Annotated in this window: 56 protein-coding genes (2 of these 56 only partly in view); 27 read left to right on the forward strand and 29 right to left on the reverse strand. The window is 68.8% G+C overall.

Going from position 1 to position 54,101, the window contains the following annotated elements:
* The 3 genes from AC3WOE_RS10040 to AC3WOE_RS10050 all read left to right on the forward strand — a co-directional run.
* Positions 1-346, forward strand: the 3' portion of a protein-coding gene (locus AC3WOE_RS10040; protein WP_492690144.1) for a DUF4136 domain-containing protein. It extends 278 nt beyond the left edge of the window; 346 of the gene's 624 nt are visible here — the last part of the coding sequence; the start codon falls outside the window, past its left edge; the stop codon is at positions 344-346.
* A 61-nt stretch (positions 347-407) separates the two neighbouring features.
* Entirely contained in the window at positions 408-1,781 is a 1,374-nt protein-coding gene (glmU, locus tag AC3WOE_RS10045) for a bifunctional UDP-N-acetylglucosamine diphosphorylase/glucosamine-1-phosphate N-acetyltransferase GlmU (RefSeq protein ID WP_492690146.1), read from the forward strand.
* 119 nt (positions 1,782-1,900) lie between these two features.
* Entirely contained in the window at positions 1,901-2,320 is a 420-nt protein-coding gene (locus AC3WOE_RS10050) for a hypothetical protein (RefSeq protein ID WP_492690149.1), read from the forward strand.
* 60 nt (positions 2,321-2,380) lie between these two features.
* On the opposite strand, the gene AC3WOE_RS10055 is transcribed toward AC3WOE_RS10050, so the two are convergent.
* Together AC3WOE_RS10055 and AC3WOE_RS10060 are read right to left on the reverse strand one after the other, a co-directional pair.
* Complete coding sequence (locus AC3WOE_RS10055) at positions 2,381-3,547, reverse strand: BON domain-containing protein (protein WP_492690151.1); 1,167 nt, start codon at positions 3,545-3,547, stop codon at positions 2,381-2,383.
* 148 nt (positions 3,548-3,695) lie between these two features.
* Complete coding sequence (locus AC3WOE_RS10060; protein ID WP_492690153.1) at positions 3,696-4,541, reverse strand: phytanoyl-CoA dioxygenase family protein; 846 nt, start codon at positions 4,539-4,541, stop codon at positions 3,696-3,698.
* Between the two features lie 84 nt (positions 4,542-4,625).
* Here AC3WOE_RS10060 and AC3WOE_RS10065 point away from each other — a divergent pair, with 84 nt between their 5' ends.
* Complete coding sequence (locus AC3WOE_RS10065; RefSeq protein WP_492690155.1) at positions 4,626-5,156, forward strand: SRPBCC family protein; 531 nt, start codon at positions 4,626-4,628, stop codon at positions 5,154-5,156.
* Here the strand turns inward: AC3WOE_RS10065 and AC3WOE_RS10070 are convergent.
* Complete coding sequence (locus tag AC3WOE_RS10070; RefSeq protein WP_492690157.1) at positions 5,083-5,997, reverse strand: DMT family transporter; 915 nt, start codon at positions 5,995-5,997, stop codon at positions 5,083-5,085. The genes AC3WOE_RS10065 and AC3WOE_RS10070 overlap by 74 nt on opposite strands.
* Before the next feature lie 125 nt (positions 5,998-6,122).
* Between AC3WOE_RS10070 and AC3WOE_RS10075 the strand changes: the two genes are divergently transcribed.
* Together AC3WOE_RS10075 and AC3WOE_RS10080 are read left to right on the forward strand one after the other, a co-directional pair.
* Positions 6,123-6,578, forward strand: a complete 456-nt coding sequence (locus AC3WOE_RS10075; protein ID WP_492690159.1) for an Lrp/AsnC family transcriptional regulator — start codon at positions 6,123-6,125, stop codon at positions 6,576-6,578.
* 173 nt (positions 6,579-6,751) lie between these two features.
* Entirely contained in the window at positions 6,752-7,360 is a 609-nt protein-coding gene (locus tag AC3WOE_RS10080) for a hypothetical protein (protein ID WP_492690161.1), read from the forward strand.
* A gap of 6 nt (positions 7,361-7,366) precedes the next feature.
* Here the strand turns inward: AC3WOE_RS10080 and AC3WOE_RS10085 are convergent, their stop codons facing one another.
* A complete protein-coding gene (locus tag AC3WOE_RS10085) occupies positions 7,367-8,080 on the reverse strand; it encodes a hypothetical protein (protein WP_492690163.1) in 714 nt (237 codons plus the stop codon).
* A 209-nt stretch (positions 8,081-8,289) separates the two neighbouring features.
* Between AC3WOE_RS10085 and AC3WOE_RS10090 the strand changes: the two genes are divergently transcribed.
* The 4 genes from AC3WOE_RS10090 to AC3WOE_RS10105 are packed head-to-tail and all read left to right on the forward strand — an operon-like array spanning position 8,290 to position 10,423.
* Positions 8,290-8,811, forward strand: coding sequence for a hypothetical protein (locus AC3WOE_RS10090; RefSeq protein ID WP_492690165.1), 522 nt, complete (start codon positions 8,290-8,292; stop codon positions 8,809-8,811).
* Entirely contained in the window at positions 8,808-9,545 is a 738-nt protein-coding gene (locus AC3WOE_RS10095) for a DUF4386 domain-containing protein (protein ID WP_492690167.1), read from the forward strand. Before AC3WOE_RS10090 ends, AC3WOE_RS10095 begins: the two co-directional genes overlap by 4 nt.
* Positions 9,542-10,012: a group II truncated hemoglobin gene (locus AC3WOE_RS10100; protein ID WP_492690169.1), complete on the forward strand. Its 471-nt coding sequence runs from the start codon at positions 9,542-9,544 to the stop codon at positions 10,010-10,012. Before AC3WOE_RS10095 ends, AC3WOE_RS10100 begins: the two co-directional genes overlap by 4 nt.
* Positions 10,013-10,039: 27 nt before the next feature.
* Entirely contained in the window at positions 10,040-10,423 is a 384-nt protein-coding gene (locus AC3WOE_RS10105) for a VOC family protein (protein ID WP_492690171.1), read from the forward strand.
* A 15-nt stretch (positions 10,424-10,438) separates the two neighbouring features.
* Here AC3WOE_RS10105 and AC3WOE_RS10110 read toward each other — a convergent pair whose 3' ends face one another.
* Both AC3WOE_RS10110 and AC3WOE_RS10115 read right to left on the reverse strand, forming a co-directional pair.
* The gene (locus AC3WOE_RS10110) at positions 10,439-12,676 is read right to left on the reverse strand and encodes a penicillin-binding protein 1A (protein WP_492690173.1); all 2,238 of its coding nucleotides are present in this window, start codon (positions 12,674-12,676) and stop codon (positions 10,439-10,441) included.
* A gap of 51 nt (positions 12,677-12,727) precedes the next feature.
* Positions 12,728-13,171, reverse strand: coding sequence for a tetratricopeptide repeat protein (locus tag AC3WOE_RS10115; RefSeq protein WP_492690175.1), 444 nt, complete (start codon positions 13,169-13,171; stop codon positions 12,728-12,730).
* Between the two features lie 205 nt (positions 13,172-13,376).
* Here AC3WOE_RS10115 and AC3WOE_RS10120 point away from each other — a divergent pair, with 205 nt between their 5' ends.
* The 4 genes from AC3WOE_RS10120 to AC3WOE_RS10135 are packed head-to-tail and all read left to right on the forward strand — an operon-like array spanning position 13,377 to position 16,611.
* Complete coding sequence (locus AC3WOE_RS10120; protein WP_492690176.1) at positions 13,377-13,745, forward strand: hypothetical protein; 369 nt, start codon at positions 13,377-13,379, stop codon at positions 13,743-13,745.
* Positions 13,746-13,752: 7 nt separating this feature from the next.
* Positions 13,753-14,835: a sensor histidine kinase gene (locus AC3WOE_RS10125; protein WP_492690177.1), complete on the forward strand. Its 1,083-nt coding sequence runs from the start codon at positions 13,753-13,755 to the stop codon at positions 14,833-14,835.
* Positions 14,826-15,863, forward strand: a complete 1,038-nt coding sequence (locus AC3WOE_RS10130) for a LytS family sensor histidine kinase (protein WP_492690178.1) — start codon at positions 14,826-14,828, stop codon at positions 15,861-15,863. Before AC3WOE_RS10125 ends, AC3WOE_RS10130 begins: the two co-directional genes overlap by 10 nt.
* A gap of 7 nt (positions 15,864-15,870) precedes the next feature.
* Positions 15,871-16,611, forward strand: a complete 741-nt coding sequence (locus tag AC3WOE_RS10135) for a LytR/AlgR family response regulator transcription factor (RefSeq protein ID WP_492690179.1) — start codon at positions 15,871-15,873, stop codon at positions 16,609-16,611.
* Between the two features lie 12 nt (positions 16,612-16,623).
* Here the strand turns inward: AC3WOE_RS10135 and AC3WOE_RS10140 are convergent, their stop codons facing one another.
* From AC3WOE_RS10140 to AC3WOE_RS10150, 3 genes are all read right to left on the reverse strand, one after another.
* Positions 16,624-18,108 carry a hypothetical protein gene (locus AC3WOE_RS10140; RefSeq protein ID WP_492690181.1) on the reverse strand — a complete coding sequence of 495 codons (1,485 nt, stop codon included), beginning with the start codon at positions 18,106-18,108 and terminating at the stop codon, positions 16,624-16,626.
* Between the two features lie 85 nt (positions 18,109-18,193).
* Positions 18,194-19,021, reverse strand: a complete 828-nt coding sequence (locus AC3WOE_RS10145; protein WP_492690183.1) for an amidohydrolase family protein — start codon at positions 19,019-19,021, stop codon at positions 18,194-18,196.
* Positions 19,021-19,866: a transposase gene (locus AC3WOE_RS10150; RefSeq protein ID WP_492690184.1), complete on the reverse strand. Its 846-nt coding sequence runs from the start codon at positions 19,864-19,866 to the stop codon at positions 19,021-19,023. Before AC3WOE_RS10150 ends, AC3WOE_RS10145 begins: the two co-directional genes overlap by 1 nt.
* 65 nt (positions 19,867-19,931) lie before the next feature.
* Here AC3WOE_RS10150 and AC3WOE_RS10155 point away from each other — a divergent pair, with 65 nt between their 5' ends.
* The 3 genes from AC3WOE_RS10155 to AC3WOE_RS10165 are packed head-to-tail and all read left to right on the forward strand — an operon-like array spanning position 19,932 to position 21,174.
* Complete coding sequence (locus tag AC3WOE_RS10155) at positions 19,932-20,171, forward strand: hypothetical protein (RefSeq protein ID WP_492690185.1); 240 nt, start codon at positions 19,932-19,934, stop codon at positions 20,169-20,171.
* Positions 20,172-20,176: 5 nt separating this feature from the next.
* Positions 20,177-20,797 carry a UPF0149 family protein gene (locus AC3WOE_RS10160; protein ID WP_492690186.1) on the forward strand — a complete coding sequence of 207 codons (621 nt, stop codon included), beginning with the start codon at positions 20,177-20,179 and terminating at the stop codon, positions 20,795-20,797.
* A 53-nt stretch (positions 20,798-20,850) separates the two neighbouring features.
* Positions 20,851-21,174 carry a hypothetical protein gene (locus AC3WOE_RS10165; protein WP_492690187.1) on the forward strand — a complete coding sequence of 108 codons (324 nt, stop codon included), beginning with the start codon at positions 20,851-20,853 and terminating at the stop codon, positions 21,172-21,174.
* Here AC3WOE_RS10165 and AC3WOE_RS10170 read toward each other — a convergent pair.
* Entirely contained in the window at positions 21,171-22,976 is a 1,806-nt protein-coding gene (locus tag AC3WOE_RS10170) for an ABCB family ABC transporter ATP-binding protein/permease (protein ID WP_492690188.1), read from the reverse strand. The genes AC3WOE_RS10165 and AC3WOE_RS10170 overlap by 4 nt on opposite strands.
* Before the next feature lie 115 nt (positions 22,977-23,091).
* On the opposite strand from AC3WOE_RS10170, the gene AC3WOE_RS10175 reads away from it, so the two are divergent.
* Positions 23,092-25,098 carry an alpha/beta hydrolase family protein gene (locus AC3WOE_RS10175; protein ID WP_492690189.1) on the forward strand — a complete coding sequence of 669 codons (2,007 nt, stop codon included), beginning with the start codon at positions 23,092-23,094 and terminating at the stop codon, positions 25,096-25,098.
* Positions 25,099-25,109: 11 nt separating this feature from the next.
* A complete protein-coding gene (locus tag AC3WOE_RS10180; RefSeq protein ID WP_492690191.1) occupies positions 25,110-25,502 on the forward strand; it encodes an acyl-CoA thioesterase in 393 nt (130 codons plus the stop codon).
* On the opposite strand, the gene AC3WOE_RS10185 is transcribed toward AC3WOE_RS10180, so the two are convergent.
* From AC3WOE_RS10185 to AC3WOE_RS10225, 9 genes are all read right to left on the reverse strand, one after another.
* Positions 25,454-26,113: an SGNH/GDSL hydrolase family protein gene (locus tag AC3WOE_RS10185; protein ID WP_492690192.1), complete on the reverse strand. Its 660-nt coding sequence runs from the start codon at positions 26,111-26,113 to the stop codon at positions 25,454-25,456. The genes AC3WOE_RS10180 and AC3WOE_RS10185 overlap by 49 nt on opposite strands.
* 65 nt (positions 26,114-26,178) lie before the next feature.
* Positions 26,179-26,943 (reverse strand): enoyl-CoA hydratase, encoded by a 765-nt coding sequence (locus AC3WOE_RS10190; protein ID WP_492690193.1) that lies wholly within the window; start codon positions 26,941-26,943, stop codon positions 26,179-26,181.
* Complete coding sequence (locus tag AC3WOE_RS10195) at positions 26,940-27,482, reverse strand: DUF1569 domain-containing protein (RefSeq protein ID WP_492690194.1); 543 nt, start codon at positions 27,480-27,482, stop codon at positions 26,940-26,942. Before AC3WOE_RS10195 ends, AC3WOE_RS10190 begins: the two co-directional genes overlap by 4 nt.
* Before the next feature lie 3 nt (positions 27,483-27,485).
* The gene (locus AC3WOE_RS10200) at positions 27,486-28,700 is read right to left on the reverse strand and encodes an acetyl-CoA C-acyltransferase (RefSeq protein ID WP_492690196.1); all 1,215 of its coding nucleotides are present in this window, start codon (positions 28,698-28,700) and stop codon (positions 27,486-27,488) included.
* Positions 28,701-28,712: 12 nt separating this feature from the next.
* Positions 28,713-29,207: a DUF4442 domain-containing protein gene (locus tag AC3WOE_RS10205; RefSeq protein ID WP_492690198.1), complete on the reverse strand. Its 495-nt coding sequence runs from the start codon at positions 29,205-29,207 to the stop codon at positions 28,713-28,715.
* Between the two features lie 65 nt (positions 29,208-29,272).
* Positions 29,273-31,669 (reverse strand): 3-hydroxyacyl-CoA dehydrogenase/enoyl-CoA hydratase family protein, encoded by a 2,397-nt coding sequence (locus tag AC3WOE_RS10210; protein ID WP_492690199.1) that lies wholly within the window; start codon positions 31,667-31,669, stop codon positions 29,273-29,275.
* Between the two features lie 31 nt (positions 31,670-31,700).
* Positions 31,701-32,126: a DUF2147 domain-containing protein gene (locus tag AC3WOE_RS10215; RefSeq protein WP_492690201.1), complete on the reverse strand. Its 426-nt coding sequence runs from the start codon at positions 32,124-32,126 to the stop codon at positions 31,701-31,703.
* 37 nt (positions 32,127-32,163) lie between these two features.
* Positions 32,164-33,954 carry an acyl-CoA dehydrogenase C-terminal domain-containing protein gene (locus tag AC3WOE_RS10220; RefSeq protein ID WP_492690203.1) on the reverse strand — a complete coding sequence of 597 codons (1,791 nt, stop codon included), beginning with the start codon at positions 33,952-33,954 and terminating at the stop codon, positions 32,164-32,166.
* 38 nt (positions 33,955-33,992) lie between these two features.
* Entirely contained in the window at positions 33,993-34,706 is a 714-nt protein-coding gene (locus AC3WOE_RS10225; RefSeq protein WP_492690330.1) for a TetR/AcrR family transcriptional regulator, read from the reverse strand.
* Between the two features lie 216 nt (positions 34,707-34,922).
* On the opposite strand from AC3WOE_RS10225, the gene AC3WOE_RS10230 reads away from it, so the two are divergent.
* The 5 genes from AC3WOE_RS10230 (at position 34,923) to AC3WOE_RS10250 (ending at position 37,848) form a co-directional block, all read left to right on the forward strand.
* Positions 34,923-35,480, forward strand: a complete 558-nt coding sequence (locus AC3WOE_RS10230) for an HNH endonuclease (protein WP_492690204.1) — start codon at positions 34,923-34,925, stop codon at positions 35,478-35,480.
* 118 nt (positions 35,481-35,598) lie between these two features.
* A complete protein-coding gene (locus tag AC3WOE_RS10235) occupies positions 35,599-36,078 on the forward strand; it encodes an outer membrane lipoprotein (protein ID WP_492690206.1) in 480 nt (159 codons plus the stop codon).
* 56 nt (positions 36,079-36,134) lie between these two features.
* Positions 36,135-36,623 (forward strand): hypothetical protein, encoded by a 489-nt coding sequence (locus tag AC3WOE_RS10240; RefSeq protein WP_492690207.1) that lies wholly within the window; start codon positions 36,135-36,137, stop codon positions 36,621-36,623.
* Positions 36,624-36,699: 76 nt separating this feature from the next.
* Positions 36,700-37,158 (forward strand): DUF1203 domain-containing protein, encoded by a 459-nt coding sequence (locus AC3WOE_RS10245; RefSeq protein ID WP_492690209.1) that lies wholly within the window; start codon positions 36,700-36,702, stop codon positions 37,156-37,158.
* Positions 37,159-37,254: 96 nt separating this feature from the next.
* On the forward strand, positions 37,255-37,848 hold the full coding sequence (locus AC3WOE_RS10250; RefSeq protein ID WP_492690211.1) for a PEP-CTERM sorting domain-containing protein: 594 nt from the start codon (positions 37,255-37,257) through the stop codon (positions 37,846-37,848).
* Here the strand turns inward: AC3WOE_RS10250 and AC3WOE_RS10255 are convergent.
* From AC3WOE_RS10255 to AC3WOE_RS10270, 4 genes are read right to left on the reverse strand one after another with little or no spacing between them, the layout of a single operon-like run.
* A complete protein-coding gene (locus tag AC3WOE_RS10255; RefSeq protein WP_492690212.1) occupies positions 37,845-38,591 on the reverse strand; it encodes a nitrilase-related carbon-nitrogen hydrolase in 747 nt (248 codons plus the stop codon). The genes AC3WOE_RS10250 and AC3WOE_RS10255 overlap by 4 nt on opposite strands.
* Positions 38,588-39,820 carry a saccharopine dehydrogenase family protein gene (locus AC3WOE_RS10260; RefSeq protein WP_492690213.1) on the reverse strand — a complete coding sequence of 411 codons (1,233 nt, stop codon included), beginning with the start codon at positions 39,818-39,820 and terminating at the stop codon, positions 38,588-38,590. The genes AC3WOE_RS10255 and AC3WOE_RS10260 overlap by 4 nt, the downstream gene beginning before the upstream one ends.
* Positions 39,817-40,362 carry a GNAT family N-acetyltransferase gene (locus AC3WOE_RS10265; protein ID WP_492690215.1) on the reverse strand — a complete coding sequence of 182 codons (546 nt, stop codon included), beginning with the start codon at positions 40,360-40,362 and terminating at the stop codon, positions 39,817-39,819. Before AC3WOE_RS10265 ends, AC3WOE_RS10260 begins: the two co-directional genes overlap by 4 nt.
* A gap of 60 nt (positions 40,363-40,422) precedes the next feature.
* Positions 40,423-42,417, reverse strand: a complete 1,995-nt coding sequence (locus tag AC3WOE_RS10270) for an SDR family oxidoreductase (protein WP_492690217.1) — start codon at positions 42,415-42,417, stop codon at positions 40,423-40,425.
* A 181-nt stretch (positions 42,418-42,598) separates the two neighbouring features.
* Between AC3WOE_RS10270 and AC3WOE_RS10275 the strand changes: the two genes are divergently transcribed.
* Both AC3WOE_RS10275 and AC3WOE_RS10280 read left to right on the forward strand, forming a co-directional pair.
* Positions 42,599-43,309 carry a phasin family protein gene (locus AC3WOE_RS10275; RefSeq protein WP_492690218.1) on the forward strand — a complete coding sequence of 237 codons (711 nt, stop codon included), beginning with the start codon at positions 42,599-42,601 and terminating at the stop codon, positions 43,307-43,309.
* 25 nt (positions 43,310-43,334) lie between these two features.
* Positions 43,335-44,576: a patatin-like phospholipase family protein gene (locus tag AC3WOE_RS10280; protein ID WP_492690220.1), complete on the forward strand. Its 1,242-nt coding sequence runs from the start codon at positions 43,335-43,337 to the stop codon at positions 44,574-44,576.
* Here the strand turns inward: AC3WOE_RS10280 and ubiM are convergent.
* From ubiM to AC3WOE_RS10310, 6 genes are read right to left on the reverse strand one after another with little or no spacing between them, the layout of a single operon-like run.
* On the reverse strand, positions 44,573-45,724 hold the full coding sequence (gene ubiM, locus AC3WOE_RS10285; protein ID WP_492690221.1) for a 5-demethoxyubiquinol-8 5-hydroxylase UbiM: 1,152 nt from the start codon (positions 45,722-45,724) through the stop codon (positions 44,573-44,575). The two genes, AC3WOE_RS10280 and ubiM, sit on opposite strands and share 4 nt — an antisense overlap.
* Before the next feature lie 44 nt (positions 45,725-45,768).
* Positions 45,769-47,538: an ABC transporter ATP-binding protein gene (locus AC3WOE_RS10290; protein WP_492690222.1), complete on the reverse strand. Its 1,770-nt coding sequence runs from the start codon at positions 47,536-47,538 to the stop codon at positions 45,769-45,771.
* Entirely contained in the window at positions 47,528-49,309 is a 1,782-nt protein-coding gene (locus AC3WOE_RS10295) for an ABC transporter ATP-binding protein (protein ID WP_492690223.1), read from the reverse strand. Before AC3WOE_RS10295 ends, AC3WOE_RS10290 begins: the two co-directional genes overlap by 11 nt.
* Positions 49,310-49,336: 27 nt before the next feature.
* Positions 49,337-49,930, reverse strand: coding sequence for a GNAT family N-acetyltransferase (locus AC3WOE_RS10300; protein WP_492690225.1), 594 nt, complete (start codon positions 49,928-49,930; stop codon positions 49,337-49,339).
* Between the two features lies 1 nt (position 49,931).
* Positions 49,932-50,246, reverse strand: a complete 315-nt coding sequence (locus tag AC3WOE_RS10305) for a hypothetical protein (RefSeq protein ID WP_492690227.1) — start codon at positions 50,244-50,246, stop codon at positions 49,932-49,934.
* 1 nt (position 50,247) lies between these two features.
* The gene (locus tag AC3WOE_RS10310; protein ID WP_492690228.1) at positions 50,248-51,660 is read right to left on the reverse strand and encodes a sodium:solute symporter; all 1,413 of its coding nucleotides are present in this window, start codon (positions 51,658-51,660) and stop codon (positions 50,248-50,250) included.
* A gap of 105 nt (positions 51,661-51,765) precedes the next feature.
* Between AC3WOE_RS10310 and AC3WOE_RS10315 the strand changes: the two genes are divergently transcribed.
* Positions 51,766-54,101, forward strand: the 5' portion of a protein-coding gene (locus AC3WOE_RS10315; protein WP_492690229.1) for an ExeM/NucH family extracellular endonuclease. 739 nt of this gene lie beyond the right edge of the window; 2,336 of the gene's 3,075 nt are visible here — the first part of the coding sequence; it begins with the start codon at positions 51,766-51,768; its stop codon lies beyond the right edge, outside the window.

Genomic DNA, 54,101 nt, shown 5'->3' on the forward strand with positions numbered 1-54,101 from the left:
GACTCTCGGCGCCCGCGTCACCGCCTATGACCCCGTGCCTTGGGACGACCCGCTGTGGTGGCGCTGGCGCGGCCGCCTGATCTCGCCGCGCTATGGCTATGCCCCGGGCTGGGGTGGCTTTGGCTGGCGCCAGGATCCCTTCTTCGACCGCCGCTACGACCGCGCCGTGGCCCTGCTGATGCGCGACCGCGCCAGTGGCGAAGCCCTGTTCGAGACCCATGCCAGCAACGAGGGCATGACCATGGGCAGCGAGGCCGTCATCGCCAATCTGTTTGACGCCGCCCTCGCCGAGTTCCCCAAGGTCAACCCCAAGTCGCACCGCGTGGCGGTGCAGGGCATGCGCTGAAGCTGGCGCCCGCCTGCCCATAATCGCGACTTCGTCAATAAAACGTAGTCGCAAGGCAGGCATGGCGCTCAATATCGTGATCATGGCGGCGGGCAAGGGCACCCGCATGAAGTCCGCAACGCCCAAGGTGTTGCACAAGCTCGCCGGCCGTTCCCTGCTCGGCCATGTGCTGAAGAGCTGCGAGCCGCTGACCGCCGCCGCCCGCATCGTCATCACCGGCCATGGCGCCGACCAGGTCGAGGCGGCCGTCGCCGGCGTTTCCTTCGTGCGCCAGATGCCCCAGCTCGGCACCGGCCACGCCATCCAGCAGGTCGTGCCCGCCCTGGTGGGGGAAGGCACGACGCTGATCCTCAACGGCGACGTGCCCCTCATCGAGACCAGCACCGCCAAGGCCCTCATCGACGCCTGCGCCGGCCATGCCCTGGTGCTGCTGACCGTCGACCTGGCCGACCCCACCGGCTATGGCCGCATCATCCGCGACCCCGACGACGGCGGCGTGCTGGCCATCGTCGAGCACAAGGACGCCACGCCCGAGCAGCGCCTCATCCACGAGGGCTACAGCGGCATGATGGCCGCGCCCACCGTGGCGCTGAAGCGCTGGGTCGGCCAGCTGACCAACGACAACGCCCAGGGCGAGTACTACCTGACCGACATCGTCGCCATGGCCGTCGCCGAGGGCCTGCCGGTGCTGGGCATCAAGGCCCACAACGAGATCGAGGTGCTGGGCGTCAACGACCCGGTGCAGCTGGCCCAGCTGGAGCGCGCCTTCCAGCTCCGCCAGGCGACGGCACTGATGCATGCCGGCGTGCGCCTGGCCGATCCGGCCCGCTTCGACCTGCGCGGCACGCTGAGCCATGGCCAGGACGTCGAGATCGACGTCAACTGCGTCTTCGAGGGTGACGTGAGCCTGGGTGACGGCGTGCGCATCGGCGCCAACTGCGTCATCCGCAACGCCAGGATCGCTGCCGGCGCCCGCATCCACGAATTCACCCACATCGACGGCGAGGCCGCCGGCGCCAGCGTCGGCGAAGGCGCGCTGATCGGCCCCTTCGCCCGGCTGCGCCCCGGTGCCCAGCTCGGCGCCGAGGTCCACATCGGCAACTTCGTCGAGGTCAAGAACTCCACGCTGGCCAAGGGTGCCAAGGCCAACCACCTGGCGTATCTGGGCGACGCCACCGTCGGCGAGCGCGTCAACTACGGCGCCGGCGCCATCACGGCCAATTACGACGGCGCCAACAAGCACCGCACGACCATCGGCGACGACGTACATGTGGGCTCCAACTGCGTCATCGTGGCCCCGGTCAAGCTGGGCAACGGCGCCACCATCGGCGGCGGCTCCACCATCACCAAGGATGTCGAAGCCGGCAGCCTGGCCGTGGCGCGCGGCAAACAGGTCGCCATCGCCGGCTGGACCCGCCCGACCAAGAAGCGTTGAATAGAAGCCGTCCCGTGACTTAGTTCCGGCGATTGCGTCACGACGCCGGGAATCGGGGGACGCCTCCCGACCCGGCCCGCCGTTACGATGGCCCCGACTCAAGAACGCCGCAGTACCTCATGGCCCACGAACTCGACTTTGCCGCGCTCTCGCTGGACGATGCCGTCCCGGCCGATCTCGGCGCCTATGAGATCAGCCAGGCACGCAGCGAGGCCGACGCCCGCAACCGCGCCCTGGAACTCAAGGCCCAGGCCTGCGACAACGCGGCGCAAGCCTGCTGGTATCTGGCCCGCAGCCTGGGCGCCGCGCGCGACCTGCCCCAGGACGGCGAAGCCAGCCTGGAGCTGCTGTTCCAGCTGATCGGTGCCCTGGCCGACCTGCCCTCCGACATCGCCGCCGCACCCCTGCCCGAAGTCGTCGGCGGCCGCGAGGACGGCATCACCGAACTCTGCCTGCAGCTCGAGGCCGCCCGCGAGGTGACCGAGGAAGCGCTGATCGACGCCGAACTGGCACCGGCTCGCAGCCAGCACTGCCACTGAGGCTCGACGCCTCAAAGCAAAAGGCGCCCCGAGGGGCGCCTTTTTCATGCCGGCAGCAGCTTACTGTTGCAGGCCGGTCGCCTGGCTGACGACCGTCGGAGGCGGCAGGGTCAGGCGGTTGTCGACAGCCTTCACGCCGGTGGCCGACGAAGCGACGACGGTAGCGCGTTCACGCGTCTGGCTGTCGGGCGCCTGGCCTTCCAGCTTCACGACGCCGTGGTCGGTGCTGACGGCAATGGGTACCGCAGACAGCGCCACGTCGGCGGCCAGGGCCATGCGCACCTTGGCGGTGATGCCGCTGTCCTCGGCCTGCGGCACGACCGGCTGGGGCACGGGCTGGGCCTGGGCCAGGGGCGGCGTGCCCGTGGCAGCCGAGCTGGCGGCCGCGTCAGGCGTGGTGGAGGCGACAGGCGGGATGGCAGCCGGCGGTGCCACGATGGGCTGCGGCGCCGTCACCGGGCCGGCCGAAGTCGGCGGCATCACGAGGGGCGCCGAGCCGGGCGGCACGCTCAGCGGCTGGGCGTCAAGCGGCGCGGCAGCGACCGTCGTCGGCGGTGGCAGGGTGGGTGCCGGCGTGGTCGGCGCGGCGCGCTGCACCAGATCCGGACGCGGCGAAGGCGTCGGGGCCTGGGCCAGGGTCCGCGACTCGGCAGCCGGGCGGCTGGTCGTCACCGGCAGCCCCAGCTTGGCCGGAGCCGGCTCAACAGCCTCGGGCTTGGCGGGCGCGGCAGGCGTTGCCTCCGCCACGGCGGTGGTGGCGGCCGTGCTGCTGTCCAGAACCTGCGATGCGGCGGGCGCCTCGGGCGCCGGAGTGGCTTCGGCCACCTGCGTCGGCTGTTCGGCGCTGCCCACCACGAGAGCAGGCGGCGTCACGGGCGCCGGGCTCGGACGGTTGATGGCCCAGATCGCGACGGCGGCAATGATGGCGGCGCCGGCACCGGCCGGGATCATCCAGCTCATCTGGCGGTCACGCTGGAGGGCGGCTGTCGGGGCAGGAGCCGCTTGGGGGCGCACATAGGCCGGTTCGGCGCGTGGCGCTGCAGCCGCCGCATTCAACGGTGCGTGGATGTCGATCTTGGCGCCGGCACCGCTGGGCTTGAATCGCGCCGGGCCCACGGCCGGCCTGGCCTGGGCGGCGGGTTTCAGGGCGTCGGGCAGATGATCGGGCCGGGTCTCTTCCAGGTGGCTGGCCCAACCCTCGGCGTGCATCGATTTCGGAAATTTCATCTTGGCCTCCAGATCGTCGTTGTCGACGTTTGCGGTGGAGACCACTTTGAGGTGACTCGGGCCCGGTCCATGCCGGTGCAGGCTCCCTCGTCTTGTAGGACAGCGGGCGGGGGATGTATGGATTTGTGAGAGCCGTCGGCTTGCCGTGTCAGAAACCGCGTACCGGCAAGGTCTCGTCACGCTGTAGCCAATTGCGTGGCGAATAGCGGCTGGCGCCGTCGGTCACGTGCAGGGTGTAGGCATGGCGCGACCTGGCCGAGCGATTGGCCGCCGAGTAATGCGGCAGCAGGCCGTGGAAGACGACGAGGGAACCGGCCTCGACTTCCAGCGGGATGGCCTGCCTGGAATCCGCCGCCGGCCAAGGCGTCGCGTCGACCTGCTCCATCCAGGCCCTGCGGCCTTCGCGCACAAAGCGCTCGCGCAGCACGCCGCGCTGGCCCTTGTGGCCGCCCGGCTCCGTCCACAGGCAGCCGTTCTGCAGCGTCGCGTCTTCCAGCGCGAACCAGAAGGTCGTCACCGTGATGGGGTCACTCTCGAAGAAGCTGGCGTCCTGGTGCCAGCGCACCTCGCCACCGATGCCAGGCTGCTTGAAGATGAACATCGATTGCCAGACCTGGGGCCTGGCCAGGCCGAGTTCGGCGGCCACGCCGCGCAGGGCCTCGCCCTTGGAAAAGGCGCTGAAGACGGGATCGAGGTCATGCATGGCATGGCCGATCTTGTTGATGGCCAGTTCCTTGGGCACGCGCAGCTTGCCCTGCGCGTCGAAGGCCTCCTCCTCGAAGAAGCAGCGCATCTGGTCGCCGCTGTCGATGAAGTAGTCGTCGACATGGCGCTGCTGCTCCTCGGTCGTGAAGACGGGCCGCTGCTCGCCGGGGTCGAAGGCGTCGACGAGGTCCAGGGCGCGCTGGCGCAGCGCGGCGATGTCGGCGGCCGTCTTGAAGCCGGGGATGACGAGATAGCCCTGGTCGGCGTAAAGGGTGGCGTCAATAGTCATGAGGATGCGTCCGAAGTTGTGCGGATTGTGTGGCTGGCGCGAGGCGCCCACAGTCCGCCCATCTCAATCTCCGGGAGACTCCCGATGAAAGCGCTCAAGGTCCTGCTGATGGTGGTCGTCGCGCTGGCATTGTTCATCGGCGTGGGCGGCATGCTGCTGTCGCCCAAGTACACGGTCACGCGCACGACGACCATCAATGCCGCACCGGAGAAGATCTACGCCCTCGTCGCCGACCCGCGCGGCTGGAAGCAGTGGAGCGCCTGGAACCAGCGCGACCCCGCCATGGCCATCGACTACAGCGGCCCGGCCTCCGGGCCCGGCGCCGTCTGGGCCTGGAAGAGCAAGAGCCAGGGCGACGGCCGCATGACCTTCACGACGGCCGAAGCGCCCAAGCGCCTGGCCTACGAGCTCTACTTCCCCGACTTCAACACCACCTCGACGGGCGACTTCCGCCTCGACGCCAATGGCGGCGCCACCCAGGTGACCTGGTCCATGGACGGCGACATGGGTGCCAACCCCATCAACCGCTGGATGGCTCTGTTCATGGACAAGATGGTCGGGCCGGACTTCGATGCGGGACTGGCGAACCTGAAGGCGCTGGCCGAGAAGCCCTGAGCAACCCGCCCGCCCCCAGCAGGATGGCTGCCGCGCCCAGCCACTGCAGCGCCGCCAATTCATGCCCCAGGGCCAGCCAGTCGACGAGGATGGCCACCACGGGGTAGAGGAAGGACAGCCCACCCTGCAGCGCCGTCGGCAGGCGCTGCACGCCGGCATACATCAGCGCATACATCAGGCCCGTATGAACGGCGCCCAGCACCACCAGCGGCATCCAGCCAAGCGCAGTCCGCGGCAGTTGGCCGAAGTCGGCGAAGGGCGCCAGCATCACCAGGCCCACGGCCACCTGGATCAAAGCGATCAGCGGCGCCGGCATGCTGGCGAGGCGCTTGGTGACGACAGCCGCCACGGCCCACAGCGCAGCCGCGCCCAGGGCCATGGCCACGCCCAGGCCGAAGTCGCCACCGACATAGCCGGCATGGGGCTTGGCTTGAACAATGAGCAACATGCCCGAGAAGGCCAGGCCCACCCAGGCCAGCCGCGCGAGGCTCAGGCGCTCGCCGAAGCACACCACGCCCAAGCCCATCAGCAAGAAGGGCTGCAGGTTGTAGACCGCCGTGGCCACGGCCACTGAAGCCCGGCCATAGGCACCGAACAGCAGCACCCAATTGAGCACGATGGCCACGCCGCCCAGCACCGCCAGCCCCAGTTCGCGCGCACTGGGCCGGCGCCACAGACCCAGGGCCGTGCAGATCAGGGCCAGGGTCAACAGACCGAAGCCGCAGCGCCAGAACACGACGTCCAGCGGCGCCAGGCCGGACAGCAGCACGAAATAGCCGATGGAGCCCAGCAGGCTCATCGCGCTGCCCATCTCGAGGGCGCCGCGGGTGGTGGGGGACACAGGACTTCCTTGCAATGACGACGGCGCCATTGTTTCAAGGCGTTCTCCATCAATACATGCAATAAAGACGGTCACACGACGAGTCTGCAGAATCAGCGACGGCGATTTATCACTACAGCCTCATCATGATCGACGACACCGACCGCCTGCTGCTGGCCGCCTTGGCCACCGACGCCCGCGCCCCGCTGAAGGACCTGGCCGAAGCGATTGGCCTGTCGCCGCCCGCCACGTCCGAGCGGCTGGCGCGGCTGCGCGAGCGTGGCGTCATCCGCGCCTTCACCATCGACATCGATCCGCTGGCCCTGGGCTTCACGCTGCAGGCCATCGTGCGCGTACGCCCCATGCCCGGCGCATTGGCCCAGGTGCAGCAGCGCATCGAGGACATGCCCGAAGCGCTGGAATGCGACAAGGTCACCGGCGACGACTGCTTCGTGCTGCGCCTGGCCCTGCGCTCCATCGAGCATCTCGACCAGGCCCTGGATCGGCTGGCGGACTGCGCCCAGACCAGTTCCAGCATCGTCAAGGCCCAGCCCCTGCGCCGCCGCGCGCCGATGCTGAAACTGAGCCAGGACCGGGCGTAGTGCCTGCGCATGACGCCGCGCCTGACGAAGGACGGGCAGCCTGCCAACTGCCAGGCATGGCGAGCTGATCCCCAATCTGCAGCCGCCTCTCCCCCCGAAAGCGGCGGAGGCGCCGATTGACCCGGGCGCAGGAAGGGCGCACGGTCCGCAAGCCCTCTTAGAAAGGAAACGCCATGACGTCCCTCCTCCTTCGCGCACGGGTCTGGCTCGCTGCGCTGCTGCTTGCCCCCACCCTGGCGCTGGCTGCGCCCTACGAGGTCATCGGCGCCATCGGCACCCACCAGACCGGCGGCCCCTTCATCACCAATCTCGGCAACGGCACCTCACGCTGGGTCACGCCGCTGGACTGGACCAACAACAACGCCTTCGCCACCGGCCCGCTGTTCTTCATCGCCACCAATCAATGGATCAACGGCCAGCCGGTGGACGCCAACGCCATGCAGTGGGACAACGCCGCAGGCCTGTTCCGCCAGGGCAATCTGGCGGCCGAAGCCGACAACGAGGACCGCTTCATCAAGCTGACCGACACCGACATCAGCGTCGCGGCGCTGAACCCGGTCTTCGGCATCGATGCCGGCGACAGCCTCGCTGCCTTTGCCCTCGGCAGCTTCAGCCCCGGCCAGACCCTCGGCGCCGAGATCAACTTCGTGCTGACCGACTCCATCAACACGATGTGGTTCAACGGCTTCATCGTCCAGCAGAGGCTGCCCCTGCCGGGCAGCCTGCCCCTGGTGCTGGCCGGCTTCCTCGCGCTGTCGACGGCGCGGCGCGCCCGGCGCTGAAACCCGTCAGCCCGGTTCCGACACCAGGGCCAGGGCCAGGGCCGCTTCGGTGACGGCGCGGCCCAGCGGCGTGGCCGGGTCGGGGCGGCGCAGGCGCGGCTGACCGCCACTGAGGTCCAGGCTGCCGACGACCGTGCCCTGGTACAGCATCTCGTAGCCCACCGCCGCGGTCTGCGGTTGCGCATTGCCCTCGAGCAGATGGACGGAGCGCAGGCCCACCGTCAGCTCGCCGCGCCGGTAGGCGCCCTCGCGGCTGAGCTTGCCGCGGCGCATCTGGCCCTCGCCGATCTGCAGCATGGCGGCCGGCGCACTGCCCCATTTGCAGCTCAAGACCCAGGGCTTGCTGTCGGTCAGGCGGCCGTTGGCGCTGCTCTCCTGCGCCCAGGCCTCGCAGACCGTCGAGCTTTCACCCGCCGGGCCCTGCCAGCTGAAGTTCAGCGGCGTGCGCAGATGGGCCGGCAGGGGTTCAAACAGCGCCAGCCGCTCGGCACCGCGCTCGTAGCGCACGCGCTGGCCGTTCAGCGAGAAATCGCCCTTGCGCGCCCAGGCCGGCTTGCCGAAGCTCTCCTCGGCCACGCCGGCCACCGACGGCGCCTGGACCATGTGCGCATTGCGCCCGTCACGCCCACGCACCGGCTGCCCATCGCGTACCGTGGCGCAGCCGACGAGCAGCAAGGCCAGCATGGTCGGAGCGGAGACGGTCAGAAGGCGATGGCGCATGGGCAGGGACCCTGGTGGTGGCGGATGTCGCAACTCTAGGGCCGGGCTCGCGGGCTAGCTGTTACCCGGCGTTGCTTCCGTTAAACGCCACACCGGCTGTCGGCCGCCGCTGCGGCTGGTCGCACCGCCGGCGCCGCTGGTCGCAGTCGCGTCGCCTGCCGGCCCACGCGGCGGCAAGCTGCGCCGCGGTTCCGTCACACTCCGCCACCATGCCTAGAACAACCCCTGCCTCGCGGCGTCTGATCCTCGCCGCCCTGGCCCTGATGTCCGAGGCCTTGCACCTGGGCTGGGAGGCCTGGCACGGCGGCATCGCCACCCACCATCTGCTGCAGCGCCCCGACCTGCCCGGCCTGTCCAACGCCTGGGGCCTGCTGCTGCTGCCTGCCCTCGCCGCCTGGGCGGCCGGCCGCCTGCCCGCGGCATCGGCACCACGGCGCGAGTGGCTGCCGGTGGCGATAGCCTTCGCCCTGCCCTTGCTACTGGGCGCCGCGCTGTCGCTGACTTTCCAACTGAACCTGCCAGCGCTGACCGAAGCCGTCTTCTTCAGCCTGCTGCTGCTCGCCCTGCTGCTGCCGGCCAGCCGGCCCGAGAGCCTGCTGGGCTTCGTGCTTGGCATGAGCTGGACCTTCGGCGCCATGCTGCCCACCGTGGTTGGCGGCGTCATCGCCGGGCTGTCCTGGGCGATACGCGGCGTCGCCCGTCGCGCCTGGCATGCCGCGAGGCCGGCATGAGCGGCGCCGTCACCTCGCGCGAGCTGCGCATCTCCGGGCTCTGCTACCTCGCCATCATTGCCCTGGGCCTGTACAGCGAGGCCTGGGTGCGGAGCAGCCTCGTCGTCGCCGGCGACGCTGCCGCGACGGCGCAGGGCATTGCCGCCCACCCGCTGCTGTGGCGCAGCGGCCTCGTCGCCGACCTGCTGATGCAGGTGCTGGACCTGCCCATCATCGTCATGATGTGGCGCTTGCTGAAGCCGGTGAACGAGCCGCTGGCGCTGACGGCCACCGGCCTCAACCTCGTGCAGACCTGCGTGCTGGTGGCCAACCGCGTGCAGGCCCTGGCCGCCCTGGACGTGCTGACCAGCCCCTCCATGGCCGCGGCCTTCCTGCCGGGGCAGCGCGACGCGCTCGCGCTGTTGGCCGTGCACCTGCATGGCCAGGGCTTCGGCATCGGCCTGATCTTCTTCGGCTTCGCCTGCGTGCTGCGCGGCTGGCTGATCGCCCGCAGCGGCGCCCTGCCGCGCGTGTTCGGCTGGCTGATCGCCCTGGCCGGCGTCTGCTACCTGGTCAACAGCTTCGCGCTGCTGCTGGCACCGGCCTTCGCGGCGTTGCTGTTCCCGGCCATCCTGCTGCCCTCCTTCGTCGGCGAGCTGGCGCTGTCGCTGTGGTTGATCGCGGGCAAACACCGCCTTGCGAAGACCGCCGGCGGCCCCATGTCCGGCGCCTCCGCACTTTCTTCGTCATCATGAGCGAGCCCCCAGTCCCGACCCTCTACGACTGGCTGGGCGGCCTGCCCGCCCTGCAGCGACTGACCGAGCGCTTCTACCAGCGCGTCAAGGACGACGCCCTGCTGGCACCCGTCTTCGCCCACATGCACGGCGAGCATCCGGCCCACGTCGCCGCCTTCCTGGCCGAAGTGCTGGGCGGGCCGGCGACCTATTCCGCCGCGCACGGCGGCCATCCGCACATGGTGCGCCAGCATCTGAACCGCCATCTCAGCCAGGCCCAGCGCCGTGCCTGGGTGGCCCTGCTGCTGGACACCGCCGACGAACTCGGCATGCCCGACGACCCGGAGTTCCGCTCGGCCCTGGTCGGCTATCTCGAGTGGGGCTCGCGCCTCGCCGTACTGAACTCCCAGCCCGGTGTGGCGGTGGACATCGACGCCCCCATGCCGAAGTGGGGTTGGGGTGAAGTCAAGGGGCCCTACCAAGGCTAGGATCGCGCGACTTCAAAAGGAGACCCCATGAAACGCGTGACCGGCATCGGCGGCATCTTCTTCAAATCCAGCGACCCCAAGGCCCTGGCCGCCTGGTACGCCCAGCACCTCGGGCTGAACGTCGAGGCCTGGGGCGGCGTGACCTTCGAGCCCGCGGTGCCCGGCGAGCCCGGCGCGGGCTCGACGAACTGGTGCCCCTTCAAGGCCGACACCGGCTACTTCGCGCCCAGCACGGCGTCCTTCATGCTCAATTTCCGCGTCGCCGACCTGAACGGCCTGCTCGCGGCCCTGCGTGAAGAAGGCTGCAACGTCGTCGGCGATCCGCAGGATTCCGAGTTCGGCAAGTTCGGCTGGGTCATGGACCCGGACGGCAACAAGGTCGAACTGTGGGAGCCGCCGGCCGCGCCCTGAGCGACCGCCGCGCGGCTACTGGTTGATCGGCGGCTGCGCCGGCTTCTCCGTCTCCGGCTCCGAAGCCGCCGCCGGCGCGGCGGGCGGCAGGCCGATGCGGGCAATCGCCAGGTCGCCGGCGAACTCAGAATAGAACCAGTTGCCGTCCTCCTGCACCAGGCCCTCGGCCGGCGGTGTCAGCTGGGTGTTGGGCTGGCCCTTCAAGGCCACCGCCATGGTCGCGGCCCAGACCGGCAGTGCCAGGCCGCCGCCGCTCTCGCGCTCGCCCAACGAGCGGGGCTGGGGATAGCCGATCCAGACGGCGCCGGCGCGCGTCGCCTGGAAGCCGCAGAACCAGGCATCGACGGCGTCGTTGGTCGTGCCCGTCTTGCCGTAGAGGTCCCATCGCCCCAGCAGCGCGCTCGCCCGCGCGCCGGTGCCCTCGCGCGCGACGGCGGCGAGCAGTTGCGAAGTCATGAAGGCATTGCGCGCGCTGACGGCGGTCGTGAAGCGCGGGGCCTCGGCCTTCCACAGCAGCTGGCCCTGGGCGTCCTGGATGTGGTCGATGAGCCAGGCCGTCGGCAGCTGGCCGGCATTGGCGAAGGCGGCATAGCCCTGGGCCATCTGCAGCGGCGTGACGGAGCCCGTACCCAGGGCGATGGTCAGGTTCAGCGGCTGCTTGCTCTCGTCCAGCCCGAAGCGCGCGGCCCAGGCGCGGGCACGCTGCGGGCCGAGGGCCTGCACGAGATGGATGGTGACCATGTTCTTGGAGCGCGCCAGGCCCTGGCGCAGCGTCAGCGCCTCTTCGTACTGGCCGTCGTAGTTGCGCGGCGACCAGTCGCCCACCTCGACCTGCTGGTCGCTGACCAGGGTGCCGGCCCAGGCGCCCTGCTCGATGATGGCCGAGTAGATGAAGGGCTTGAAGGCCGAACCCGGCTGGCGCCAGGCCTGGGTGGCCGAGTTGAACTGATTGCGTGCGAAGTCGAAGCCGCCCACCAGGGCGCGGATGGCACCGGTCGCCGGGTCCAGCGTGACGACAGCGCCCTCGGCCTGGGGCGTCTGGCTGAGCTGCCACTGCTTGCCCGACTCCAGCACCCGCAGCACGGCGCCGCGCTTGAGGTTGGCGATGGGACGCAGGGCCTGGCCCTTCCAGCTGATCTTCTCGCCGTCGGCCATCACCAGCTCGGCGGCATTCTTGTCGACCTTGAGCAGCACCGCGGTGCGCAGTTCGCCGAGGTCCGGGTGGGCATCGAAGGCGGCGTCCAGCGCCTCGTCGAACTCGTCGCCCTCGGGCAGTTCGACGGTCGCCTCGGGGCCACGGAAAGGCTGGCGGCGCTCCAGCTCGAACAGGGCGTGGCGCAGCGCCTCCTGAGCGGCCGCCTGCTCCGCATAACGCAGCGTCGTGTAGACGGTCAGGCCGCGCGTGTAGGCCTCCTCACCATAGCGCGTGACCATCTCGGCGCGCACCTGCTCGGCGGCATGGTCGGCCACGCCGGACAGGCGCTTGGGCCGGCGCACGTCCAGCGCCTTCTCGCGCGCCGCGTCGGCCTGGGCCTGGGTGATCTGGCCCACCGCGACAAGCCGCCCCAGCACGACGGCCTGGCGGCGCTTGGCGCGCTCCGGGTAGAGCACGGGGTTGAGGCGGTTCGGGTCCTTGGGCAGGCCGACGAGGACGGCGATCTCGCCGACGCTGAGCTTGTCCAGCGGCTTGCCGAAATAGCGCTCGGCCGCGGCCCCGAAGCCATAGGCCTTGTTGCCCAGCGAGATCTGGTTCATGTAGATCTCGAGGATCTGCTCCTTGGTCAGATTCCTCTCGATCTTGATGGCCAGCAAGCCTTCCTGGGCCTTGCGCGCCAGCGTCTGGCGGTTGGTCAGGAAGATGTTGCGGGCCAGCTGCTGGGTGATGGTGGAGGCGCCCTGCAGCCGCGTCGGGTGCAGCAGGTTGTGCAACATGGCGCGGGCGATGCCGCTGTAGTCGATGCCGGAGTGGACGTAGAAGTCGCTGTCCTCGACGGCCAGCAGCGCATCCTGCAGCGGCTTGGGGATGTCCTTCAGCGGCACGAAGCGGCGCCGCTCGGCACCGAACTCGCCCAGCAGCTGGCCATCCTCGCTGAGCACGCGCAGCGGCTGGTGGGGCTGGTAGTCGGTCAGCGCATCCAGGGCCGGCAGCTGGGCCCAGATCAGGGCCGCCACGATGGCGCCCAGCAGCACGAGGGCCAGCGGCACGCCGACCAGGGCGGCCAGCCAGGGACGTTGGAGGAGGAACTTCAGCATGGCGCGCATCCTAGGGGCAAGCCGCCCCATGCCCGTGTAGGCCGCCGGCGCTTATTTGCCGGCCGCGGCGATGGCCTTGTGCAGGTCCTCGCGCTGCTCGCAGCCGCCGGGGCAGAGCCTTTCCAGCACGGCCAGGCGTTCACGCGCCTTGGCCAGGTCGCCCTTCATCACATAGAGCTCACCCAGGTATTCGTTGGCGCCAAGGTGCTTGGGATCGATGCGCAGGGCCTGCAGGTATTCGGCCTCGGACTCGGCCAGCTGCGGCGTGGCCTGCTTGCGCAGGGTGTAGCCCATCAGGTTGTGCCAGTCGGCGCTGGCGGCCTGGGGCTGGGCCCGCAGCGCGGCCAGGGCGCCGACCCAGTCCTTGGCCGCGATGAGGCGGCGCGGCGCGGCCAGCGGATCGGCCGCGGCGGGCTTGATCTCCGCAGGCGGGCTCATGTCGGCAGCCCAGGCGGAGCTGGCCAGCAGCAGGACGGTCAGGACGAGGGAGCGCATCGGCGATCTCCAGCACACGAGGAGGCCCTAGCTTAGGGCTAGCGTCACCTAACGACCCAGCCTGCCGAAAGTCACAGGGCCGCCGTTGCCGTCGGCCGCGGCATGCGCTTCGTCGGGCCGATCCCGCGCTTCGTCCGGCGGCGGCTGACGCGAGGCCCGCCGATCTCTAACTTTGAGCCCAGCAACGCCCAACCCAGGAGATCCCATGAAAGCCATCCTCCCCCTGCTGCTGCTCGCCGCCGCCCCCGCCTTCGCGGCCCCCGCCGCCTGCCCCCAGGTCGCCGAGCAACTCAGCGAATACCTCGCCAGCGCCAAGCAGCGCGTCGGCAACGACGGCGAGGTGCGCGTCGCCTTCGACGTCGATGCCAGGGGCCGCGCCCAGATCGTCGCACTGGACGGCACGCGCAGCTACCGCACACCGGTGCGCATCGCGGTGGACTCGCTGGACTGCCAGCGCGGCACGCCGCAGCGCTACGTCCTTAACATCCGCTTCGTCGACCCCATGACCGTGATGGCCGCCGCCCCGGCTCCCGCAGCCTCTGCCAACCTCGCCCAGGTCACCGAGACGCGCTGACCCCCTGATGCCCCTGTCCTCGCCACGCTTCACGCTGCTGAGCCGCCCGGCCCTGGCCCTGGCGGCCATCGTCTGCCTGGCGCTGGCGGGCGGGCTGATGCTGCCGGAGCTGGTCAACTGCAAGTTCGCGAGCGAGGACAACGTCTGCCACGCCCGCAACCTGCCGGGCGCGCGCGCCTGGCTGGCCGTCGGCTTCATGCTCTATGTGCTGTGGCTGGGCGCGGCCCTCAGCCACCCCTGGCTGCCGCGCTCGCCACGCTGGCGGCGCTGGGGCCTGGCCGCGCAGATCGTCGTCCTGACCCTGCTCTCCACCTGGGTCGGCCTCATCGTGCACCGTCGCTTCGGCGGGCCCAACATCAATTTCCACGCCTACAGCCTGCAGGTCCAGGCGACCATCACCGCCTGCGCCTGCCTGGCCCTGGAATACCACCAGCGCGGCCGGCGCCAGCAGGCCGACGCCGACTCCCTGCACCGCGACGAGGAAGAGCAGGCCCGCCAGCTCGATGCCGCCCGTGCGGCCCTGCTGCAGGCCCAGGTCGAGCCTCACTTCCTGTTCAACACCCTGGCCCATCTGCGCCGCCTCGCCCACACCGACGCCCAGGCCGCGCGCTCGATGCTGGCCGAACTGCGTCGCTACCTCGCCGCCGCCCTGCCCGAATTGCGCCAGGCCGAGACGCCGCTGGCCCGCGAGCTCGAGCTGGTGACGGCCTTCCTGGCCCTGCACCAACGCCGCATCGGCCTCGAGAGGCTGACGCTGCGCTACGAGGTCGCACCCGGGCTGGGCGACGTCATCGTGCCGTCCACCTGCCTGCTGACCCTGGCCGAGAACGCCATCAAGCACGGCATCGGCCCGCAGGTGGAAGGCGGCGAGATCTGCGTGCGCGCCCAGCCCGACCCCGACGAGCCCGACCTGCTGCGCCTGGAGGTGGCCGACACCGGCGCCGGCATGGGCAGCAGCAGCGGCAGCGGCACCGGCCTGGCCACGCTGCGCGCCCGCCTGGCCTCGGCCTACGGCAGTGCGGCGCGGCTGAGCCTGCATCTGAACCAACCGCGCGGCCTCGTCGCCCGGGTTCAACTGCCATGGCGCTGAACCCCGGCCTGCATGTGGGACTGAGGCCCGGCGACCTCGGCTGGATGCTGCTGGTCGGCGCCGCCACGCTGGTGGCCAACGGCACGCCGCTGAGCAACACCATGTCCCTGCCCGACATGATGAATGCGCTGACCTACAACGTGCTGCAGTTCGGTGTGCCGGCCGTGCTGCTGTTGAGGCTGGCCGACGCCCTCGTCGACGCGCAGCGCCTGCCGGCCTGGGTGGCCTACCCGGCCGTCGTGCCCATCACCGTCATCGGCGGCGTCTGGTTCATCGCGCCGGCCCTCTACCCGGTGCTGGGCAAGGTCGACTGGTGGGACTCCGCCAACGACTTCGCGCTGGCCAGCACCACCTTCGTCTGGCATGCCCTGGGCGTGGCCGTCTACGTGCAGCTGCGCTTTTCGCTGCGCGCTCAGGCGCGGCTGCAGGCCCTGCAGCAGGCCTCGCTGCAGCGCGAGCGCCAGCTCACCGCCACCCAGTTGCTGGCCCTGCAGGCACGCGTCGATCCGGCCCTGCTGTCCGAGCGCCTGGCCGCCATCGACAACGAGCTGGACACCGAACCCCGCCGCGGCCAGGCCCGGCTGGCCGCCCTGATCGAGCTGCTGCGCGCCCTGCAGCCTCACGTCGAAGCCGAGGTGTCCACGCTGGCGCGCGAGATCGTCGCCCTGCGCGCCTATGCCCGGCTGGTCAGCACCGACGCCCAGCACACCGAGAGGCTGCATCTGGCCGGCCTGGCCGAGCCACCCGACTGGCCGCTGGCGCCCATGGTGCTGCTGCCGCTGGTGCGCCCGCTGCTGGACGAAGGCACGACGCTGTGGAGCCTGTCGCTGCACACCGGCGCGGGACTGGCGGAGCTGACGCTGCGCGCCCTCGGCCCCGATCTGATCCAGACCCGCCGGGCCGCCGAAGGCGTGCCCCTGTCGGAGCTGGCCCGGCGGCTGCAGGCCGTTCACGGCGATGCGGCCTCCCTGGGCCTGTTCATCGAAGATATGCCGCTGTTCAAGCTGACCTGGCCGATTCCGACGTGAAGCCGACATGACCCGCATCCTGATTGCCGAGGACGAAGCCCTGCTTGCCGCCGAGATCCGCGAGGAGCTGCTCCGCCAGTGGCCCGAGGCCCAGGTCGTCGGCATGGCACGCGACGGCCACGAGGCGCTGCGCCTCGTCGAGCAGCTGGCGCCCGAGGCCTGCTTCCTGGATGTGCAGATGCCGGGCCTGTCGGGCCTGGAAGTCGCCCAGCTGATCGGCCGCCGCGCCCATGTCGTCTTCATCACGGCCCACGAGCGCTACGCGGTGCAGGCCTTCGACGAAGGCGCCGTCGGCTATCTGCTCAAGCCGCTGGACCCGGTGCGCATGGCCAAGACCCTGCTGCGTTTGAAGGAGAGGCTGGCACTGCCGCCCGCCGACCTCGGTGGCCTGACCGCACGCACGACGCCATCGGTGGCCGTGGAGCCGCTGCGCTGGATCACCGTGCAGCGCGGCCGCGAGCTGCAGCTCATCACCGTCGAGGACGTCGCCTATTTCCGCGCCGACCACAAATACGTCGCCGTCGTCACGGCCGACAGCGAAGCGCTGATCTCAGTGCCGCTGAAGGAACTCGTCGCCCGCCTGGACGGCGAGCATTTCTGGCAGGTGCACCGCTCCACCATCGTCAATGCCCGGGCCATCAAGTCGGTCAGCCGGTCCTTGAGCGGCAAGCTCAGCATCGCGTTGAAGGACAGGCCGGAGACGCTGGAGGTTTCGCCGGCCTACGCCCATCGGTTCAAGCAGCTCTGAAGGTGTCACGCATCAGGCGGGGCGCGGTACTGGCGGCGCGCCGTTCTCGGGTTGGGTGAAGGACCGCACCACCTTGTCGAGCAGCGAGAACAAGATCTCGATGCCGTAGCCGAAGATGAAGGGCACGAACAGCGGCGGCAGGCTCTTGAGCCCCATGTCGTTGCTGGGCACCAGCAGGCTGCCGAAGACACCGGCGATGGCGCCCAGGCAGACGCGCACGATGCTGATGCTGGCGGACACCGGCACATAGGTGTGCTCGCGCAACTGCACGCTCATGTTGCGCAGGATGAAGGTCAAGGCGCCCAACACGCCCATGACCATGGCGATCAGATAGGCACTGATATTGGCAGCAATGATCCTGACCTCGACCACAATGCTGCGAAAGTTCTCCGCCTCCTTGCTGCGGATTTCCCGCTCCAGTCGACTGATTTCACTTGCCAGGCCGACGGCCGGCGAGGAAGCCCAGGAGGGACGCGGCAGGTTGCTCGCCCGCGACGCAGTCTCGACCGACTGGGCGGCACTCACGGGCATCGTCGCCCTCAGCCTTGCCAGCCCTTCACGCTTGCTGCTCAGCTCCGCGCGCAGGCCCTTGATTTCGTCCCGATCCGATTCCGGGCTGTCCACGGGGCAGAGGTAGCGCATATATGGCACGGCGCACACGGCGCGCGCACGGTCATGCCATTTCGTCAGCAGGCTTTCGAGGGGATAGGCCTGCTGCGTCAGCCTTTCCTGCTCGATATAGAGCTCGTCCCTGATGAAGCTCTTCTCGGCAGACTCGCCGCGCTGCGCCAGGAACTCGGCCCTGAGGGCATTCAGCTGGGTCTGGTCCTCGACTCGGCGCGCCCGCTGCGGTGGTGGCCCTTCCAGCAGCAAGGCGAATTCCTCCTCGCACTTGGCGATCTCGCAGATGCGTTGGGCGACATCCGTCTGTCTGCCATGCGCGCGCCGCAGAACACCGTCGTTGCGTTCCTGGCGCTGGGCCAGGTCGAACTTCTGCGTCTCCAGCTGGGCCGCGCGCTTGATCAACTCGTCTCCCGCCACCCAGAATCCCTGCAGGGCCAAGCAAAGCAGGAAGACGCCGACCGCAAAAGTCGCGTTGTAGGCCGTCGGCGTGAACAGCGAGTTGGGGAAACTCAGGCCGTTAAGGCGCATGGAAGCGCGGATCGAATGCGCGCTGAGCGGCGCCATGTCAACCGCGAAACTGTCATAGCTCGACCAGAAATCGGTCAACTCGGCCGCTGTGGGCTCATGGCCGTTGGCGCGGGCCGTCTTGAGCGTCTGCACCGCGTCCATCAGCGCCTTGATCTTTTCGACTTTCACATTGCGCCGGCTCTGTGCGGCGAAGGCCACCAGCAGGCTGGCGTCTTCCAGGGCGCCGCCCACGGTGTCCTCGGCTTGCACCGGGATCGAGCCCGTTTCATAGGCGGCGCCATGCAACCAGTCCTGCAGGCGCTTCCAACCCTGGACCGGCATCTCCAGCAGCTTCAGCATGTCCATGTCTGTCTCCACGAGTGAGCAGACAGACTGTGGACACCCGCGCGCTTCCCGGCCTCCCCAATTCTTGCGAGGCCGCACGCATCGTTCAGCGCAAGCCGAACAGTTCCGCCGCATTCCCCCACGCGATGCGCTGCGCCACCTCTGCCGGCAACTGCCCCAGCCAGCCGCGGTAGTCGGCGAGCAGGCTCTCGTAGTGCTGCCAGCGCTGCGTGACCCAGGTGTCGGAGCCGATCAGGAAGCGGCCCGGCTGCTGGGTGAACAGAGAGCGCCAGTCGTCGCCGAGGCGGCCGTCGAAGGTGATGCCGGGTCGGTAGGATAGCTCGCCGCGCAGACCAGCATGCTTGGCCAGCAATTCGCGCACGCGCGGCAGAGGTTCACCGGAGATGCCGCTGTGCGCCCAGATCAGCGAAGCGCCCGGCGCGTGGCCGAGCAGCTTGTCGACGGCGACATCGTCCACATGGGCCAGCACGGTGAGGCCGCGCTCGCGGGCCAGCTTCATCAGCGCGATGGCCGTCGGGCCGTCGGCGTTGGCGCTGTCGTAAAGATGGAACTCGCCCAGGCCGCGGAAAGGGCCGGCCGGGCTGCCCTGGTCGAGCAGTTCCAGCACCATGCGGCGGATGCTGTCGTCCTGGAACCAGCCGGTGTAGTCGGCGCGGTTGCGATACAGCCGGATGAAGGGCACCCATTGCGGCCCGGCTTCGGCCACCAGGCGCAGCGTGCCGTCATTGGGCCGGCTGTTGACCAGGGCGCCGCGCACGCCGGCGCGGTTCATGCGCGCCAGCACGTCGGCCGGTGGATGGGGCGCCTGGGCGTCGTCGTTGTAGTGCAGATGGGCGTCGAACAGCGGGCCGGCGTAGTCGGCCGCCCGGGCCAGCATCGGCAAGCCCGCCAGCAGCAGCGCACGCCGTTTCATCAAACAGCGCGTTCCGCCGCTGCGATGAGGCGGCTGATCCGGGATACGGACAAGCCGAGCTGGCCCGCCAGATCCGTCATCGCCACGCCGCCCTCGGCATGCGCCAGCCACAGCGCCTGCTCGCGAATGCCGCCGGCCCGCTTCATCCATTCCGTCCAGCTCGTGCGGGCGACGCGCCGCGGCGCGATGGCGGCGGCCCGCATGCGGGCGGCGAAGTCGGCATCGCCGAGGAAGATCTGCTCGCGCAGCCGCCCCGGCCAGAGCTGCAGGCCGGGGTCGGACGCGACCAGCCGGGCATAGCGCTCACCGGCCAGGCGGTGCTGGGCGGGCGTCGTCGCCGGCTTGCCCAGCAGATGGGCATGCAGGCCGTCCACGTCCAGCCATTCGGGCGCGTCCTCCATGCCTGCCAGGGCGCGGAAGCTGGAGCCTGCCCAGCCCGCCGCGCCGCGGGCCAGGCCCAGGCGCACCGGGTTGAGGTCGATATAGCGGCAGGCGTCCAGCAGATAGCGCTCGCGGTCGACGAGGACGGCATGGAAGCGCCCCTGGAACAGCGGGCCGCGAAAGCCGTGGCGCAGCTGGCAGTGTTGGGTATAGACGCCGTTCACATGCCGCATCAGCTGCGACAGATTGGCGCGGCGGGTGAACAGCAGCAGGTGGTAGTGATCCGGCAGCAGCGCGTAGGCCAGGGCCTGGGCGTCGAAGCGGTGCAGGGCCTGGGCCAGCAGCGCGCGCATCTCGGCGCGGTCGGTGTCATCGACAAAAGCCTGCTGCCCGCTCTCGAACGGGCAGTGGGCGCCGACCAGATAAACGGCGCCGGCGATCTCCAATCGGGCAGGCCTTGCCATGCGCCACCTTAAGTCTCGCCGCCCGGAATGGCAAGATGGCGACCTGCCGGCCCACGGTAAGCCCGATGAAAACACATCAAATCGAAATCCAGAAGTTCAAAGCAGCGTCGACCAACCAGTACGGCCAGATCCTGTTCAAGGTGGACGCCACGGTCGCATCCAAGCCGCCCATCGACGGCATCGAGCCCAGCAGCGTCATCCTGATGACGGAGCAGAACGCCCGCGTGCTGATGGCCTTGCTGAAGGCCCAGATCGCGGAATTCGACAGCAAGAAACCCAAGAGCCGCCACGGTCGACACGGCTGAACCCCATGCAGTACCCCCAATACAACCCCGCCTCCGACAACCGCCCCCTGACCGACGAGGAACTCGACGATCTGGACGAGTTGCTTTCTGTCCTGCCCAGCGACGGCGCGCTGAACATCGAGGCCCTGGACGGCTATTTGACCGGCCTGCTGCTGTCGCCCAAGAACCTGGCCGGTCTGCCCGGCGAGGCCTGGATTCCGGTCGTCTGGGGCGGTGACCAGGAGCCCGATCCCAAGCCTTTCGCCAGCGGCAAGCAGCGCAAGAAGGTCGTCATGGCGGTGCTGCGGCATGTGCAGTCCATTGCCATGGCCTGGGCACACGCCCCCAAGGCCTGGGAGCCGATCTTCAGTTTTGCCGACGGCGAGGACGAAAACACCGAATACGCCGACGCCGAGGACTGGGCCGTGGGTTTCCTGATGGCCGTGGACCTGGCGCCCGAGGCCTGGGCACCCTGGTTCGACGCCGCCGAGACCGGCGCGCTGCTGGCCCCGCTCACCGCCCTGGGCGGCGAGGACGGCTCCCTGGCCGAAGGCTCGGCCGCCGACCGCGACGAGGCCAGTCGCAAGATTCCTGACGCCATGCTGGCGTTGTGGGCGCTGCGCCAAAACGACGCCCAGAAAGCGTAACCATCCCCCTAACGCAGGTGGTCGCCGGCGGCGGTTTAGGTTAAGTTCAGGGCATGCTCCAGACCGTTCTCGCTGCCACAGGCCTCGTCGTCTGCATCGCCCTGGGCGTGCACATGGCCCTGCCCTACCGGCTGCAGGCCCGGGTGGATGCCGGCGTGGCCGCCCTGGTGGCCTGGGTGCAGTTGCAGATGGCCCGCCTGACCGGCTGGCGCCGCCGCCAGCGCCAGACCCGCGTGGCGGCGCTGGAGGCCGAGCGCGTCATCCGCCGTGCCCGCGAGTCGGCCCTGCACGATGCGCGCGACAGCCGCACGGACGGGGTGTGGGACGGCAACGTCTACCGGCCCAAGAGCTTCGACAAGCCCAAGAAGCCGCACTAGTCCGCCGACTGCTGCAGCTTCCACATCTCCGCATAGCGGCCGTTCCTGGCCAGCAACTCATCGTGCCGGCCGCGCTCGACGATGCGCCCCTGCTCCAGCACGATGATCTCGTGGGCATCCACCACCGTCGACAGGCGGTGGGCGATGACCAGCACCGTCTTGTTCTGCCCCACCGACTCCAGTTCCGCCTGGATGGCGCGCTCGTTGGTCGAGTCCAGGGCCGACGTGGCTTCATCAAAGATGAGGATGGGCGGGTTCTTCAGCAGCGTGCGGGCGATGGCCACGCGCTGCTTCTCGCCGCCTGACAGCTTGAGCCCGCGCTCGCCGACCATGGTGCCGTAACCCAGCGGCGTCGCTGCGATGAAGGCATGGATGTGGGCGGCACGCGCTGCGCCCTCCACCTCGTCCTGGCCCGCGCCCGGCCGGCCATAGGCGATGTTGTAGGCCACCGTGTCGTTGAAGAGCACGGTGTCCTGGGGCACGATGCCGATGGACCTGCGCAGGCTGCCCTGGGTCACGGCGCGGATGTCCTGGCCATCGATGCGAATGGCGCCGGAGTCGATGTCGTAGAAGCGGTAGAGCAGCCGCGCCAGCGTGCTCTTGCCCGAGCCGCTGGGGCCGACGACGGCCACCTTCTTGCCCGCCGGGATCTCGAAGCTGACGCCGTGCAGGATGGGCCGCACCGGATCGTAGGCAAAGCGCACATCGTCGAAGACCACGCTCGCGCCCTTCACCTGCAGGTCGGTGGCGCCGGGTGTGTCGGCCACCTCGCGTTCGCGGTCCAGCAGGCGGAACATCTTCTCGATGTCGGTCAGGGCCTGCTTGATCTCGCGGTAGATCACGCCGAGGAAGTTCAGCGGGATGTAGAGCTGGATCATGAAGGCGTTGACCATGACCAGATCGCCCAGGCTCATGTGGCCGTCCACCACGCCTTGCGTCGCCCGCCACAGCATCAGCACCAGGGCCGTCGCGATGATGAGTTGCTGGCCGGTGTTCAGCATCGACAGCGTGCGCTGCGACTTCAGCTGGGCCAGGCGCAGCTTCTCCAGGCTCTCGTCGTAGCGGCGCGACTCGAAGTCCTCGTTGTTGAAGTACTTGACGGTCTCGTAGTTCAGCAGCGAGTCGATGGCCTTGCTGTGGGCCACCGAATCCAGCTCGTTCAGCACCTTGCGGAACTTGGTGCGCCACTCGGTGACGACGACCGTGAAGGCGATGTAGACGACCAGGGCCGCGATGGTGATGCCGGCGAACCAGACGTCGAACTTGACGCCCAGCAGCGTCAGCACCAGCACCACCTCGATCAGCGTCGGCACGATGCTGTAGAGGGAATAGCTGATCAGCGAATGCACCGCCCGCGTGCCGCGCTCGATGTCGCGCGTCATGCCGCCGGTCTGGCGCTCGAGATGGAAGCGCAGCGACAGGTCGTGCAGATGCCGGAACACCTGCAGCGAAATGCTGCGCGCCGTGCCCTCGGTGGCCTTGGCGAAGATCAGCTCGCGCAGCTCGGTGAACAGCGACGTCGACAGCCGCAGGCCGCCATAGGCCATCAGCAGGCCCAGCGGCACGACGAGCAGGGTCTGGGGCGAGCCGGCCTTGAGGTCCAGCGCATCGATCAGGTGCTTGAGCAGGATGGGCACGCCCACATTGCTGACCTTGGCACCCACCATGAAGGCGAGAGCCAGGCCGACGCGCCAGCGGTAGCGCCAGAGGTAGGGCAGCAGGCGGCCGACCGTGCCCCAGTCGCCCTGGGTGGCGGGGGCCGTGCCGACGGTGGCGGGAAGGGACAAAGGAGTGCTGCGCATCGAGTTCTTCGGACTGAAGGTGTGAATTTTGCGGCTCGGGCGAACCCGGTGCCGGCCGGCCTCGCGGCAGGCCCAGAATCCGCCCGGCCAAACCACACAACTTCAGGGAGAAGCGATGCCGTTCAAGACCCCCGTGCTGAGGCTTGCCCAGGCCCTGGCCCTCGCCGGCCTGATGCTGGCGGGCCAGGCCATCAGCGCGGCCGAACCGCCACCGGCCCAAGCCTTCTTCAGCCCGGCCGGCCTGCGCGGCGGCACGCTGTCGCCCTCGGGCCGCTACATCGCCTTCAGCGGCGGCACACCCGAGCAGCGCCGCCGCCTCATCGTCGTCGACACCCAGAGCGACGCGCCGCCCCAGGTCATCGCCTATTTCGACAGCGTCGACGTCGCCTGGTTCGAATGGCTGAGCGACGAACGCCTGCTCTTCAGCGTCGCCGACACCGAGGACGTGCAAAGCCATCGCAAGTCGGCCGGCCTCTTCATCGTCAAGCGCGACGGCAGCGAGCAGCGCGTGCTGATCAAGCGTGAGGTCGATTCGCTCAACCCCGGCCGCGGTGCCCAGCCGCTGGAAGCCACCTTCAGCTTCGCGCAGACCATCGCCGGCAACCCGCGCCAGATCATCGTCAACGAGGCCCGCCTGGACGCCGGCTACGACTTCAGCCACGAAACGCCCTGGCTGTTCGACGTCGAGACGCGCGGCAAGCGCCTGCTGCTCATCGGCGACCCGCCCCATCCCAAGGTGCAGGCCTGGTGGTTCGACCGCTTCGGCCGCGCTCGCGCCGCCCTGGCCCAGGAAAAGGGCGAGACGATCTGGTTCTACAGCCCGCCGGGCGACGGCAAGACGGCCGAGGCCTGGCGTGAGATTGCACGCTTCAAGGCCAACCGCGGCGACTACAGCATTGCCTATGTCGGCGACGACGACCGCCTCTTCGTCACCGCGCTGAACCCGGCCACGGGATTCGACGAATTCCGCGAGTTCGACCTCGCCGCCGGCAAGCCCAAGGACCAGGCCATCGTGGCCACGCCGGGCTACGACGCCCAGGTGCTGCGCCTGCGCGACGGCGGCGGCCAGACCGTCGCCCTGCGCATCAAGACCGATGACTGGGAGACGGCCTGGCAGCTGCCGGCCATGAAGTCCCTGCAGCAGAAGGTCGACCAGATGCTGCCCGGCCGCGTCAACCTGCTGAGCTGCCGCGGCTGCGAGGACGCCGAGTCGGTGCTGGTCTTCAGCTATTCCGACCGCCAGCCCGGTGAGTACCTGCACTACAACGGCAAGACCGGCGCCTGGCAGAAGCTGGGCAGCGTGCGCCCCGGCCTGGACGAGCGCCAGATGGGCCGCACCCAGCTGCTGCGCGTGCCGGCCCGCGACGGGCTGGAGCTGCCCGTCTGGGTGACGGCACCGGCCGGCGTCCCGCCCAAGGCCCTGCCCACCGTCGTGCTGACGCATGGCGGCCCCTGGGTGCGCGGGCGCGACTGGGGCTTCGAGACCGAGGCCCAGTTCCTCGCCTCGCGCGGCTATCTCGTCGTCGAGCCCGAGTTCCGCGGCAGCACGGGCTTCGGCGACAAGCACTACCGTGCCGGCTGGAAGCAATGGGGCAAGCGCATGCAGGACGATCTCGCCGACGCCCTGGGTGCGGCCGTGGCCAAGGGCTGGGCCGATCCCAAGCGGGTCTGCATCGCCGGCGCCAGCTACGGCGGCTATGCGACGCTGATGGGCCTGGCCAGGCAGGGCGACATCTTCCGCTGCGGCGTGGCCTGGGTGGGCGTCAGCGACCCACGTTTGCTTTTCAGCGTGCACTGGTCGGACACCGGCCGCGACACCAAGAAATACTCCATGCCGGAGATGATCGGCGACCCCGACAAGGACGTCGCCGACCTGAGCGCCAACGCACCCATCGAACTGGCCAGGCAGATGAAGGCGCCGCTGCTGCTGGCCTATGGCAAGCTGGATCGCCGCGTGCCGCTGGTGCATGGCGAGAAAATGCGCGACGCGCTGACCGCCGCCGGCCACCCGCCGCAATACCTGGTCTACGACGACGAAGGCCATGGCTGGCGGCGGCCGGTCAACCAGATCGACTTCTGGAAGCGCGTCGAACGCTTCCTGGACCAGAACCTCAAGCAGTAAAGAACCGACCCATGACCGACTCCACCTCCCACAACGGCAGCCGCGAACTCGTGCTGCGCGTGATGCCCATGCCGGCCGACTCCAACGCCAATGGCGACATCTTCGGCGGCTGGATCATGGCCCAGGTGGACATTGCCGGCTCCATCCTGCCGGCGCGCATCTCGCGCGGCCGCGTGACGACGGTGGCCGTCAACGAGTTCATCTTCAAGCAGCCGGTCTCGATCGGCGACCTGCTGAGCTTCTACGTGACCGTCACCCGTGTGGGCCGCACCTCCATCTCGGTGCACGTGGAGGTCATGGCCGAGCGCGACCCGGAGAACCTGCACGTGGTCAAGGTGACCGAAGCCAACCTGACCTATGTGGCCATCGACCGCGAAGGCAAGCCCAGGCCGATCGTGATCTGATCGGCGATGGCCTCGGCCCACAGTGCGTAGCCGGGCGGGCCGGGATGGAAGCCGTCCGCGGCCATCAGGGCCGCCGCATTGCGCTGCATGGACTCGGGCATCTGCAGCACGCGGCGCTGCGCCTGACCGGCCACGGATGAACTCAGCGCCGCGTTGAAGCGCGCTGCCTGGCGGCCGAAGAACCAGCGCAAGGGCTGCGGCAGCAGCGGGAACTCCTGCATGGGTGGCGCGGCGCAATGCACGCTGAGGCGCACGCCGGCGCGTTCGGTCGCGAGGGCATGGATGCGGTCCAGCGCGGCCAGGGCCTGAGCCGGCGCGATCTGGTCGACGACGTCGTTGACGCCCAGCGACGTGATCAGCACATCGGCCGGCCTCACCTCGGCCGCCTCAAAGGCCGCAAGCGCTTCCTCGCTGCGATGGCCACTGGTGGCGATGACTTGCCAGCCCACGGGCTGGCCGAGGCGCGTGGCGAGCGCCTGGGCCAATCGGCCGGCCAGGGCTTCGTCCTGGTGTGAAGCGCCCACGCCGGCGGCGGAAGAGTCGCCCACGATGAGCAAGCGCAAGGCCGTGCCCTCACCCGAGCGCGGCCCGGCCGCCTCGGGCAGGCGCAAGGCGGTCGCCCGAACGCGCCGGCCCTGCAGGATCAGCAGCGGGCCGAGCGCGATCTTGGTCAGGCTCAGGAGAATTTGGAGAAATCCGGCGCGCGTTTCTGGAAGAAGGCCTGGAAGGCTTCCATGGCCTCGGGGCTGCGCAGGCGGGCGCCGAAGATCTCGGCCTCGCGCGTGATGGCGGCCTTGACGACGTCGCGCTGGGCGCCGCGGATCAGCTTCTTGCTGTCGCGCACGGCGCCCGGCGCCAGCGTGTTGAAGCGCTCGGCGATGCGGCGGGCATGATTCAGCACCTCGCTGCCCGGCAGCACGCGGTTGGCGATGCCGCACTCGACGGCCTGCTCACCCGTGAACGGGTCGCCCAGCAGCAGCTTCTCGGCCGCGCGGCGGTTGCCGATCAGCTGCGGCAGCACGACGCTGGAAGCGAACTCAGGCACCAGGCCCAGGGCCACGAAGGGCATGGCCAGGCGGGCTTCGTCGGAGACAAAGACGAAGTCGCAGTGCAGCAGCATGGTGGTGCCGATGCCGATGGCCGCACCGGTCACGGCGGCGACGACGGGCTTGCCGCAGTCGACCAGCGCATGCATGAACTGGAAGGTCGGCGCGTCTTCGCCACGCGTCGGGCCGGCCATGAAGTCTTCGAGGTCGTTGCCCGACGTGAAGATGCCGGGCTGGCCGGTGATCAGCACGGCGCGCACGGCCGGGTCGGCGTCCGCGGCACGCAGCGCATCCGCCATGGCCTGGTACATGGCCTGGGTGATGGCATTCTTCTTCTCGGGGCGGGCGATCTCGAGGGTCGCGACGCCATTGACGGTGTAGGTCTTGATGGTCATGGCAGGGTGTCCTTCCTGGTGTTGTCGCGGAACTGCGTCCAATGATTCGCCAGGTGCATCAGATGGGCTCGCTCGTACTGCGGCTTGGTCAGCTCGCCGTAGGCGAAATGAGGGCGCAGCGTACCGTTGAATTCGGCGAAGGCATCCATGGCGGCCAACAGGCGGTTGACCGAGGTCTTCAGCTCTTGCGAGGCGTCCAGCGCGGGCGCGCCGGGAATGGGCTCGTCCAGGCTGTGGCTCATCGCGCCGCGCGCGTTGAAGACGGCGAAAGCCGCCGAGCCGATGGAGGAGCGGAACCAGGCGCCCTTGAGCGCCGGGAAGCCCTGCATCGAGAACTCGATGCTCTGGGCCAGATGCTGCATGACCTGGCTCAGATTCCAGACATTGCCCTGCACGACCTTCTCGGTGAACAGCAGGTCCAGCACGGCCTGCTGGGCCTGCTTCCAGGACGTGAAGGTGTCGAGCCTGCCTGTGCAGGCGGCCAGTGGTGTCGCCGCGAGCAACACCGTGGAGGTCTTGAGCGCGCGGCGACGGTCCATGGTTCAAAGCCTTTCGAAGATACCAGCAGCGCCTTGACCGGCGCCCACGCACATTGTGACCATGCCGTACTTGCCGCCGGTGCGACGCAGATTGTGGATGACCGAGGCGGCACGGATGGCACCGGTGGCGCCCAGCGGGTGGCCCAGGGCGATGGCGCCGCCATTGGGGTTGACCTTGGCGCGGTCCAGCTCGATGCCCTTGCTGTCGAGGTCGTTCAGCACGGCCAGCGACTGGGCGGCGAAGGCTTCGTTCAGCTCGACCCAGTCCAGGTCCTTGGCCGAGATGCCGGCCATCTTCAGCGCGGCCGGGATGGCTTCGATGGGGCCGATGCCCATGATCTCGGGCGGCACGCCCTTGACGGCGAAGGAAACGAAGCGGGCCAGCGGCGTCAGGTTGAAGCGCTTCAGGGCCGCTTCGCTGACGATGAGCAGGCCGCCGGAGCCGTCGGAGGTCTGCGAGCTGTTGCCGGCGGTCACGCTGCCCTTGGCGGCGAACACGGGCTTGAGCTTGGCCAGGCCTTCCAGGCTGGTGTCGGGGCGGGCGCCTTCGTCGAGCTTGACGGTGCGGGTCTTGGTGTTGATGGTGCCGTCGGCCAGGTTGGGCGTGCGCTCGACGACGTCGAAGGGCGTCATCTCGGCGTCGAAGTAGCCGGCCTGCATGGCGGCCACGGCGCGGCGGTGCGACTCCACCGAGAAGGCGTCCTGCGCCTCGCGGCTGATCTTCCACTGCGCGGCGACCTTCTCGGCCGTCAGGCCCATGCCGTAGGCGATGCCGATGTTCTCGTCACGCTCGAAGATCAGCGGGCTCAGGGACGGCTTGTTGCCGCCCATCGGGATCATCGACATACTCTCGACGCCGCCGGCGAACATCACGTCGGCCTCGCCGACGCGGATGCGGTCCGCGGCCATCTGCACGGCGGTGATGCCGGAGGCGCAGTAGCGGTTGATGGTCACGCCGCCGATGGTGGGGCCCAGGCCGGCCAGCACCGAGGCCACGCGGGCGATGTTCATGCCCTGCTCGCCTTCGGGGAAGGAGCAGCCGACGATGGCGTCTTCAATCGCGGCGGGGTCCAGGCCCGGGGCTTGCGCCAGCACGGCCTGCATGACCTTGACGAGCATCTCGTCGGGGCGGGTGTTCTTGAAATAGCCGCGGCCGCTCTTGCCGATGGGCAGACGGGTGGCGGAGACGATGTAGGCGTCTTGGACTTGCTTGCTCATGTTTGTTCCTTTTTAGACCTGGATGCTTTTCTCTTTGGGCACCCAGGCCCAGACAAATTCACACTCGATCGGCTCGATGCCGGCTTCGTCGGTCACGGTCACGGCGACCTTGACCTCACCCTTGGTTTCGTTCGCCATCGCGAAGCGCTGCGCCGCCGTCAGATGCGCCTTGGCGACCAGGCCGCCGGTGGCGCGCTTGCGGAAGTTCACCTGCAGCGACTTGCACAGCGGCAGGCAGTCGTCGCGCACATTCATGCCCACCACCATGCCGGTGGCGGTCTCGGCGAGCAGCGACATCGCGGCCGCGTGCACGCCCTTGATGTGGTTCTGCACCGGGCGCTTGTTGGCGACGCGGATCTCGCTGCGCTCCGGGGAGAGCGCCACGAAGTCCAGCGATGCCGTGCCCGTGAAGGGCACGGCACGGCGCAGCGCGAAGTTGCGCGCGGCGCCACGCAGCGGGCCGGGCAGGCCGTCCAGCTTGGCAAGGGTGCGTTGAAGCCTATTCATTTCGAGTCTTAGTCAGTCGGGGACAGAGCTACGCGCTGCGCGCTTCGGTCTGTCCCGCGATGTCATTAGTTTCGAACCGGCTTGCCGGTCTGCAGCATCCCCATGATGCGTTCCTGCGTCTTGGGGTTGTCCAGCAGCGAGCAGAAGTGCTTGCGCTCCAGGGCCATCAGGTATTCCTCGGTGACGAGGGAACCGGCCTCGACCTCGCCGCCGCAGACCACGTCGGCAATCGCCGCGGCCAGGTGGTAGTCGTGGGCGCTGACGAAGCCGCCGTCGCGCATGTTCGCGACCTGGCCCTTGATCGTCGCGATGCCGCTGCGGCCGGCGACCGGGAACAGCGCCTTGTGCGGCGGGCGGTAGCCGGCTTCCGACATGCCGATGGCAGTGGCGGTGGCCACATGCAGCAGCTCGTCCTTGTGCGGCACGATGATGTCGCTGTCGAGCAGGAAGCCATTCTTCTTGGCCTCGTGGGCCGAGGTCGCGACCTTGGCCGTGGCGGCGGTCAGGAAGCCGTCCTTCAGGAAGGCCAGGATGTCGGCGCCGGCATTGCCAGCGGCGGCCATCTCGGCGGCGCGGCGGGCGATGTAGGTCAGGCCGCCGCCGCCGGGCACCAGGCCCACGCCGACTTCGACCAGGCCGACATAGCTCTCGACGTGGGCGACGCGGCGTGCGCAGTGCACGGCCAGCTCGGCGCCACCGCCCAGGGCCAGGCCGCGCATGGCAGCGATGACCGGCACGCTGGCATAGCGCAGGCGCAGCATCATGTCCTGCAGCTTCTTCTCTTCCGGCGCGATGCCCTTGCTGCCCATCTTCATGAAGACGGGCATCAGGGACTCCAAGTTGGCGCCGGCCGAGAACACGTCGTCCGGGCTCCAGATCACCAGGCCCTTGTAGTCGGCTTCAGCGATCTCGACGGCCTTGAGCAGGCCCTCGGTGACGGCCGGGCTGATCAGGTGCAGCTTGGCGGTGATGGAGGCGATGACGACGTTGCCGTCCAGCGTCCAGACGCGCACTTCCTCGTTCTTGAACAGCTCAGTGCCGCTCTTGAGCGGGTCGGCGGCGCCGGTGCCCAGCAGGCTTTCCGGGAAGGCTTGGCGGGCGTAAACCGGCAGCTCGCTGCGCGGCTTGAACTTGCCTTCGGCGGCGCTCCACGAACCGGCGGGCGTGTGCACGCCACCGGCTTCGGCGACCGGGCCTTCGGTGACCCAGGCGGGCAGCGGTGCACTGGACAGGGTCTTGCCGTCGGCGATGTCGGCGGAGATCCACTCGGCGACCTGCTTCCAGCCGGCGGCCTGCCACAGCTCGAAGGGGCCTTGCTGGGTGCCGAAGCCCCAGCGCATCGCGAAGTCGATCTCGCGGGCGGTGTCGGCGACGGTGTTCAGGTGCACGGCGGCGTAGTGGAAGCCGTCGCGCAGGATGGCCCACAGGAACTGGGCCTGCGGGTTGGTCGATTCGCGCAGCAGCTTGATGCGGTCGGCCGGGGCCTTCTTCAGCATGCGGGCGACGATCTCGTCGGCCTTCTTGCCGCCGGCGACGTACTCACCCGTGGCGAAGTCCAGGCGCTGGATGTCCTTGCCGACCTTCTTGTAGAAACCGGCACCGGTCTTCTGGCCCAGGGCACCCTTCTCGATCAGGCCGGCCAGCACCTTGGGCGTGGCGTAGGTGCTGTAGAAGGGGTCGTCCTTCAGGTTGTCCTGCATGGTCTTGACGACGTGGGCCATGGTGTCCAGGCCGACGACGTCCGCGGTACGGAAGGTGCCGCTCGACGCACGGCCCAGCTTCTTGCCGGTCAGGTCGTCGACGACGTCCACGGAGAGGCCGAACTTCTCGGCCTCGATCATCGTGGCCATCATGCCGGCGATGCCGACGCGGTTGGCGACGAAGTTGGGCGTGTCATGGGCGCGCACGACGCTCTTGCCCAGCGACGTGGTCACGAAGGCTTCGAGCTGGTCGAGGATCTGGGCTTGCGTGGTCGGCGTGTTGATCAGCTCGACCAGGGCCATGTAGCGCGGCGGGTTGAAGAAGTGGATGCCGCAGAAGCGCGGCTTGATTTCTTCGGGTAGCACTTCGGATAGCTTGGTGATGCTCAAGCCCGAGGTGTTGGACGCGACGATGGCGTGGGGAGCCACGAACGGCGCGATCTTGGTGTACAGGTCAAGCTTCCAGTCCATGCGCTCGGCGATGGCCTCGATGATGAGGTCGCAGCCGCGCAGCACTTCGAGGTGCTCTTCGTAGTTGGCCTGCTGGATCAACGCGCCTTCAGCCGAATCGCCCAGCGGTGCGGGCTTGAGCTTCTTCAGACCGTCGACGGCCTTGGTCACGATGCCGTTCTTGGCACCTTCCTTGGCTGGCAGGTCGAACAGCACGACCGGCACCTTGCAGTTGACGAGGTGGGCGGCAATCTGCGCGCCCATCACGCCGGCGCCGAGCACGGCGACCTTGCGGACTTGGAATCGACTCATGGGTTCTTGCTCCTAAAGGTATTCGTTCAGTTCACTCGACGCGAATCCACGTCTGCGTGCGGTAGAAGGGGCCGATATAGCCGCGCATCTCCAGTTTCTTGCCACCGTCCACCGGCTTCAAGCGGGTGCGGTAGGTCTTGCCGTTATTGGGGTCCAGCACTTCGCCGCCGCCCCAGATGCCATCGCCCTCGGACTTCACGCCGCGGATGATCTGCAGGCCCACGATGGGCTGGTCCTTGCGGTCGTCCTTGCACTTGTCGCACTTGGCGTCGGTCGGATCCTTGGGATCCAGCAGCTTGTCGATGCTGCCCACGAAGGTGCCCCCCTGTTCGCTGATGCGAACCAGCGACTTCGCGGTTTTGCCGTCGTCGTCAATGGTCTTCCACAGGCCCACGGGTGAAGTCTGCGCGAACGCAAACGCGGGCAACAGCAGGGCAGCAGCGAACAGGAATTTCATCGGGGGCATCCTTGTCGTCGAGCGAGCTCGAGAGGTTTCAGAACAGGGCTTCTTCCATTTCCATCAGCGGCGCCAGGCCCGCACGGCAGGTGCGGATCAGCGTCGCCGTCTCGGGCAGCAGCTTGGCGAAGTAGAAGCGCGCCGTGGCCAGCTTGGCCGTGTAGAACGGATCGCCGCTGTCCTTCTTGGCCAGGGCGATCTTGGCGGCCTGGGCGAAGAAGAAGGCGAAGGTCATGTGGCCGACCACACGCAGGTAGTCGACGGCCGCGGCACCGACTTCGTCGGGGTTGCCGAAGGCCTTCATGCCGATCTCTTGCGTGAGCTTGTTGACCTTGTCGCCGAGGTCGGCGAGGGGGTTGACGAACTCCTGCATGGCTTCGTTGGTGCCTTCCTCTTCGATGAAGGCGGCGATCTTCTTGCCGAACTTCTTCAGCGTGGCGCCGTTGTTGCCCAGCACCTTGCGGCCCAGCAGGTCCAGGGACTGGATGGTGTTGGTGCCCTCATAGATCATGTTGATGCGCGCGTCGCGCACGAACTGCTCCATGCCGGTCTCGTGGATGAAGCCGTGGCCGCCGAAGACCTGCATGCAGTGCGAGGTGGCCAGCCAGCCGTTGTCGGTGATGAAGGCCTTGATGATGGGCGTCAGCAGCGCGACTTCGGCATCGGCTTCCTTGCGCTCGTCCTCGTCGTCGCTCTTGATCGACTTGTCGAGCTGCAGCACGGTGTAGCCCTGCAGCATGCGGCCACCTTCGGCGAAGGCGCGGGCCGTCAGCAGCATCTTGCGCACGTCGGGGTGCACGATGATGGGGTCGGCGGGCTTGTCCGGGGCCTTGGGGCCGGAAAGCGCCCGCATCTGGATGCGGTCCTTCGCATAGGCCACGGCGTTCTGGTAGGCCACCTCGGTCAGGCCCAGGGACTGGTTGCCGACACCCAGGCGGGCCGCGTTCATCATGACGAACATGGCGGCCAGGCCCTTGTTGGGCTGGCCCACCATCGTGCCGACGGCGCCTTCCAGCGTGATCTGCGCGGTGGAGTTGCCGTGGATGCCCATCTTGTGCTCCAGGCCGGTGCAGAAGACGGGGTTGCGGCTGCCCAGGCTGCCGTCGGCGTTGATGTTGAACTTGGGCACGACGAAGAGCGAGATGCCCTTGCTGCCTTGCGGCGCATCCGGCAGGCGGGCCAGCACCAGGTGGATGATGTTGCTGGCCATGTCGTGTTCACCGGCCGAGATGAAGATCTTGGAACCGGTGATCTTGTAGGTGCCATCGGCCTGCGGCTCGGCCTTGGTTCGCAGCATGCCGAGGTCGGTGCCGCAGTGCGGCTCGGTCAGGCACATGGTGCCGGTCCACTCGCCGCTGGTCAGCTTGGGCAGGTAGGTGGCCTGCTGCTCGGGCGTGCCGTGGGCATGCAGGGCCTCGTAGGCGCCGTGGCTCAGGCCCGGGTACATCGTCCAGGCCTGGTTGGCCGAGTTCAGCATCTCATAGAAGAACTGGTTCACCAGATAGGGCAGGCCCTGTCCGCCGAACTGGGTGTCGCAGCTCAGTGCCGCCCAGCCGCCTTCGACGTACTGCTGGTAGGCGTCCTTGAAACCCTTGGGCGTGCGCACCTCGTGCGTGGCCTTGTCGAGGGTGCAACCCTCGGAGTCGCCGCTCAGGTTGATGGGGGCGATGACTTCGGCGGCGAACTTGCCACCTTCCTCGAGCACCGCGTTGATCGTGTCGGCGTCGATGTCGGCATGGGCCGGCAGCATCTTCAGCTCGTCGACGACGTTCAGCAGCTCGTGCATGACGAACTGCATGTCACGCATGGGCGGGGTGTACTGGGGCATCGGGTACTCCTGGAACTACGGTGGGGGTGGTGAATCGGTCAGCGCTTGTTGGCGCCGTTCTTGGGAGGCTTGCGTGCCTGGTCGACCTGCAGACCGAGCGGCGTGGCATAGAACTGGATGGTTCGCTCGAAACCGGTGCCGGCGCGCGCGAGCGCTCCGGGAATGCGCATGAAGCGTGCGTCGTGGTGCAGGGACAGGATCAGGCCGTGCAGTTCGAAGCAGATCTGCTCGACATCGGCATCGGCCTTCAGATGGCCTTCGCTGATGGACAGCGTGATGGCCTTCTGCAGGGCCGCATGCCAGGCCTTGACCATGGCCACCAGCGCGTCGCGCACGGGGCCCGGGCGGTCGTCGAACTCGACGGCGCCGCTGATGTAGATGCAGCCCGAGTCCACTTCCACCGACACGCGGCGCACCCAACGCTCGAACATCGCGCGCAGACGCGGCAGGCCGCGCGGCTCGCGGATGGCGGTGAAGAAGACTTCTTCCTCGAACTTGGCGTGATACTCCGTCACGACCGCGATCTGCAGTTCCTCACGCGAGCCGAAGTGAGCGAAGACGCCCGACTTGCTCATCTGGGTCACGTCGGCCAGGGCGCCGATGGACAGGCCCTCCAGGCCCATGTGCGAGGCCAGGCCCAGGGCGGCCTCGAGGATGGCGGCGCGGGTCTGCTGGCCTTTTTGCAGCGAGCGCGCAACGCGGGCCGGCTTCGCAACGCGCAGCGGGGCGGTTTTCTTGGCGGGGACGGGCAGCGTGCTCACGGACAGACCAGGCAGGAATAAAACGAACGATCGTTCTATTTTGCAGGTCGCTCCCGCGACAGCGCCAGTCCGGCCAGACCAAATCCTAGGGTGATGTGCCTAAAACTGCCAACAACCTAGGGAACACCCGGAGTCGTTGGCTGTCATGGCGGCAAGCTTGAGCGGCAGGTCCCTTCTGAAGTAGTCTCCGGCAGGAGGTTGACTTCTGTGGATGTGCTCCAACTCGATGTCTCCGGCCGCCCCCAGGCCTGGATCACGACCCGCGAAGCGGCCGTGATCTACGCCTGCGACGGCGTCGCCTGGACGCTGGGCGACCCCTGCCAGGTGCTGCGGGGCGGCATGCAGCGCATCACCGGCCGCCAGTCGCGCATCGAGGTGCATTCCATCATCGCCGTGCGTGGCAGCGTGCCCAGCCGGGCCTGGCGGCAGGCGCCGGCCCTGACCAACAGCAAGCTCTTCGTGCGCGACCGGTTTGTTTGCGCCTACTGCGGCCATCACTGCCTGCCGGAAGACCTGACGCGTGAACACATCCACCCGACGTCGCGCGGCGGCTATGACAGCTGGATGAACTGCATCACCGCCTGCCGGCCCTGCAACGGGCGCAAAGGCAACCGCCTGCCCGAAGAGGCGCATATGAGCCTGCTCTATCTGCCCTATGTGCCCAGCCTGCACGAAGACATGATCCTGCGCGGCCGCCGCATCCTGGCCGACCAGATGGAATTCCTGCTCGCCAGCGTGCCGCGCAGTTCGCGCCTTCACGGCTGAACCCGTTGACCGCCTGAGGGTAAAGAGTTGTAGCGCCTCACCTCAGGTCGTCAACGGCGGGACAATTCGACACGTTGGGCTGCCGTTTTGCCCAAGGAGTATTCGAATGTCCAAGCTCATGACTTCCCTCACCCTGGCCGCGGCTGTTGCGCTGTCGGCCTGCTCGACGACCAGCCCCGACGTCGTCCAGCGTGGTGACGCGCAACGTCTTTCCCAAATCCAGGACGCCACCGTGCTGTCCTCCCGACCCGTCACCGTCGACGGCACGCAGAGCGGCGTCGGCGGCGTTGCCGGCGGCGTGACCGGCGCCATCGCCGGCAGTTCGGTCGGCGGCCGCCGCGAAGGCGCCGTCGTCGGCGTCATCGGTGCCGTCGCCGGTGCCGTCATCGGCAACGCCATCGAGCGTTCGGCCACCAAGGAAGACGCCCTCGAAATCATCGTCCAGCTGCGCAATGGCGAACGTCGCTCCGTCGTCCAGGCCAAGGGTGCCGAGAGCTTCAACAGTGGCGATGCCGTCATCCTCGTGACGACCGGCGGCAAGACCCGCGTGCAGCGCGCCCCGGCCGTCCAGCCAGCTGCAGCGGCCAGCAACGGCTGAAGTCTTCCGGCGGCAACCGACAATGGCGGGCTCATCAGCCCGCCATTTCTGTTTTCATGTCTGCTGTTCCCGACGACGAACCCCTGTTTGAGCCACGCCTGTGGCGCGACAACGGCTGGACCGCCCAGGTCATCAAGAACGAAGACGACGAAGGCTGGGCCGTCGCCATGTACAAGGCCGGCGAAAGCGAGCCGGCTCTCGTCGGCCCCTGGACCATGGGGCGCGACAAGAAGAACCCCAAGCCCCTGGACAGCAGCGCCTTCAACACGCTGGTGAAGACGGCCTCCGAAGTCATCCGCCGCCATGAGCAGCAGCTCCACGCCCAGCTCAACAAGGCCCTCTACGTCGCCCGCGAGGGCAACTGGCTGAAGATCTCGCTGGAGATCGTGCCATCCGAGGATGATCCCTTCGCCTGGCTGCGCGCCCACGACGCCGCGGGCGAACAGCTGGCCCAGGTCAAGGTGGCTGCGGGCTTTCGCCTCAGCCAGTCGGCTGCCGAGACCTGGGTGGACAACGCGTTCGAGCGCCCCGCCGGCCGCGACTGACTCGATGTCCGATAGCGGCCAGACTCGTGCTGGCCGCGTCTGAAGAATGACGTGCATCCCAACCCAGGAGCACGCCATGTCCTTCCGCATCACCGGCCTCTCGGCCCAGCCCTTCGCCCATCTCTTCGGCCTGAGTGACGCCGAACTGGCCGCCCACGGCGCCTTGCGCTTCAGCGGCGAAGGCCTGCCCGACCGCGTCGAGTTGCGCGACACCGTCGGCGACGAGACCGTTCTCCTCATCAACCACGAACACCAGCCCGCCGACACGCCCTATCGCTCGCGCCACGCCATCTTCGTGCGCGAGCAGGCCGGCCAGCCCTTCGACGCCGTCGACACCGTGCCCGCAGCCCTGCGCCGCCGCATGCTGTCGCTGCGCGCTTTCGACGCCGCCGGCCTGATGGTCGATGCCGACCTCGTCGACGGCCAGACCATCGAAGACCTCATCGAGCGCCTGCTGGCCCGGCCCGAGGTCGACTACATCCACGCCCATTTCGCGCGCCGCGGCTGCTATGCAGCGCTGATCCAGCGCGCCTGATCCCCCGCGGCTTGGGGGCGCCTCCCAAGTTCGTGGGACACGGCGCCGCGCGGCAGCGGCTAGATTTCGCCGGTCCACCATCGAAAGACCCAAGAAATGATTTCCAAGCCCTGCCGGACGCTGCTGGCCACCACGGCCCTGCTGGCCGCCGCCCCCACCTGGGCCGCGACGCTCTACACGCTGCCGACGCCCACCGCGGCCCTGGAGACCAACAACTCGGTGACGCTGAACTTCGCCGGCGGCGCCGGCGCGGGCCAGCTGGCCTTCACGCTGGCCGGCTATGCCACGCTGGACGGCGACAACTTCTGGATCGACATCCTGCACGTGAAGCTGAATGGCAGCGAAGTCCTCAGCGGCACCTGGGACATCGGCGGCGGCGGCATCAGCCGCGTGCTGGTCGACCCCAACGGGGCGACGGTCGGCGTCGTCAACAACGCCACCCACGAACTGCAGATCAGTCTGCCCGTCAGCTTGGCCGCCGGCAGCAACCAGCTCGTCTTCAACTACGAGAGCCCGACCAACTTCGAAGCTTCGGCGCGTGCCGGCTTCCAGGGTCTGGGCGACGAGGGCTGGGGCCTGAACGCCGTGACGGTGAGCGGCAACCTGGCCCCGGTGCCCGAGCCCACCAGCACCGCCCTGCTGCTGGGCGGCCTGGCGGCCCTGGGCTGGCTGGCCAAGCGCCGCCGCTAAGCCAGGTCCACGGCCACCAGCGCTGCCGCATCGCGCGGCAGTGTCTGGACGCGGCGACCGCCGGGCGCGATGACGACGCCCGCGCCAAAGCCGCGCGTCCCGGGCACATTCAGCGACTCCGGCCAGTTGCTCTGCAAGACCCAGGCGTCCAGTTCACGAGCCAGCACTTCGGCACCGGCCCGGTAGGCCTGGCACAGGGCCGTCTGTTCGGCGTCCGATTCGGCGACATAGCTGGGCCAGAAGATCACGCGCGGCCGCGCCTCGCCGCCCGGCATGCCCAGCTCGGGCAGCAGCGCCTGCACATCCAGCATCTCGCGGCACAGCACCGAGGTGGCGAGCACGCTGCCGATGGCCGTCCAGCCACGCGCGCCGCCGCGGGCGAAGAAGGTCGCCTCGCTGTCGGTCAGCCCAAGCTTGTGCACGCGCCCCAGTTCGCGTCCCGCGGCGTCGATGTAGACGTGGCTGTTGAACACCGTCCCACCCTCGCCCAGCGTCGGCACGCCGACGACGGCCGCAATTCGCAAGCGGGCGCAGGCCGCGCGGACTTGCGCTTCGGCATCCACCAGGGCCCGAGCATCCAGCAGCTCCGGCAGGCGGCGGTGAAAGCCCGTCAACGCCAGCTCGGTGCAGACACAGCCTTCGGCACCGGCCGCCGCCGCGGCCTCCAGGGCTGCCAGCGTCTCGGCCAGGTTGCCGGCCAGCGTCCAGTGCATGCGCGGCTGGCTGACCGCCCAGCGGGTCAAGCCGCGATCTCGAACGTCAATCCCGCGCGTTCATTCAGCCGGCGCACCAGGGCCAGGCCCATGGCGGCGCCGGGCGTCCAGACACCGCCCGGCGTGGCATCGCCGTCCACGTACTGCACCAGGCACAGGGCCGTCTCGCTGATGAGCTTGCAGGTCGAGCCATAGCCGGGGTCGCGGTCGCCCTTGACGACGGCGCGCAGCAACTCGCCGCGGGCCGACTTGCCGGTGAACCAGCACTCGTAATGCCCGGCCTCGCGGGCCGCCTTGTCCGGCCCCTCGCCCGGCTTGGCCAGCACGAAGCGACGCAGCAGTGCGCGCGTGGGCCCGAAACCGAGGGCCAGGTTCTGCAGCTTGTTGAAGCGGGCCAGCGCAACGGCCTTCTTGCGGCCCTTGTCGGCCTGGCCCGGCTTGCCGGTCAGCAGCTTCTCGCTGTAGATGAAATCGGCGCCCCAGGGATGGCCGCGCAGCGCATTGCTGCGGTGCACGTTCTTGGTGTTGATGGTGGCCATGAAGAAGGGGCCGCTCCAGCGGTCGGCCCAGTCGTCGAAGTCCGCGTCCTGGCCGCCGGGTTGGCGCGGGCCCTTGAAGCCCGGCGTCAGCGCGAACGGGTTGGCCATCACCTTGATGAGCCCGGGCTCACGGCGCACCGCCTCGATGGTCTCCATCATGCTGGCCAGCGTACCGCCCGAGGCCGTGCCCTTGACGCGGGCCACGCGGCCGCGCACTTCCGGCAGGGGCGCGCCGAAGCGCCGCTGCGCCTCGGCCTGCAGATAGACGACGCCGAGGTCGAAGGGGATGGAATCGAAGCCGCAGGAGAAGACGATGCGCGCCCCGCTCCGCTGCGCCGCCGGCGTCAGCTTGTCGATCATGCGCGCCATCCACAGCGGTTCGCCGCAGAGGTCGACATAGTCGGTGCCGCCCTCGGCGCAGGCCGTGGCGAGGGGCTCGCCGTACAGCTGGTAGGGGCCGACCGTCGTGATGACGCAGCGGGCACGCGCGACCAGGGACTTCAGCGACGCCCCATCGTTCGCGTCCGCCTTCAGCAGCGCCACCGACGCCGGCAGATGCAGCTCGTCGCGCACCTTGCCGAGCTTGTCCAGGCTGCGCCCGGCAATCGCCCAGCGCGCGCCGCCAGCGCCGCTCAGGTGCAGGTATTCGGCGACGAGCCGGCCCGTGAAGCCGGTCGCGCCGAAGACGATCAGATCGAATTCCCTGTGCTTGTCTTTCACTCGCTCTTGTCCTTCATCGCCATCCACTCGCTGCGCAGCAGCGACAGCGAATGGCAGTCCACATACTCGCCGCCGACGAAGACGACGCCGCGCTGGATGCCCTCGTGCGTGAAGCCGCACTTCTCGGCCACGCGCCGCGACGCGTGGTTGTGCACCGACATGCCGCAGGACAGCCGGTTCACCGGCCAGTTCTCGAACAGATAGTCCACCAGCAGCGCGGCCGCCTCGCTGGCCAGCCCCTGGCCTCGCATCGCGACGTCGGCCAGGGTCCAGCCGATCTCGCGCGCCGTCGTGTAGCGGGCCGCGGCGAAGTGCACCACGTCGCCGATGACCGAACCGTCAATCAGGTGACAGATCAGCAGGCGTTCGGCATCCTCGTTGGCGAAGCCGTTGTCCTTCCAGCGCTGCTCGACGGCGTGCGGCGTCATCATCCGCGTGCCCAGGAAGGCGCCGTAGATCTGCGGGTCGCCGCGGGTGCGCTTGAGCCAGGGCAGGTCGTCCTCGGTCACGTAACGCAGGCCGACGCGTTGTCCTCTGAGCATGGGTTCCATCCTTGAATGAAAAAGCCCGGCCGAAGCCGGGCCTGGGCAGAGTGTCTCTGTTTAGAAGTGAATCCCGCGCATCATCTGCTGCAGCGCGATGGCTTCCGGCGACAGGCCGCCGCCCTTGCTCTTGTCGCCCTTGGCCGCGTCGCTGTCCGGGAACATGCGGAAGGTCGTGTTCATGACGATCTGCGCGATGCGCGGTGCCGCGGCGTGCAGCATCTCGCCCGAGATGCCCAGGCGGGTGGCGATGCGCACCGGCTTGCTGATGCAGGCCTGGGCGATCATGTCGCCGGCCTCTTCCGGCGACAGCGTCGGCACGTTGTTGTAGATCTTGGTGGGCGCGATCATGGGCGTGCGCACCAGTGGCATGTTGATGGTCGTGAAGGTGATGCCGGTGTCGGCGAACTCGCTCGAGGCGCAGCGCGTCCAGGCGTCCAGCGCGGCCTTCGACGCGACATAGGCCGAGAAGCGCGGTGCATTGGTCAGCACGCCGATGGAGCTGATGTTGACGATATGGCCCTTGCGCTTGGCCGCCATGCCGGGCAGCAGGCCCATGGTCACGCGCAGGCAGCCGAAGTAGTTCAGGTCCATGGTCCGCTGGAAGTCGTGGAAGCGGTCGTAGCTGGACTCGATGGCGCGGCGAATGGAGCGGCCGGCGTTGTTGATGAGGAAGTCGACGCCGCCGAAGTTGGTGGTGCACCACTCGATCAGGTCGGCGCAGCCCGCCTCGTCGGCGATGTCGCAGGCGAAGGCATGGATCTGGGCCTGCTTGCCGGCCTTCTCCTTGATCTCCTTGACAGCTTCGTCGAGCTTGGCCTGGTCACGTGCGCAGATCAGCGTGATGGCGCCGGCCTCGGCGAACTTGATGGCCGCGGCCAGGCCGATGCCCGAGGAGCCGCCGGTGACCAGCACCACCTTGCCGCCGGTCGCGCCCTTGAGCGAACGATCGATGAAGAGATCGGGATCGAGATGACGCTCCCAGTAGTCCCACAGCCGCCAGGCGTAGTCGTTCAGGTCGGGGCAGGCGATGCCCGAGCCCTTGAGCGCGGCCTCGGTGTCGCGGCAGTCGAAGCGGGTCGGGTAGTTGATGAAGGTGAACATGTCCTCGGGCAGGCCGAGGTCCTTCATGACGGCATTGCGGATGCGGCGCACCGGCGCCAGCGCCATCAGGCCCTTCTTGACGCTCTTGGGGATGAAGCCCATCAACGCGGCGTTGATGAAGAGGTTCATCTTGGGCGCGTGGGCGGCCTTGCTGAAGATGTCCAGCACGTCGCCGACGCGGTAGCCCTTGGGGTCGACAAGGTGGTAGCAGCCGTGGCCCTTGCTGACCTTGTGCGAGATGTGGTCCAGCGCGTCGACGACGAAGTCCACCGGCACGATGTTCATGCGGCCGCCTTCCAGGCCGACGCTGGGCATCCACGGCGGCAGGATCTGGCGCATGCGCTGGATCAGCTTGAACACGTAGTAAGGACCGTCAATCTTGTCCATCTCGCCGGTCTTGGAGTCGCCGACGACCATGGCGGGGCGATACACCGTCCAGGGGCGCCTGCACTCCTTGCGCACGAGCTTCTCGCTCTCGTGCTTGGTCATGAAATAGGGGTGATCGAGGTTCTCGGCCTCGTCGAACATGTCCTCGCGGAACACGCCTTCGTACAGGCCCGCCGCGGCGATGGAACTCACGTGATGCACATGCCCGGCGTCGATGGCCTGGGCGAACTCCACCATGCTGCGGGTGCCTTCGATGTTGACGGCGACCTGGGACTCCTCGTCGGCCGAGAGGTCATAGACGGCGGCGAGGTGGTAGAGGTGGTCGATCTGGCCCTTGAGGCTCTTGATCACGTCGGCGGCGACGCCCAGCTTCTTGCCGGTCAGGTCGCCATAGACGGGGATCGCGCGGGTCTTGCTGGCGCCCCAGTACTCGAGCAGGTCGGGCAGCTTGCCGGCGCTCTCCTCGCGCATCAGGAAGTAGACCGTGCTGCCGCGACGCGCCAGCAGCTTCTTGACGAGCCGCTTGCCGATGAAGCCGGTGGCGCCAGTGACGAAATACTGCATGTGGGTCTCCTGCTTGTGGATTTGGACGTTTCGAGCCGATTCTTGACCAGGGTTTGGAGCGCTTTGCTGCGCGGTTTCCCCAGGAGCCATCGTAGAGCGCACTCACTAGGAATCGGCGTGCTGGACGAGAAAGCCGCCGCTACAGTGCGTCGGCAATTCGCTAACTCGCAAGGACACCCAAATGGTCAAGAAGCTTCAGAAGATGGCTGACAAGAAGAAGGCTGCGGCCGCCACCGGCTTCCCGGCTGGCCTGCTCGACGGCGACATGGCCAAGAACGTCAAGGACAGCGCCCAGCAGATCTGGGCCGCCGGTCTCGCCTCCTTCGCCAAGGCCCAGGGCGAAGGCTCCAAGGTCTTCGAGGCCCTCGTCTCGGAAGGACTGAAATTGCAGAAGAAGACCCAATCCGCCGCTGAGGAAAAGCTCAGCGCCGTGGCCACCAAGGTCAGCGGCATGGCCGGTGATGTCGGCGCCAAGGCCGGCCAGCACTGGGACAAGCTGGAAAGCATCTTCGAAGCCCGCGTCGCCAAGGCCCTGAAGACCCTGAACGTGCCCTCCGCCGGCGACGTGCAGAGCCTGATCAAGCGCATCGACGACCTGGCCGTGTCGGCCGGCCTGAAGAAGGCCGCTCCCGCCAAGGCGGCCAAGAAGGCCGTCGTCAAGAAGGCTGCCGCCGTGAAGAAGGCCGTGGCCAAGAAGGCCCCCGCCGCCAAGAAGGCCGTCGTCAAGGCCGCCGCTCCGGTGAAGGCTGCCGTCAAGGCTGCTGCCAAGAAGGCGGCTCCCGCCAAGAAGGCCGCCGCCCCGGCGAAGAAGGCCGCTCCGGCCAAGCGCGCTCCGGCCGCCAAGAAGGCTGCTCCCGCAGCCGCCCCGGCCGCTGACGCTGCCCAGGCCTGAGCACCACTAGCGACTCTCTCCGACCATGAGCCACCCAAGGATTGGGCTGGCCTTGGCGGGCGGAGGCCCACTGGGCGCCATCTATGAAGTTGGCGCCCTTTGTGCTTTGGAGGAGGCCGTCGGCGGCCTCGACTTCACCGCCTGCGACGGCTATATCGGCGTCAGCGCGGGCGGCTTCATCGCCGCCGGCCTGGCCAACGGCATGACGCCGCGCCAGCTCTGCGCCGCCTTCATCGAGAACACCGCCGAGGCGCCGGACCGCTTCGACCCCGCCGAGCTGCTGCAGCCGGCCTGGGCCGAATTCGGCGAACGCCTGCGCCTGCTGCCCGGCCTGCTGGCCGACGCCGCCCGCGAGGTGCTGCTGGAAGGCCGCTCCGTGCTCGGCGCCATCGAGCGCCTGGGCCGCGTGCTGCCCACCGGCCTGCTGTCCAGCGAGCGCTTCGGCGAGGCCCTGACGCAGGTCCTTTCCCAGCCCGGCCGTACCAACGACTTCCGCGAGCTGAAGCACCGTCTGGTGCTGGTCGCCACCGACCTGGACAGCGGCGACGCCATTCCCTTCGGCAGCGAGGGCTGGGACCATGTGCCCATCTCCCAGGCCGTGCAGGCCAGCGCCGCCCTGCCCGGCCTCTTCCCCCCGGTCGAGATCGACGGCCGCCACTATGTCGACGGCGCGCTGAAGAAGACCCTGCACGCCTCCGTGCTGCTGGACCGCGGCCTGGACCTGCTGATCTGCCTGAACCCGCTGGTGCCCTACGAGAGCAACCGCCTGTCGCCCCGCGACGCGCGCTCGCGCCGGGCCCGGAAGCTGGCCAGCAAGCTGGGCCGCCCGGCCGTCAAGGCCCTGCAGCCGCGCATCCACCGCCTGGTGGACGGCGGCCTGCCGCTGGTGCTGTCTCAGACCTTCCGTTCGCTGATCCACTCGCGCCTGGCCCTGGGGCTGAAAGGCTATGAGCTGACGCATCCACAGACCGACATCGTGCTGTTCGAGCCCGATCCGCGCGACGCCGAGCTCTTCATGGCCAACACCTTCAGCTATCGCCAGCGCCGCCATCTCGCCGAGCATGCCTACCAGGCCACGCGCGAGCTGCTGCGCGAGCGCGCCGCGGTGCTCAAGCCCCAGTTCGAACGCGCCGGCCTGACGCTGCGCGAGGACGTGCTGGCCAGCCGCGAGGCCCGCCTGCTGCCCGCGCCGGGCGAGACCCCCACCGAGCAGGCCCTGCGCTCCCTGCGCAGCAGCCTGACCGTGCTGGAAGCCCGGGCCCGCTAGGCGTCCACCAGCCGCCGCGTGATCGCCGCCCGCAGCGGCGGCAGATGACGGGCGATGTCGATGACGGCCCGCCGCAGCGCCAGCACCGGCGCGCGGTCGTCGGTGAAGAAGCGCACCAGCGCATTCGTGCCGGCGTACAGCGGCCCGGCCTCGCGGCGGTGCTCGGCCTCGTAGGCCAGCAGGGGCCCGAGCTCGCCGGGATCGCGAGCCGCATCCAGTCGCCCGGCCAGGGCCTCGATGCCATAGAGGCCCAGGTTGTAGCCATGGGCCGTCACCGGATGCATGCCGACGGCGGCATCGCCGATCAGCGCGAAGCGCGGCGCCACGAAACGCTCGGCCCAGACCGCCACCAGCGGGTAGACATGGCGGGCGCCGTCCACTCGCATCGCGCCCAGCCGCCCCTCGGCGGCTGACCGGATGGCGGCCGCCAGAGCGGCATCGTCCATGGCCGCCAGGCGCGGCAGCTCCGCATTGACGACGGTCCACACCGCCGAGCTGCGCTGCCCGTTCATCGGCAACAGGGCCAGCGTGTGACCCTGCAGAAAGCACTCCTGGGCCAGGCCCTGGTGATCGACTTCATGGGCCAGCGGCACCAGCAGCGCGCTGCGACCGAAGTCGCGATGGCGGGCGCCGATGCCGGCCAGGCGGCGCAGCGTCGAGAAGCGGCTGTCGGCGGCGACCACCAGCTGCGCTGCATGCACCTCGCCACAGCGGGTGCGCAGGCGTGCCTCGACCGCCCCAGTCTCGAAGCCCACCACCGTACGCCCACAAAGCACGGGCACGCCGCGCTCGCGCACACCGGCCCAGGCCGCCGCGCGCAAGTGGTGGTTGGACACCAGCCAACCCAGCTCCCGGCCCCCGGCCTCGAAAGGCAGGGCCGTGCGCGAGCCGCTGGAGCGCACGCTGGCGCTGCGCAACGGTGCAATGTCGGGCAGGCGCTGCCACAGGCCCAGGCCCTGCAGCAGTCGGCGCGAACGATGGGTCAGCGCGATCTCGCGACCGTCATCCGACGGTGCAGCCAGCACGGCGCCATCGGCCTGTTCCAGCACCTGGACGGCGAGGCCACGGTCATGCAGGGCACAGGCCAGCGCGAGACCCGCCGGGCCGGCGCCGCTGATCAGCACCTGGGGTGAATTCGAAGCAGACATGGTCGCAGCCTAGGTGGCCACGGCAGGTCCCGCCTTGACCCAGGTCAGGAGGCCTCGGAATCGCCCTCGCTCTCCTCCAGCGTCTGCAGCTCGACGAGGCGGCGGTACAGGCCACCCTCGAGGGCCATCAGGTCTTCGTGGCGGCCGCGCTCCTGCAGATGCCCGTGGTTGAGCACCAGAATCTGGTCGGCCGCGCGGATGGTGGACAGCCGGTGCGCGATGGCCACCACCGTCACACGCCCATGCAGGGCCGTCAGCGCCTGGCCGACCAGCTGCTCGGTGGCGCTGTCGATATTGCTGGTGGCCTCGTCCAGGAACAGGATGCGCGGCGCCCCGGCCAGGGCGCGCGCCATCGCCAGCAACTGCTTCTGCCCGGTGGACACGCGGGCGCCGCCCTCACCCAGCCTGGTCTCATAGCCCTGAGGCAGGGCGAGGATGAAGTCATGCGCTCGCGCCGCCTTGGCGGCGTCCTCGACGTCCTCGTCGCTGATGCCGGAGCGGCCCATGGCGATGTTGTCGCGCACGCTGGCCGACATCAGATAGGGCTCCTGCGGCACCAGGCCCACGGCGTCGCGGAAGGCCGCGTCGGGCACGCTGGCCAGGGCCTGGCCGTCCACGGTGATGCGACCTTGCTGCGCGGTGTAGAAGCGCAGCAGCAGCGACAGCAGCGTGCTCTTGCCGCTGCCGGTGTGACCGACGATGCCGACAAACGTGCCGGCCGGAATGTCCACATCCACGCCATGCAGCACCGGCCGCGCCGGGTCGTAGCCGAAGCTCAGCCCCTCGATGCGGATGCTGCCCTGGGCGATATCGCGCCCGTCCTGGGCTGGCCCGCGGTGCTCGTCTTCCTCCAGCAGCGTGCGCACGCGCGACGCTGCCACCATCGCCTGCTGCAGCTGGCCGAACTGCATGGTGATCTGGATCAGCGGCTCGACGACACGGGCGATATAGCTGAGGAAGGCATAGAGCAGGCCCACCTCCAACCCCGACAGCTCGCGCCGGCCGAAGCTGTAGATGACGGTGACCAGCAGCAGCACATTCATCAGGTCCAGGGCCGGGCGCAGCAGCCAGGCGTTGGCCCGCAGCTCGGCGATGCGCGACAGGCGGTGCTCGGCATTGGTGGTCTCGAAGCGTGTACCGAAGCGCCCCGCCGCGCCGCTGGCCTGCAGCACGGCCATGCCGGCCATGCTCTCGGCCATCTGGGCATTGATGTCGCTGCGCAATTGGCGGGTGCGCGCCACGGCCGGCGCCGACAGCTTCTGGTAGCCCAGGATGATGACCACCATGGCCGGCACCAGGGTCGCGACGATGAGCATCAGCCGCCAGTCCAGCCAGGCCATGGCCACCAGCGAGCCGAAGACGACGATGGTCGAGTCCAGCATCACATACAGCACCTGGCGGTAGAGCTGGTTGACGGCCTCGGTGTCGTTGGTGACGCGGCTGACGAGCTGGCCGGTGATGGCCTTGTCGAAGAAGGCCATGGGCAGGGCCAGCACATGGGCATAGACACGCTCGCGCAGCCTCAGCACCGAGCGCCGCGCCACGCCGGCCATGCGCGACAGCTGGGCATAGCGTATCCATGTGGCCGCGAAGCCCACCAGCAGCACCAGCCCCAGCAGCGTGCCCATTTCGCCGATGTCGTAGCGGCCGGGCAGCAGGTGGTGGTCGATATAGCGCTTGCCGAGGATGGGGCCGATGGCCTCCAGCGCGGCGGCGATGACCAGCCAAAGGCCGCCGCGGACCAGATGCGGCTTCTCCGGCCGGGCCGCATCCAGCAGCAGGCCGACGCTCTTCCAGGGTTGTTCAGGCCGCATCCAGGCTCGCTTCAATCTGCTGATAGCGCCATTGCGCCGCGTACCAGCCGCCCAGGGCCAGCAGCTCGGCATGGGTGCCGCGTTCGATGACATGGCCCTGCCTGAGCACGACCACCTCGTCGGCATCCATGACCGCTGACAAGCGGTGGGCGATGACGATGACGCTGCGGTCGGCGCGTGCGGCGCGCAGCTCGCGCAGGTGGTCGAGGATGGCCGTCTCGGTACCGGTGTCGACGGCCGACAGCGCATCGTCCAGCACCAGCAGCGAGGCATCCGACAGCAGGGCCCGCGCAATGGCGACGCGCTGGCGCTGGCCACCCGACAAGGTCACGCCGCGCTCGCCGACCTCGGTGGCGTAGCCGTTGGGCAGGCGGGCGATGTCGTCATGCACGGCGGCCAGGCGCGCCGCCGCCTCGACCTCCTCGCGAGTGGCGCCGGGCCGGGCCAGCGCGATGTTGTCGGCCACCGAGGCCGAGAACAGGAAGGGCTCCTGGGGCACCCAGGCGATATGGGCGCGCAGTGTGGTCAGCGGCAGTTCGGGCAGAACGACACCCCCCAGCATCAGCCGGCCCGCATCGGGTTCGGCCTGGCGCAGCAGCAGGCGCACCAAGGTCGACTTGCCGGCACCCGTCGCACCGACGATGCCCAGCGTCTTGCCCGGCGCGAGCTTCAGGTCCACGCCTTCCAGCGCCGGCCGCTTGGCGCCGGGGAAGCTGAATGTCAGGCCGTCCGCGCGCAGGCTCGTGTCGGCGGGCAGGGCCGCCCTGCCCTCGTCCTTCAGCGTCAGCGGCGCATCCAGCACCGGCGCCAGCCGCGTCCAGGCCGCGCGGCCGCGCTCCAGCAGGGCCAGCACCCAGCCGGCCGCGAACATGGGCCAGATCAACTGGCCGAGGTACATGGTGAAGGCGGTCAGCTGGCCGATGCTGATCTCATGGCGCGCCACTAGCCAGCCGCCCACCGCGAGGGCGATGGCCGTCGCCGCGCCCAGCGTCATGCCGACGGCGGGCTCGTAGGCGGCCTCCCAGCGCTGTGAACGGAAACTCGCTTCGGCGGCCTTCTCGGCCAGTTCGCCGAACTGCGCCTCGCTGCGCCCCACCAGGCCCAGGGCGCGGACGGTGCGCACGCCGGAGAGGCTTTCCTGCACCTGCTGGTTCAGGCCGCTGAAGGCGCCGAGCGAGTCCTGCGCCGCCTGGTGCAGATGACCCGAGATCCACCAGAAGGCCAGCCCCATCAAGGGGAAGGGCACGAGGGCGGCAAGACCCAGGCGCCAGTCGATGCCCAGGGTCATCATGGCCAGCACCAGGATCAGGGTCTGGCTGCCGTCGAAGCCCGCCAGCATGGCCTCGCCGGCAGCCTGCTCGACGGTGTCGATGTCGTTGGTCGCCAGCGCCATCAGGTCGCCGGTGCGCTGAGACTGGAAGTAAGCCGGCCCCTGCAGCGCGAGGCGCCCGAAAAGCCGCATGCGCAGCCGGGCGCCGAGGCGGAAGGCTGCCTTGAACAGCGTCAGCCGCCAGCCGGCACGCAGCAGGTAGATGACGAGGCCGGCCCCCACGAGCAGGCCGAGTTGCTGCAGCAATGCCGCGCCGCGCAGATGGCCGGCCACCAGGGCGTCGACGACATGGCCGACCTGGCGCGGGATCAAGACCGTCAGCACGGCGATGCAGCTCAGCATGGCGCCGGCAGCGGCATAGGCGCGCCAGTGCTCGCGCACGAAGGCGGCGAGCATGCGGGTGAGACTGGTGGGGGCGGGAGAAACGGCGGGGGCAGACATGCAGGGGTGCAGTGTCGCCGCGAAGGCCTAGGCGGGTTCGGGGCGGTCCCTCGATACCAGGGCCAGATAGTCGGCCATCGTGCCGCCGGCCAGGGGCTTGAACATGACGCGCAACTCGTTGAGCTGGTTGCCGATCTGGTAGCCGCTGCGGATGCGGGTCTCGACGAAGCCGCGCGACATCCAGAAACGCTTGCCGCGCGCATTGCCGACCACGACGCCCAGCCGCAACCAGCGGGCACCCGACTGGAAAGCCCAGGCCTCGACGGCGTCGTAGAGCCGCCGCGCGTCGCCCGAGCCCCGGCGCGCACCATCGACCATGAAGGTGCTGACGTTCCAGACCGTCGGCGCAAAGATATCTGAGACGAGGTTGGCCATGGCGACGAGCTCGCCGTCGGGCCGGGCAAAGCCGACGACCCACTTCTTCGTGTGCGGGACGCCCTCGGGCAGCAGGCCCTCGATCTCCTCGCGGGCCTCGTCAGGCCCGGCGGGCTCGCCCTGCACGATGAGGAAGTAGTCCGGGTTGGCCTCGAAGAAGCGCTGCAAGGCCGGGGCGTGCGAGGCCGTCAGCTCGACGGCACGGACGCCGTCGATGGGTGAGGCCGGAAGGACTTCCCCTGTCACGCTAGCCCTGCCAATGGATGTCCTCGCGGATTTCGACGACCGCGCAGCCCTCGATCAGTTCGAACTCCAGATAACCCGCATGCTCGGAAAACACGGCCGCCTGGCGTTCCAGCGGTTTGACCACGACGAAGGCCGAGCTGATCTTGTGCGTGCAACCGAAGGGGTAGCGGATCTCGACCCAGCGCTCGGGGCTGAAGTCGTAGGCGCTCAGGCCACGCTCCAGCAGCTCGGCCTCCGGTCGACCCACCTTCATGGCCACCTCGGCGACCCAGTCGCGCAGCACTTCTTTCCAGGGCCGCAAGGGCTTCAAGGTCATTTCAGGACTCATGCGATGTTCTCCCGCGGGCCGCCACCCACAGGCCTGCCCACGTCAGTAACCCATTCAGCAGCAGCAGTTCCAGCCCGATCTGATAGCCGCCCCAGGGCTGGCCGAAGTCCAGCACGGCGCACAAGGCCGGTGCGGCCAGACAGGCCACCAGCAGGGCAGCGCCCGACACCCGCCTGGGCGTGAACAGCGCGAAGGCGAACAGGCCCAGCAGCGGCCCATAGGTGTAGCCCGCCAGCTTCAGGATCAGATAGATCATGCTGGCACTGTCCAGCGCCTTGAAGCCCAGCACCAGCACGAGGAACAGCGCAGCGAAGCCGAGGTGCACGCGCCGGCGCGTGCCCACATCCTCGCGCGGGATGCGCAGCAGGTCCAGGCAGGTGCTGGCCGTCAGCGCCGTCAGCGCGCCGTCGGCACTGGGCAGCAGGGCCGACACCAGGGCAAGCACGAAGACGACCTGCACCCAGGCCGGCAGGTATTGCATGACGACGGTCGGGAACAGCGCGTCGCCGCTCGCGGCCAGGCCGTGCTCGCGGGAAAACAGCGTCAGCAGCCCGCCCAACAGCAGGAAGGCCGCGACGACGACGAGCATCAGCACAGCCAGCACCCCCATGTTCTTCTGCGCGTCACGCAGCTTCGCGACCGACAGGCTCTTCTGCATCATTTCCTGGTCCAGGCCCGTCATCGCGATGGCGATGAACATGCCTGCCGGCAGGGCCTTGGCGGAAAAGTCGCGGCTCATGGGGTCGGCCACCCAGATGCGGTCGAGGCCCGCGGTGTCGAGCCGGGCCAGCGCGCCGCTCTGCCACAGCAGCGCCACGCAGACGAAGAGGCCGGTCAGCATGCCGGCGGTCTGCAGGGTGTCGGTCCAGACCAGGGCCTTCACGCCGCCCTCGACCGTGTAGAGCAGGATCATCATCAGCACGACCGCCGCGCCGACGGCGAAGGGCACGCCCAGCGGCTGCAGGATCAGCGTGTGCAGCACCGCCACGACGAGATAGAGCCGCGCGGTGGCGCCCAGCGTGCGGCTCAGCACGAAGAAGGCCGAGCCCAGGCGCTGGGCCGACGGGCCGAGGCGGTCGCCGAGCAGGCCGTAGATGGAGGCCAGCTTCAGGCGGTGGTAGGCCGGCAGCAGCACGAGGGCGATGACGGCATAACCGGCCACCTGGCCGAAGGCGATCTGCAGATAGCTGAAGCCGTTAGCGGCCACCGAGCCAGGCACGCTGATGAAAGTGACGCCGGACAACGACGTCCCGATCATTCCGAAGGCGACGACCGGCCAGGGACTTTCCCTGCCCCCCACATAGAAACCCTCAGCCCCCGAACCGTGCGAGACGCACCGCGCCAGCACCAACAGCCCGGCGAAATAGGTGAGAACCCCGAACAAAAGCAGTGCAGGCGACATGGGCCGGGATGATGCCCGAGGACACCCCCTCGAATGCGGTGGATCAAAACGTCATGAAGGATCAATAGGATGCGCCCCGTTTTGGGCAATTTTTACTAACCCGTCATGCAAATGAAAACCCTGGTGTCCCTTCTCGCGGCGGCGTTTGCTGCCCCCGCCGTGCTGGCCTCGACCAGCGGTGTCGTCATCAGCCAGGTGTATGGCGGTGGTGGCAACTCCGGCGCCACCTACAAGCGGGACTTCATCGAGCTCTTCAACGCAGGTTCGGCGCCTGTCGCGATCGGTGGCTGGTCGGTGCAGTACGCATCGAGCGCGGGCAGTACCTGGGCGACAACGGCAATCCCTGCCGGTGTGACCCTGCAGCCGGGCCAGTACTACCTGGTCGCCGAGGCCCTGGGCGCCGGTGGCACGGTGGACCTGACCGCTGACATCACGGGAACCATCCCCATGTCGGCCACGGCAGGCAAGGTGGCCCTGGCGCGCAGCCTGACCGCCCTGGCCGGCGTGGCCCCGACGACGGCGGAAGACATCGTCTCGTTCGGCACGGCAGCCACGGCCACCGAAGGCAGCCCCACGCCGACGCTGAGCAACACCACGGCGGCCCTGCGCGCCAGCAACGGCTGCACCGACACCAACAACAACAGCGCCGACTTCGCGACCGGCGCGCCCACCCCCCGCAACAGCGCCTCGCCGCTGGTGAGCTGCGGCAACGGGCCGGTCAACCAGCCCATCGTGCCGAACTGCCCGGACGGCGCCACCGCCGCCGGCACGGCCGTCAGCTTCAACGTGACGGCCACCGACGCCGACAGCCGCGTCAACGCCGCCAGCAAGATCGAGGCACCCACCGCCTGGCCCAGCGGCATCACGCTGGGCAGTTTCGTGGCCGCGACCTCTGCTGGCGACACGGCCACCCAGGCCATCAATGTCGCGGGCAACGTGCCGGCCGGGAGCTACACGCTCAATCTCAAGTGGGACAACGACCAGGCCCAGACGGCCAGTTGCACGTTCAAGGTCGGCGTCACCGGCATCACCGCCATCTACAACATCCAGGGCAACGGCGCACAGAGCCCCATGCTCGGCCAGGCCGTGACCACCACGGGCGTGGTCACCAAGGTGATCAACAACGGCTTCTTCATGCAGGACCCGCTGGGCGATGGCAACCCGGCCACGTCGGACGGCATCTTCGTCTTCACCAGCACGGCACCGACGGTGTCGGTGGGCCAGGCCATCCAGCTGTCGGCCACCGTGGCCGAGTTCAACCCCGGCACCGCCGGCAACACCAGCACGGCCACGCGCCCGATGACGCAGCTGACCGGCCCGACCGGCATCCTGGTCCAGAGCAGCGGCAACGCCATCAGCCCGATCGAGGTCGACCTCGCGACGCTGCCCACGAACGGCCTCGAGGCCTTCGAGGGCATGCTCGTCACGCTGCGCGGCCCGTTGACCGTGCAGCAGAACGCCTTCCTGGGCCAGTACGGCCAGCTGACCATCGCCGCCGGCCCGCGCCTGAACACGCCGACCAACGTGCTGCGCCCCGGCCCCGACGCGCTGGCCCTGCAGGCCGACAACCTGCGCCGCAGCATCCTGCTGGATGACGGCACGACCCGCCAGAACGTCAACCCGACCCCTTACATCGGCCAGGACAACACCATCCGCGCCGGCGACACCATCGACTCGGTCACCGGCGTCATCGACTTCGGCCTAGCCACGTCCAGCACCAGCGGCTTCGGTCTCTACCGCATCCAGCCGATCGTGGACCCGAACTTCTCGCGCACCAACCCGCGCACAGCCACGCCCCAGGTCAGCGGCGGCAATGTGCGCATCGCCAGCGCCAACGTGCTGAACTTCTTCACCACCTTCACCGACGGCACCAACTACCTCGGCCAGACCGGCCAGGGCTGCTCGCTGGGCAACTCGGTGTCCAAGTCCAACTGCCGCGGCGCCGACAACTTCACCGAGTTCCAGCGCCAGCGCGCCAAGACGGTGGCCAACCTCTCCGGCCTGAACGCCGACGTCGTCGGCCTGATGGAGATCCAGAACAACGGCGACACCACGGTGCAGCATCTGGTCGACCTGCTCAACGCCCAGATGGGCGCGGGCACCTATGCCGTCGTGCCGCAACCCGCCCAGGGTTCGAGCGACGACGCCATCCGCGTCGCGATGATCTACAAGCCGGGCAAGCTCACGCTCAGCGGCGCGTCCATCTCTGACCCGGCCCCGATCAACAACCGCGCGCCGTTTGCCCAGGCCTTCACGACGCCCAACGGCGCCAAGTTCGCCGTCATCGTCAACCACCTGAAGAGCAAGGGCTCCTGCCCTGGCGCCAACAGCCCCGACGCGGACGATGGCCTGCAGGGCTGCTGGAACGCGACCCGCGTGCAGCAGGCCGTGCAGCTCAAGACCTTCCTGAGCCAGGTGCAAGGTACGACCGGCGCCCAGGA

Source organism: Roseateles sp. FW305-36, assembly GCF_058787015.1.

Coding starts and splice junctions, on each gene's coding strand:
- AC3WOE_RS10310 (WP_492690228.1), bottom strand. CDS start 51,660: ATGTCGCCTGCACTGCTTTTGTTCGGGGTTCTCACCTATTTCGCCGGG.
- AC3WOE_RS10060 (WP_492690153.1), bottom strand. CDS start 4,541: ATGACTATTGACGCCACCCTTTACGCCGACCAGGGCTATCTCGTCATC.
- AC3WOE_RS10250 (WP_492690211.1), top strand. CDS start 37,255: ATGATTTCCAAGCCCTGCCGGACGCTGCTGGCCACCACGGCCCTGCTG.
- AC3WOE_RS10080 (WP_492690161.1), top strand. CDS start 6,752: ATGACGTCCCTCCTCCTTCGCGCACGGGTCTGGCTCGCTGCGCTGCTG.
- AC3WOE_RS10095 (WP_492690167.1), top strand. CDS start 8,808: ATGAGCGGCGCCGTCACCTCGCGCGAGCTGCGCATCTCCGGGCTCTGC.
- AC3WOE_RS10170 (WP_492690188.1), bottom strand. CDS start 22,976: ATGCGCAGCACTCCTTTGTCCCTTCCCGCCACCGTCGGCACGGCCCCC.
- AC3WOE_RS10125 (WP_492690177.1), top strand. CDS start 13,753: ATGCCCCTGTCCTCGCCACGCTTCACGCTGCTGAGCCGCCCGGCCCTG.
- AC3WOE_RS10305 (WP_492690227.1), bottom strand. CDS start 50,246: ATGACCTTGAAGCCCTTGCGGCCCTGGAAAGAAGTGCTGCGCGACTGG.
- AC3WOE_RS10115 (WP_492690175.1), bottom strand. CDS start 13,171: ATGCGCTCCCTCGTCCTGACCGTCCTGCTGCTGGCCAGCTCCGCCTGG.
- glmU (WP_492690146.1), top strand. CDS start 408: ATGGCGCTCAATATCGTGATCATGGCGGCGGGCAAGGGCACCCGCATG.
- AC3WOE_RS10145 (WP_492690183.1), bottom strand. CDS start 19,021: ATGAAACGGCGTGCGCTGCTGCTGGCGGGCTTGCCGATGCTGGCCCGG.
- AC3WOE_RS10235 (WP_492690206.1), top strand. CDS start 35,599: ATGACTTCCCTCACCCTGGCCGCGGCTGTTGCGCTGTCGGCCTGCTCG.
- ubiM (WP_492690221.1), bottom strand. CDS start 45,724: ATGTCTGCTTCGAATTCACCCCAGGTGCTGATCAGCGGCGCCGGCCCG.
- AC3WOE_RS10085 (WP_492690163.1), bottom strand. CDS start 8,080: ATGCGCCATCGCCTTCTGACCGTCTCCGCTCCGACCATGCTGGCCTTG.
- AC3WOE_RS10275 (WP_492690218.1), top strand. CDS start 42,599: ATGGTCAAGAAGCTTCAGAAGATGGCTGACAAGAAGAAGGCTGCGGCC.
- AC3WOE_RS10120 (WP_492690176.1), top strand. CDS start 13,377: ATGAAAGCCATCCTCCCCCTGCTGCTGCTCGCCGCCGCCCCCGCCTTC.
- AC3WOE_RS10155 (WP_492690185.1), top strand. CDS start 19,932: ATGAAAACACATCAAATCGAAATCCAGAAGTTCAAAGCAGCGTCGACC.
- AC3WOE_RS10210 (WP_492690199.1), bottom strand. CDS start 31,669: ATGAGTCGATTCCAAGTCCGCAAGGTCGCCGTGCTCGGCGCCGGCGTG.
- AC3WOE_RS10205 (WP_492690198.1), bottom strand. CDS start 29,207: ATGAATAGGCTTCAACGCACCCTTGCCAAGCTGGACGGCCTGCCCGGC.
- AC3WOE_RS10180 (WP_492690191.1), top strand. CDS start 25,110: ATGACCGACTCCACCTCCCACAACGGCAGCCGCGAACTCGTGCTGCGC.
- AC3WOE_RS10245 (WP_492690209.1), top strand. CDS start 36,700: ATGTCCTTCCGCATCACCGGCCTCTCGGCCCAGCCCTTCGCCCATCTC.
- AC3WOE_RS10265 (WP_492690215.1), bottom strand. CDS start 40,362: ATGCTCAGAGGACAACGCGTCGGCCTGCGTTACGTGACCGAGGACGAC.
- AC3WOE_RS10200 (WP_492690196.1), bottom strand. CDS start 28,700: ATGAGCAAGCAAGTCCAAGACGCCTACATCGTCTCCGCCACCCGTCTG.
- AC3WOE_RS10220 (WP_492690203.1), bottom strand. CDS start 33,954: ATGCCCCAGTACACCCCGCCCATGCGTGACATGCAGTTCGTCATGCAC.
- AC3WOE_RS10270 (WP_492690217.1), bottom strand. CDS start 42,417: ATGCAGTATTTCGTCACTGGCGCCACCGGCTTCATCGGCAAGCGGCTC.
- AC3WOE_RS10295 (WP_492690223.1), bottom strand. CDS start 49,309: ATGTCTGCCCCCGCCGTTTCTCCCGCCCCCACCAGTCTCACCCGCATG.
- AC3WOE_RS10100 (WP_492690169.1), top strand. CDS start 9,542: ATGAGCGAGCCCCCAGTCCCGACCCTCTACGACTGGCTGGGCGGCCTG.
- AC3WOE_RS10150 (WP_492690184.1), bottom strand. CDS start 19,866: ATGGCAAGGCCTGCCCGATTGGAGATCGCCGGCGCCGTTTATCTGGTC.
- AC3WOE_RS10110 (WP_492690173.1), bottom strand. CDS start 12,676: ATGCTGAAGTTCCTCCTCCAACGTCCCTGGCTGGCCGCCCTGGTCGGC.
- AC3WOE_RS10165 (WP_492690187.1), top strand. CDS start 20,851: ATGCTCCAGACCGTTCTCGCTGCCACAGGCCTCGTCGTCTGCATCGCC.
- AC3WOE_RS10050 (WP_492690149.1), top strand. CDS start 1,901: ATGGCCCACGAACTCGACTTTGCCGCGCTCTCGCTGGACGATGCCGTC.
- AC3WOE_RS10135 (WP_492690179.1), top strand. CDS start 15,871: ATGACCCGCATCCTGATTGCCGAGGACGAAGCCCTGCTTGCCGCCGAG.
- AC3WOE_RS10240 (WP_492690207.1), top strand. CDS start 36,135: ATGTCTGCTGTTCCCGACGACGAACCCCTGTTTGAGCCACGCCTGTGG.
- AC3WOE_RS10195 (WP_492690194.1), bottom strand. CDS start 27,482: ATGGACCGTCGCCGCGCGCTCAAGACCTCCACGGTGTTGCTCGCGGCG.
- AC3WOE_RS10160 (WP_492690186.1), top strand. CDS start 20,177: ATGCAGTACCCCCAATACAACCCCGCCTCCGACAACCGCCCCCTGACC.
- AC3WOE_RS10065 (WP_492690155.1), top strand. CDS start 4,626: ATGAAAGCGCTCAAGGTCCTGCTGATGGTGGTCGTCGCGCTGGCATTG.
- AC3WOE_RS10090 (WP_492690165.1), top strand. CDS start 8,290: ATGCCTAGAACAACCCCTGCCTCGCGGCGTCTGATCCTCGCCGCCCTG.
- AC3WOE_RS10190 (WP_492690193.1), bottom strand. CDS start 26,943: ATGACCATCAAGACCTACACCGTCAATGGCGTCGCGACCCTCGAGATC.
- AC3WOE_RS10280 (WP_492690220.1), top strand. CDS start 43,335: ATGAGCCACCCAAGGATTGGGCTGGCCTTGGCGGGCGGAGGCCCACTG.
- AC3WOE_RS10175 (WP_492690189.1), top strand. CDS start 23,092: ATGCCGTTCAAGACCCCCGTGCTGAGGCTTGCCCAGGCCCTGGCCCTC.
- AC3WOE_RS10140 (WP_492690181.1), bottom strand. CDS start 18,108: ATGGACATGCTGAAGCTGCTGGAGATGCCGGTCCAGGGTTGGAAGCGC.
- AC3WOE_RS10290 (WP_492690222.1), bottom strand. CDS start 47,538: ATGCGGCCTGAACAACCCTGGAAGAGCGTCGGCCTGCTGCTGGATGCG.
- AC3WOE_RS10055 (WP_492690151.1), bottom strand. CDS start 3,547: ATGAAATTTCCGAAATCGATGCACGCCGAGGGTTGGGCCAGCCACCTG.
- AC3WOE_RS10075 (WP_492690159.1), top strand. CDS start 6,123: ATGATCGACGACACCGACCGCCTGCTGCTGGCCGCCTTGGCCACCGAC.
- AC3WOE_RS10215 (WP_492690201.1), bottom strand. CDS start 32,126: ATGAAATTCCTGTTCGCTGCTGCCCTGCTGTTGCCCGCGTTTGCGTTC.
- AC3WOE_RS10130 (WP_492690178.1), top strand. CDS start 14,826: ATGGCGCTGAACCCCGGCCTGCATGTGGGACTGAGGCCCGGCGACCTC.
- AC3WOE_RS10105 (WP_492690171.1), top strand. CDS start 10,040: ATGAAACGCGTGACCGGCATCGGCGGCATCTTCTTCAAATCCAGCGAC.